The organism is Lentilactobacillus parabuchneri DSM 5707 = NBRC 107865 (genome assembly GCF_001435315.1).
Classification (GTDB): Bacteria; Bacillota; Bacilli; order Lactobacillales; family Lactobacillaceae; genus Lentilactobacillus; species Lentilactobacillus parabuchneri.
Window position 1 is genome coordinate 1 of record NZ_AZGK01000010.1, and the last position, 57,671, is coordinate 57,671.

The 57,671-nt window shown below is 44.6% G+C and carries 48 protein-coding genes and 2 pseudogenes (1 of these 50 running past the window's edge); 15 read left to right on the plus strand and 35 right to left on the minus strand.

Features of this window, described 5'->3' with window-relative positions; all coding sequences use genetic code 11:
* Nucleotides 1-118: 118 nt before the first annotated feature.
* The 3 genes from gdhA to FC51_RS12650 form a co-directional block, all read right to left on the minus strand.
* Nucleotides 119-1,465 (minus strand): NADP-specific glutamate dehydrogenase, encoded by a 1,347-nt coding sequence (gene gdhA / locus FC51_RS08920; protein ID WP_057909584.1) that lies wholly within the window; start codon nucleotides 1,463-1,465, stop codon nucleotides 119-121.
* 432 nt (nucleotides 1,466-1,897) lie between these two features.
* The gene (locus FC51_RS08925; protein ID WP_057909585.1) at nucleotides 1,898-3,592 is read right to left on the minus strand and encodes an oleate hydratase; all 1,695 of its coding nucleotides are present in this window, start codon (nucleotides 3,590-3,592) and stop codon (nucleotides 1,898-1,900) included.
* Nucleotides 3,593-3,617: 25 nt separating this feature from the next.
* Nucleotides 3,618-3,740, minus strand: coding sequence for a hypothetical protein (locus FC51_RS12650; protein ID WP_257786596.1), 123 nt, complete (start codon nucleotides 3,738-3,740; stop codon nucleotides 3,618-3,620).
* 273 nt (nucleotides 3,741-4,013) lie between these two features.
* Between FC51_RS12650 and FC51_RS08930 the strand changes: the two genes are divergently transcribed.
* Nucleotides 4,014-5,453, plus strand: a complete 1,440-nt coding sequence (locus FC51_RS08930; protein ID WP_057909586.1) for a DHA2 family efflux MFS transporter permease subunit — start codon at nucleotides 4,014-4,016, stop codon at nucleotides 5,451-5,453.
* Nucleotides 5,454-5,517: 64 nt separating this feature from the next.
* Here the strand turns inward: FC51_RS08930 and FC51_RS08935 are convergent, their stop codons facing one another.
* The 9 genes and pseudogenes from FC51_RS08935 to FC51_RS08975 all read right to left on the minus strand — a co-directional run bounded on the left by FC51_RS08935 (nucleotide 5,518) and on the right by FC51_RS08975 (nucleotide 13,592).
* A complete protein-coding gene (locus FC51_RS08935; protein ID WP_057909587.1) occupies nucleotides 5,518-6,693 on the minus strand; it encodes an aminotransferase class I/II-fold pyridoxal phosphate-dependent enzyme in 1,176 nt (391 codons plus the stop codon).
* A 207-nt stretch (nucleotides 6,694-6,900) separates the two neighbouring features.
* Nucleotides 6,901-7,538, minus strand: a pseudogene (locus tag FC51_RS08940) (DUF421 domain-containing protein).
* Between the two features lies 1 nt (nucleotide 7,539).
* Nucleotides 7,540-7,992 (minus strand): DUF3290 domain-containing protein, encoded by a 453-nt coding sequence (locus FC51_RS08945; protein WP_057909588.1) that lies wholly within the window; start codon nucleotides 7,990-7,992, stop codon nucleotides 7,540-7,542.
* 69 nt (nucleotides 7,993-8,061) lie between these two features.
* Nucleotides 8,062-8,952, minus strand: a complete 891-nt coding sequence (locus tag FC51_RS08950; RefSeq protein WP_057909589.1) for a polysaccharide deacetylase family protein — start codon at nucleotides 8,950-8,952, stop codon at nucleotides 8,062-8,064.
* Nucleotides 8,933-9,250, minus strand: a complete 318-nt coding sequence (locus FC51_RS08955; protein ID WP_057909590.1) for a hypothetical protein — start codon at nucleotides 9,248-9,250, stop codon at nucleotides 8,933-8,935. The genes FC51_RS08950 and FC51_RS08955 overlap by 20 nt, the downstream gene beginning before the upstream one ends.
* A 2-nt stretch (nucleotides 9,251-9,252) precedes the next feature.
* Nucleotides 9,253-10,467, minus strand: coding sequence for a glycosyltransferase family 2 protein (locus FC51_RS08960; RefSeq protein ID WP_057909591.1), 1,215 nt, complete (start codon nucleotides 10,465-10,467; stop codon nucleotides 9,253-9,255).
* A 24-nt stretch (nucleotides 10,468-10,491) separates the two neighbouring features.
* The gene (locus FC51_RS08965) at nucleotides 10,492-11,631 is read right to left on the minus strand and encodes a family 20 glycosylhydrolase (protein WP_225355049.1); all 1,140 of its coding nucleotides are present in this window, start codon (nucleotides 11,629-11,631) and stop codon (nucleotides 10,492-10,494) included.
* A gap of 271 nt (nucleotides 11,632-11,902) precedes the next feature.
* Complete coding sequence (locus tag FC51_RS08970; RefSeq protein ID WP_057909592.1) at nucleotides 11,903-12,679, minus strand: ABC transporter permease; 777 nt, start codon at nucleotides 12,677-12,679, stop codon at nucleotides 11,903-11,905.
* 1 nt (nucleotide 12,680) lies between these two features.
* Entirely contained in the window at nucleotides 12,681-13,592 is a 912-nt protein-coding gene (locus tag FC51_RS08975; protein ID WP_057909593.1) for an ABC transporter ATP-binding protein, read from the minus strand.
* A 206-nt stretch (nucleotides 13,593-13,798) separates the two neighbouring features.
* Between FC51_RS08975 and FC51_RS08980 the strand changes: the two genes are divergently transcribed.
* Nucleotides 13,799-14,485: a type 1 glutamine amidotransferase domain-containing protein gene (locus tag FC51_RS08980; RefSeq protein WP_057909594.1), complete on the plus strand. Its 687-nt coding sequence runs from the start codon at nucleotides 13,799-13,801 to the stop codon at nucleotides 14,483-14,485.
* Nucleotides 14,486-14,608: 123 nt separating this feature from the next.
* Here the strand turns inward: FC51_RS08980 and FC51_RS08985 are convergent, their stop codons facing one another.
* Entirely contained in the window at nucleotides 14,609-15,994 is a 1,386-nt protein-coding gene (locus FC51_RS08985) for a sugar porter family MFS transporter (RefSeq protein ID WP_057909595.1), read from the minus strand.
* A 408-nt stretch (nucleotides 15,995-16,402) separates the two neighbouring features.
* A complete protein-coding gene (budA, locus tag FC51_RS08990; RefSeq protein WP_057909596.1) occupies nucleotides 16,403-17,113 on the minus strand; it encodes an acetolactate decarboxylase in 711 nt (236 codons plus the stop codon).
* A 160-nt stretch (nucleotides 17,114-17,273) separates the two neighbouring features.
* Here budA and FC51_RS08995 point away from each other — a divergent pair, with 160 nt between their 5' ends.
* The 4 genes from FC51_RS08995 (at nucleotide 17,274) to FC51_RS09010 (ending at nucleotide 21,034) form a co-directional block, all read left to right on the plus strand.
* Complete coding sequence (locus FC51_RS08995) at nucleotides 17,274-17,954, plus strand: YjjG family noncanonical pyrimidine nucleotidase (protein WP_057909597.1); 681 nt, start codon at nucleotides 17,274-17,276, stop codon at nucleotides 17,952-17,954.
* A 174-nt stretch (nucleotides 17,955-18,128) separates the two neighbouring features.
* The gene (locus tag FC51_RS09000) at nucleotides 18,129-19,466 is read left to right on the plus strand and encodes an MFS transporter (RefSeq protein ID WP_057909598.1); all 1,338 of its coding nucleotides are present in this window, start codon (nucleotides 18,129-18,131) and stop codon (nucleotides 19,464-19,466) included.
* Nucleotides 19,467-19,557: 91 nt separating this feature from the next.
* Nucleotides 19,558-20,037, plus strand: coding sequence for a Dps family protein (locus FC51_RS09005; protein ID WP_057909599.1), 480 nt, complete (start codon nucleotides 19,558-19,560; stop codon nucleotides 20,035-20,037).
* A gap of 88 nt (nucleotides 20,038-20,125) precedes the next feature.
* Nucleotides 20,126-21,034, plus strand: a complete 909-nt coding sequence (locus FC51_RS09010; RefSeq protein ID WP_057909600.1) for an aldo/keto reductase — start codon at nucleotides 20,126-20,128, stop codon at nucleotides 21,032-21,034.
* Between the two features lie 143 nt (nucleotides 21,035-21,177).
* Here FC51_RS09010 and FC51_RS09015 read toward each other — a convergent pair.
* Both FC51_RS09015 and FC51_RS09020 read right to left on the minus strand, forming a co-directional pair.
* Nucleotides 21,178-22,559, minus strand: a pseudogene (locus FC51_RS09015) (flavocytochrome c).
* Nucleotides 22,560-22,582: 23 nt separating this feature from the next.
* Nucleotides 22,583-23,776 carry an NADH:flavin oxidoreductase/NADH oxidase family protein gene (locus tag FC51_RS09020; protein ID WP_057909601.1) on the minus strand — a complete coding sequence of 398 codons (1,194 nt, stop codon included), beginning with the start codon at nucleotides 23,774-23,776 and terminating at the stop codon, nucleotides 22,583-22,585.
* A 141-nt stretch (nucleotides 23,777-23,917) separates the two neighbouring features.
* On the opposite strand from FC51_RS09020, the gene FC51_RS09025 reads away from it, so the two are divergent.
* Nucleotides 23,918-24,775 carry a fructosamine kinase family protein gene (locus FC51_RS09025; protein WP_057909602.1) on the plus strand — a complete coding sequence of 286 codons (858 nt, stop codon included), beginning with the start codon at nucleotides 23,918-23,920 and terminating at the stop codon, nucleotides 24,773-24,775.
* Nucleotides 24,776-24,862: 87 nt separating this feature from the next.
* Here FC51_RS09025 and FC51_RS09030 read toward each other — a convergent pair whose 3' ends face one another.
* Genes FC51_RS09030 through sufC form a run of 7 tightly spaced genes read right to left on the minus strand, consistent with a single transcriptional unit; the run spans nucleotide 24,863 to nucleotide 31,645 of the window.
* Nucleotides 24,863-26,134 carry an NRAMP family divalent metal transporter gene (locus tag FC51_RS09030; protein WP_057909603.1) on the minus strand — a complete coding sequence of 424 codons (1,272 nt, stop codon included), beginning with the start codon at nucleotides 26,132-26,134 and terminating at the stop codon, nucleotides 24,863-24,865.
* Nucleotides 26,135-26,149: 15 nt separating this feature from the next.
* Nucleotides 26,150-26,464: a metal-sulfur cluster assembly factor gene (locus tag FC51_RS09035; RefSeq protein ID WP_057909604.1), complete on the minus strand. Its 315-nt coding sequence runs from the start codon at nucleotides 26,462-26,464 to the stop codon at nucleotides 26,150-26,152.
* Between the two features lie 11 nt (nucleotides 26,465-26,475).
* On the minus strand, nucleotides 26,476-27,879 hold the full coding sequence (gene sufB / locus FC51_RS09040) for a Fe-S cluster assembly protein SufB (RefSeq protein ID WP_057909605.1): 1,404 nt from the start codon (nucleotides 27,877-27,879) through the stop codon (nucleotides 26,476-26,478).
* Entirely contained in the window at nucleotides 27,872-28,327 is a 456-nt protein-coding gene (gene sufU / locus FC51_RS09045) for a Fe-S cluster assembly sulfur transfer protein SufU (protein ID WP_057909606.1), read from the minus strand. The genes sufB and sufU overlap by 8 nt, the downstream gene beginning before the upstream one ends.
* A complete protein-coding gene (locus FC51_RS09050) occupies nucleotides 28,314-29,552 on the minus strand; it encodes a cysteine desulfurase (RefSeq protein WP_057909607.1) in 1,239 nt (412 codons plus the stop codon). The genes sufU and FC51_RS09050 overlap by 14 nt, the downstream gene beginning before the upstream one ends.
* A complete protein-coding gene (gene sufD / locus FC51_RS09055; RefSeq protein WP_057909608.1) occupies nucleotides 29,533-30,825 on the minus strand; it encodes a Fe-S cluster assembly protein SufD in 1,293 nt (430 codons plus the stop codon). Before sufD ends, FC51_RS09050 begins: the two co-directional genes overlap by 20 nt.
* 1 nt (nucleotide 30,826) lies before the next feature.
* Entirely contained in the window at nucleotides 30,827-31,645 is an 819-nt protein-coding gene (gene sufC / locus FC51_RS09060) for a Fe-S cluster assembly ATPase SufC (RefSeq protein WP_057909665.1), read from the minus strand.
* 283 nt (nucleotides 31,646-31,928) lie between these two features.
* Here sufC and gltB point away from each other — a divergent pair, with 283 nt between their 5' ends.
* Together gltB and FC51_RS09070 are read left to right on the plus strand one after the other, a co-directional pair.
* Nucleotides 31,929-36,392 (plus strand): glutamate synthase large subunit, encoded by a 4,464-nt coding sequence (gene gltB / locus FC51_RS09065; protein ID WP_057909609.1) that lies wholly within the window; start codon nucleotides 31,929-31,931, stop codon nucleotides 36,390-36,392.
* Between the two features lie 11 nt (nucleotides 36,393-36,403).
* On the plus strand, nucleotides 36,404-37,819 hold the full coding sequence (locus FC51_RS09070; protein ID WP_057909610.1) for a glutamate synthase subunit beta: 1,416 nt from the start codon (nucleotides 36,404-36,406) through the stop codon (nucleotides 37,817-37,819).
* Nucleotides 37,820-37,900: 81 nt separating this feature from the next.
* Here FC51_RS09070 and FC51_RS09075 read toward each other — a convergent pair whose 3' ends face one another.
* From FC51_RS09075 to FC51_RS09085, 3 genes are all read right to left on the minus strand, one after another.
* Entirely contained in the window at nucleotides 37,901-38,638 is a 738-nt protein-coding gene (locus FC51_RS09075) for a MerR family transcriptional regulator (RefSeq protein ID WP_057909611.1), read from the minus strand.
* Between the two features lie 211 nt (nucleotides 38,639-38,849).
* Nucleotides 38,850-39,608: an NADP-dependent (R)-specific alcohol dehydrogenase gene (locus FC51_RS09080; RefSeq protein WP_057909612.1), complete on the minus strand. Its 759-nt coding sequence runs from the start codon at nucleotides 39,606-39,608 to the stop codon at nucleotides 38,850-38,852.
* 167 nt (nucleotides 39,609-39,775) lie between these two features.
* Entirely contained in the window at nucleotides 39,776-40,510 is a 735-nt protein-coding gene (locus tag FC51_RS09085; RefSeq protein WP_057909613.1) for a sulfite exporter TauE/SafE family protein, read from the minus strand.
* A 172-nt stretch (nucleotides 40,511-40,682) separates the two neighbouring features.
* Between FC51_RS09085 and FC51_RS09090 the strand changes: the two genes are divergently transcribed.
* Complete coding sequence (locus tag FC51_RS09090; protein ID WP_057909614.1) at nucleotides 40,683-41,066, plus strand: hypothetical protein; 384 nt, start codon at nucleotides 40,683-40,685, stop codon at nucleotides 41,064-41,066.
* A gap of 74 nt (nucleotides 41,067-41,140) precedes the next feature.
* On the opposite strand, the gene FC51_RS09095 is transcribed toward FC51_RS09090, so the two are convergent.
* Nucleotides 41,141-42,145, minus strand: a complete 1,005-nt coding sequence (locus FC51_RS09095; RefSeq protein ID WP_057909615.1) for an aldo/keto reductase — start codon at nucleotides 42,143-42,145, stop codon at nucleotides 41,141-41,143.
* Nucleotides 42,146-42,231: 86 nt separating this feature from the next.
* On the opposite strand from FC51_RS09095, the gene FC51_RS09100 reads away from it, so the two are divergent.
* Complete coding sequence (locus FC51_RS09100; RefSeq protein ID WP_057909616.1) at nucleotides 42,232-42,657, plus strand: MerR family transcriptional regulator; 426 nt, start codon at nucleotides 42,232-42,234, stop codon at nucleotides 42,655-42,657.
* Nucleotides 42,658-42,715: 58 nt separating this feature from the next.
* Here the strand turns inward: FC51_RS09100 and FC51_RS09105 are convergent, their stop codons facing one another.
* On the minus strand, nucleotides 42,716-44,512 hold the full coding sequence (locus tag FC51_RS09105) for an ABC transporter substrate-binding protein (RefSeq protein WP_057909617.1): 1,797 nt from the start codon (nucleotides 44,510-44,512) through the stop codon (nucleotides 42,716-42,718).
* 477 nt (nucleotides 44,513-44,989) lie between these two features.
* Here FC51_RS09105 and FC51_RS09110 point away from each other — a divergent pair, with 477 nt between their 5' ends.
* On the plus strand, nucleotides 44,990-46,387 hold the full coding sequence (locus FC51_RS09110; protein ID WP_057909618.1) for a tetratricopeptide repeat protein: 1,398 nt from the start codon (nucleotides 44,990-44,992) through the stop codon (nucleotides 46,385-46,387).
* Here the strand turns inward: FC51_RS09110 and FC51_RS09115 are convergent.
* From FC51_RS09115 to hemH, 3 genes are read right to left on the minus strand one after another with little or no spacing between them, the layout of a single operon-like run.
* The gene (locus FC51_RS09115; protein WP_057909619.1) at nucleotides 46,384-47,145 is read right to left on the minus strand and encodes a flavodoxin family protein; all 762 of its coding nucleotides are present in this window, start codon (nucleotides 47,143-47,145) and stop codon (nucleotides 46,384-46,386) included. The genes FC51_RS09110 and FC51_RS09115 overlap by 4 nt on opposite strands.
* 34 nt (nucleotides 47,146-47,179) lie before the next feature.
* Nucleotides 47,180-48,508, minus strand: coding sequence for an Nramp family divalent metal transporter (locus tag FC51_RS09120; protein ID WP_057909620.1), 1,329 nt, complete (start codon nucleotides 48,506-48,508; stop codon nucleotides 47,180-47,182).
* Nucleotides 48,508-49,461, minus strand: coding sequence for a ferrochelatase (gene hemH / locus FC51_RS09125; protein ID WP_057909621.1), 954 nt, complete (start codon nucleotides 49,459-49,461; stop codon nucleotides 48,508-48,510). The genes FC51_RS09120 and hemH overlap by 1 nt, the downstream gene beginning before the upstream one ends.
* A gap of 179 nt (nucleotides 49,462-49,640) precedes the next feature.
* Between hemH and FC51_RS09130 the strand changes: the two genes are divergently transcribed.
* From FC51_RS09130 to FC51_RS09140, 3 genes are all read left to right on the plus strand, one after another.
* The gene (locus tag FC51_RS09130) at nucleotides 49,641-49,937 is read left to right on the plus strand and encodes a hypothetical protein (RefSeq protein ID WP_057909622.1); all 297 of its coding nucleotides are present in this window, start codon (nucleotides 49,641-49,643) and stop codon (nucleotides 49,935-49,937) included.
* Nucleotides 49,938-49,994: 57 nt separating this feature from the next.
* Nucleotides 49,995-50,843: an aldo/keto reductase gene (locus FC51_RS09135; protein WP_057909623.1), complete on the plus strand. Its 849-nt coding sequence runs from the start codon at nucleotides 49,995-49,997 to the stop codon at nucleotides 50,841-50,843.
* A gap of 275 nt (nucleotides 50,844-51,118) precedes the next feature.
* On the plus strand, nucleotides 51,119-52,768 hold the full coding sequence (locus tag FC51_RS09140; protein ID WP_057909624.1) for a peptide ABC transporter substrate-binding protein: 1,650 nt from the start codon (nucleotides 51,119-51,121) through the stop codon (nucleotides 52,766-52,768).
* Between the two features lie 414 nt (nucleotides 52,769-53,182).
* Here FC51_RS09140 and FC51_RS09145 read toward each other — a convergent pair whose 3' ends face one another.
* From FC51_RS09145 to FC51_RS09160, 4 genes are all read right to left on the minus strand, one after another.
* Nucleotides 53,183-53,632, minus strand: coding sequence for a MarR family winged helix-turn-helix transcriptional regulator (locus FC51_RS09145; protein WP_057909625.1), 450 nt, complete (start codon nucleotides 53,630-53,632; stop codon nucleotides 53,183-53,185).
* Nucleotides 53,633-53,645: 13 nt separating this feature from the next.
* The gene (locus FC51_RS09150; protein ID WP_057909626.1) at nucleotides 53,646-55,397 is read right to left on the minus strand and encodes an ABC transporter ATP-binding protein; all 1,752 of its coding nucleotides are present in this window, start codon (nucleotides 55,395-55,397) and stop codon (nucleotides 53,646-53,648) included.
* On the minus strand, nucleotides 55,397-57,160 hold the full coding sequence (locus tag FC51_RS09155; protein ID WP_057909627.1) for an ABC transporter ATP-binding protein: 1,764 nt from the start codon (nucleotides 57,158-57,160) through the stop codon (nucleotides 55,397-55,399). The genes FC51_RS09150 and FC51_RS09155 overlap by 1 nt, the downstream gene beginning before the upstream one ends.
* Before the next feature lie 200 nt (nucleotides 57,161-57,360).
* Nucleotides 57,361-57,671 carry the final stretch of a glycerophosphodiester phosphodiesterase family protein gene (locus FC51_RS09160; protein WP_057909628.1) on the minus strand. It continues 385 nt past the right edge of the window, so the window shows 311 of its 696 coding nt (coding positions 386-696); its start codon lies off the right edge, out of view — the gene reads right to left on this strand; its stop codon occupies nucleotides 57,361-57,363.

The window sequence follows — 57,671 nt, forward strand, 5'->3', positions numbered from 1 at the left end:
CGTGAGCTGAGACTTTTGTCCCAGCCTCTCGTTTTCCTGTGAGTGGATATCATCTAATCAAAATCCGCGACAATCCGCTGATCCAAAAAGACATTTTATTCCACCACACTCATCCAAATTAAACCAGTCCCTGGGCCATCATTGCTTCTGCAACCTTTTCAAACCCGGCAATATTTGCGCCAGCCTGATAGTCCTTGTCCAACTTATATTTCTTATCGGCAGCCTCTGACTTGGCGAAAATATCTTCCATGATATCCTGCAGGCGATTATCCACCGTTTCAAAGCTCCAAGCCAGCCGCTCACTATTTTGACTCATTTCAAGCGCTGACACAGCCACGCCACCGGCATTGGCAGCTTTTCCAGGGCCGTACAGCAAGCCGCCATCCCGATAAATCGCAATTGCGTCTGGGTAGCTTGGCATATTGGCCCCTTCACACACGCATTTGGCACCATCTTTAACGATCAACTTGGCTTGATCCTTGTTGATCTCATTTTGAGTTGCGCAGGGCAAAGCCACGTCATAGTCAACGTCAAAGTCCCAGACAGATCCGCCATGGTATTCAGCTGAAGCGACCCGATCCGCGTACTCACGAATACGGCCACGTTCAACTTCCTTGATTTGTTTGACAACTTGATAGTCAATTCCCTTGGGATCATAGATATAGCCGTTGGAATCGGAAACCGTGATGACAGTTGCTCCCAACTCGGTTGCCTTTTGAATCGCATAGGTGGCCACATTTCCGGAACCGGAAATCTTGATTTTCTTTCCAGTCAGCGTATCTCCTTGAGCTTTCAGCATCGCGTTCGTGTAGTAAAGCAGACCGAACCCAGTGGCCTCAGTTCTGGCAAGACTACCGCCAAAGGTGAGCCCTTTTCCAGTCAGAACGCCATTTTTAAATCCGTTCAGTCGTTTATAAGCTCCAAACAAGTAGCCGATTTCCCGTCCACCAACCCCAATATCGCCGGCAGGAACATCCAAATCCGGACCAATATGACGTTGTAGTTCGGTCATAAAGCTTTGACAAAAGCGCATGATTTCGGAATCGGATTTGCCCTTTGGATCGAAGTCACAACCACCCTTAGCGCCACCGATTGGCAATCCGGTCAAACTATTTTTGAGAATTTGTTCAAAGCCCAGGAATTTGACCACGCTCAAGTTAACGCTGGGATGTAACCTCAGTCCACCCTTATATGGCCCGATTGCGGAATTAAACTGAACCCGAAATCCACGGTTGACGTTAAATTGACCGTCATCAGACTGCCAAGGAACCCTGAATTGAATGACCCGTTCCGGCTCCACCAATTGTGCTAAAAGGTTTGCTTTAACATATTCAGGATGGGCCTCCAAAGTGGGTGCCAAGCTATCCAAAACGGTAAATACCGCCTCTTGAAACTCCTTTTGGTCAGGGTCACGATGGTCAATTTGATCTTTAATCGATTCAATATATGTCTTTACGTTGGTCAAGGTTATTCCTACTTTCTGTTTTGGCTTTGGGAACAAATAACGGCTCTAAATAATCATTCACTTCTGAAGAACTAATTTATATTGTTATGTCATATATTAGCAGATTTTCGATGATATTTCTTCACATTATATGAATAGTTATTTAAAGGATCACAGATTCTAAGATTGAGGGAATTGGAAAACGGTTGCTAGGACTGGTTTTTCCTTCAGCCTATTGCATTTCTATTTTGTCATCAACAGTTATTGATTTGTGAAATGGCATTAATAATTATTCGTGTTCGACAGGTATATTTTCACTTCTATCTAGCCGAAATGAGCTCCACAAACCAGGATAGGCCAAATAAAGACACAATCCCAGCCATGCGAATAATCGCATAACTGGGATTGTGTCTTTATTTGGCCTATCCTAAACGGTTTGTTGCGCTCTCTGTTTTATTCAAACATCTTCTTCGTCGCCTTGGCTAACGTCTTTATATCCTTATCATAACGCGGATTTTTGACCAACTTGGCCATTGGGACCCCCGCAAAGTGGTACGCTGCGATTTCACCCGAGCGGACCGCACTTTGTTCCGTAAAGACCATTTGGTATGGCTGCTCTACGAATTCGCCCGTAAATGCCAAATTAGTTGAGTGTTCCGGAATAACCTTTGGCCGATCCGTCTTGGCCCGGTTATTGAATAGCGCGGACGCATACGGCATATATGCTGGAATGCAGTTGATGACGCTGTCCATAATTTCTTGCTTCTTATCCATGATGTTACCCGGACCTGGGTCAACCTTTGAGAGCTGTCCGAGCAATTCCTCAAGCATTTCCTTACCCGTCATCTTGATGTACTGCTTATCAACGAACTCACCCTTTCGACGTGGATACAAGAAGTAACCCCAGATAACCGCCTCGTTTGCCTTTTGGGTCGTGAAATGAGGCTGGTGGTGGACCACAATCGACATGTTAACGTCTTTATTGCCCATTGGTGTAATCGGTGTCGTCGAGATAAATGAGTTCAAAGCATTCCCAGGAACTTGAGTCGTAATCCTGGTAATTTCATTGAGTAAAATATGATCCTTGGTCGTCAGCGTGAAACTAATCCACTCACTGGCATTCCGGTCGTTGAAGAACTTATCCGGATTACCCAAGTTGTAAAAGCGGTTGGTTGCTTTCTTCCACAAGCTGGCAGCAGCGCCGTAGTCCATGTTTTCGGCAGCTGGCGTATTGAAATCGCCAAGTGTTGCCGAGTCGGTGATTGAACCGTTGGTGAAAATAACCGCCGTATCATCGTCAACCGCAACGTCTTCTTCCTCGCCGGTTTCGGTATTGGTCATGCGCAAAGCAGTCACAGTAATTTCATCCTGCATCGGTGTGTCCTTGAATTCAAAGTTCGTCACCCGTTGATTGAGAACAATCTTGACGCCCTGCTCCTTCAAATAATTAATCAGCGGCAACATGATACTTTCGTATTGATTGTATCGGGTCCGGTTAACGCCGACCAAGTGCTCAATCTGTGTAAACTCATAAATCATTTGGTGCATGTAACGGCGCAGTTCTTGCGCTGAACTCTGGGTTCTAAACGCAAAGGTTGTCTCCCACATGTACCAGAAGTTGGTGGTAAACATGTGAGGATCATCCTTAAAGTAGTCAGCAATCGTCACATTATCAAGCTTTTCTTCCTTAGAATCCGGCATCAACAAAAGTTCAGTCAACTTCATTCTGTCCTTATTATTAAAACCAAGCTTACCGCCATTAATAATTCCCTTGCCGCCTTCCATTAAACGGGCTTTATCAAAGGTCCGGTGGTTGGCATCAAATTCACGGGTATCCTCTGCGGCAGTCATCCCCGGTTCAGTTGCCGATGGGACACGACTGAGCAGATCCATTAAATCCACGTAGGTTCGGTAGTTGAGCATCCGACCGCCACGAGCAACGAAGCCTTTCGTATTTTCAAGGGGGTGAACCTTGTTCCAATACTCCCCTGCAGCCTCGTTGGCGGGTGAGCCATCATTCGAACCGTGATCATCAATTGAATAAAAGGTGATTTGGTCACCCTGCCAGTGGCCTTCTTGAATTAAATAAACAGCCGCAGCCATATTGGCCAAACCGGCACCAATTAGAATTGCTTTATTTTTTGTCATTAAAAATTCCTCCAAACAAACTCAATTATTTTGCCTCGTACTCATCATACAGGTGTGAATCGTCTTCAAACCAGCCGATTGATTTCAAGAAGCAGGCACCGGCAACAATGACACCCACCCCAGTTAAAATTAATACTGTGTGTTTCATATCCAATCGCTCCCCGTTTCAAATTTCAGCGAAAATGACGTTGTTCTTTGTATCTGCCTCTATTGTAGTAGAAATTCGGCATAAGTGTATGGACAATGTCTACATAACTGTCCATATTTTGGGAAACGTTCTCACAAATCCCCACGGTGCTTGTTTTCAGAAATTTATGAAAGTAATTGAAAATAAAACTTACGAGATATCTTTTTTTATGGTAGTGTAATCAATTGTCGTGAATAATTATTTTTTAGAATTTAGAATTAGGAGAAACATTTTATGGAAAAATCGTTAACCGCAGATCAAACAATTGCACAACCAAAACAAAAGCAGGCTGCTAAGCCCGTTGACCGACCATTTCTTGCCATGCTGGGAATGCTCATCGGCGGCTTCGTCGGAATGTTGAGTGAAACATCACTGAATATCGCCCTGCCAAGCTTAATTACCGAGCTTCACACCAGCATTGGTACCATGCAATGGTTAGTGACCGGCTACATGCTGGTCATCGGAATTGTCCTGCCAATGTCATCACTACTACAAAGAATTTTTACCACCCGTTCACTGGTCTTATTCGCCCTGTGTGACTTTATCGTCGGCGCCGTCATCTCCGCGTTGGCACCAAACTTTGCTATTTTATTAGTCGGTCGAATGATTCAGGGAATTGCGACCGGATTGATTTTACCACTGATGTTTACCGTGGCCACTTTAATCTTTCCACCCTATAAGTTAGGGTCCGCGATGGGGATGATTGGTTTGGTCATCATGTTTGCGCCAGCTGTTGGCCCAACACTTGCCGGAATGATCTTGGGAATTCTTTCATGGCACTGGATTTTCTGGTTATTCGTCCCATTCTTGTTAATCGCGTTCGTTTTAGCTGTTAAATTTTTGCCAAACGTCGGCGACATCACCAAGCCCAAAATCGACTGGTTATCACTGATCCTTTCAACAATTGGTTTTGGTGGTTTAGTGACCGGTGTCAGCTTGGCCAGTGATTCTGGTTGGACCTCACCTGAGGTATTGGGTACTCTGATCGTTTCATTACTGGTTCTTGCATGGTACATCCGACGTCAATTAGTTTCTGAAACGCCCATCTTAAACTTCAGAGTTTTCAAGAAGAGCCAGTTTACAGTTGGCTCCGTTCTGGTAATGCTCGACTTTGCGATCATCCTTTCATCCATGTACCTCTTGCCAATGTTCTGGCAAAATGGGTTGGCAATTCCAGTTGCTTTAACCGGAGTTGTGATGCTGCCCGGTGGACTGGTTAACGCCATTGTATCCGCAGTTGCCGGCCGATTCTCAGACACTGTCAGCACCAAGTTATTAACGACCTTAGGCTTTGGTATCACCATTATCGGAATTGTGATGTTGCTGCTTGCCAGTTCAACGTCACCAATGTGGTATGTCATCTTAGCTCATATTGTCATCATGATGGGTGTGCCAATGGCAATGTCTCCTGCCCAAACATTTGGATTGGGTGCCTTGGATGAACAGACTTCTGGCGACGGAAGTACCATCATGAACACCTTCCAACAAATTGTCGGCGCCATTGCCACGGCGATTGCAACCAGCCTCTTGGCATTCGGCCAAAACGCCGCTGGCCAAGTCAGTCATCAAATCGCATTTACCAATGGTGTTCACGTTGGTTTATGGTTTACATTGATTGTCGCTGCCGTTGCCTTCCTGCTTTCATTTACCATTAAGGATCGCAAGCGGGCTTAACAAAATAGTTCCAATCAAAAAGTCGCCGGACAAAATCCAGCGACTTTTTCATACATAGTATTAATTATTCAGTCGTCTTCTCAGAATGTTCCGCCACCAACTGCTTGACCGCCTTCATTGCAGCTGCCAATGCTTCATCGCTGGCTGCGTAGCTAACTCGGACGTAGCCATTATCACCAAATGGATCTCCTGGCATCAAACCAATGTGATAATCCTTTGCCAAAACGTTAACGAAATCCCAGCTGTTCATATGCAGATTTTCAGGGATTTTCGCAAAGACGTAGAAGGCCCCACCAGGGTGAACAACGTCAAAGCCGGCTTCCGCCATCTCTTTGGCGACAAAATCACGCCGCTTCTCATATTCCACCAACATTGGTTTGGAGTCATCTTGGCCATGAGTTAACGCCTCGATTGCGGCAAACTGCACGATTGAGGCTGCAGCAGTGACCGTGTATTGGTGAACTTTAGCGATTTCATCAATAAATCCGCTGGGACCAAAGACCAATCCCAATCGATATCCAGTCATGGCATGTGACTTGGAAAGGCCATTTACCACCACGGTTTGATCAGGAAGGACATTTGAGATCGAGTAATGTTTCTGCCCGTATGTCAGTTCGCCATAAATTTCATCGCTAATGACCCAAATGCCATTGTCCTTCAAAACCGTCGCAAGTGCAGCGATTTGTTCTTCCGTATAAGCCACACCGGTTGGGTTGTTTGGATCTGTCAGAATCAGGCCTTTGACATCCCAATCAGGATGGTCGTTAATTGCTTGTTGGACTTTTTCTGGAGTTAAGATAAAGCCATCATCACTGGTATCAATTAAAATCGTATTCAGCTCGTTTAAGGTCGTCAACGCATTATACAGCGGATAAGCCGGCGTTGGGATAATCACGGCGTCACCGGGCTTAAACAGGGCCTTAATGGACGATGCAACAGCTTCAGTTGCACCGACGGTTACCAAAATTTGGTCAGCGGTGTAATGATAACCAAATTTTTCCTGATAATACGTGGAAGCTGCCTCTCTCAGCGGCTGATAGCCCCAATAGTATGGATAATGAGATTCGTTATTGTTAATCGCGTCAATTGCTGCTTGCTTAATGTGTTCAGGAACATTGAAGTTGGGCTCTCCCAAAGTCAACTTAATAATCTTTGGGTCGGCGCTGATGTCATGATCGAATTTCCGCATTGCGGAAGGCATGACTTTTAACACATAAGGATTAATCTTATCTAATTCCATGATGGTAGCCTCCAGAAAAATCTATATTTTACAAATCTGTCATCAAACGGCAAAAGTTATTGTTAATAATATAACAATTTCATGAGAAGTCAATGCTAATCCGCAGAATTGTATAATTATTCTTTAATCTATCGAACCATGAGTATTGCTCAAGCAGCATTTAAATATTTTGGGTATTCTTTCATTGGGATGTCAGGTAAGAAAGGCTTATTTTTCCGGGAAGGGCTCTACTTGCAACACATTTTCACGATACGTTGCCCAGTAAACATCCCGGATATTATCGATTCCCTGCTTGGAAAGCTCAGCGTCCAGCCACTCCTGGTCTTTTCCCATCACATCCAAAACATCGGGATCAATTTGGCCATCGACAATCACAGGATAGCGAATGCTGCCTTCTCCCCGATTCAAAACAGTTAGTTGGCCGTTTTGCTCCAAAATAGCCCGCTTAACATCTCTAATATCGTAAACTCCGGCTGTTCTAAGCTTGAAGTCCACGTCTTTGGCGGATAAGTTGGCGCGAATACAATTTTCGACCAGCATCTCACCGTTTCGAACCAGCGTGATCGGTTCGCCTTCAATAAACTTGCCAAACCAATGAATGTGGGTCTTGAGATAACGGGTCACCAGAATTAACAGCGCCCATAACAGAAGAATCACCAAGAATTGAGCCATTGTAATCGCCGGATTATAAATCACCCCACCGATAATGCCACCAAGGACATAGTTTTGTAGTTGATCCATCGCCGATGTGGGTGCTAAATTTCCTTTACCGGTTAGATTGATAAGACCGTAATAAATAAGAAACCAACGATTAGTTTTAATGCAACATCTGAATATGTAAACATGTTAGCGTGCCTCCTCAACTTTAATGCGACTGGATGAATCCAGCTCAACTTTTTCCAACACAAAGGCCGTTCCATCAGCATTGTAATCCACTCGATAGAAGCCATTCGGTGCCTTGACCATCAAATTTGCATTTTGGGTGGTCGAGTTAACGCTGACCTTTTCGGGTGGCAGTTCAAGCCGCTTGGCAACCTGCCTGACGGTTTGGGTAATCTGCCCGGTTTGTTTGGATGAAGATTGAATGGCACTAAAATCGTTATATTGAACTGCCAGCACTAACAGAAGCAGTGTCGCGACAATGATGCTTAAATCCTTGTATTTAATGTCCAACCGGTTGCGCAAATAGTGAATCAAAAACAAGATGAAAATAACTGCCAGCACGCTTAAAGCGATCACTCGCGCGTACTGCCAGTTACTTTGGGAACTTTTGAGATAGTCATACGTATAAAAAGTCATTGCGTTTCCCCCGCTTTATTTAAAGTCTTCTTAATTCTATCTCAAAGTTCATTTTTGGTAAAATGATTGCTAGTTGTTAATCCATTTCTTAATACTATTCCAACTGTAGTTATTGACAATAATCCGTGGCGTCTGCTTGAGATTACTGTGATTGGTCACAATGCCGTCATTCAACGTCAAAATCACCTTTAAGCCGGGTTGGTTGGAAAGAAACTTCTGGATCTGGGAATCACCACTTCCGTATGGATAGGTAAAAATCGGCGACCGGTAGCCCACTTTTTCCTTCAAAACTCTTTGGCTGGTCGCATAATCACGTGTAAACCTCGTGTAGTTGGACGGAATATTAAAAACTGGCGTCCCGTGATCGACCATGTAGTGCATATTGTTGGTGTGGACCCCAAAGGTCACCAGACCGTGAGCACGTTTTTGAAGCCGTTGAATCGCCGGCCAAGTTGCCAGTTTAGTCCCCTGCTTGTACCAGCCAGTATTGCCGGTAATAATCGATTGGGTAAATGGATAATGTAACTTTTGGAGAACCGGGAAGGCATTTTCAATCGATGTCCGGTCGATATCATCAAACGTAATGACGACATACTTGCCATGAATGGGACGCTTGCTGTGGGCCATGGCCATCATTTGCTTAATTGAAATCACCTTGACGTGATGTGAGCGCAAATAATACATCTGCTTTTTAAATGACGGCAGGTTGACGTTAAAATCATGGAACTGGGTGTTAGGCGACACCGCCTCGTCAAATTTGACAAGCCCGGTTGGATTGAGAATGCGATGGTACGAAAAGACCATAATGCCATTTTTGACTCGTTGGTCCCGCTTCGAAATCGCAAAATCCGGCCGGTTTCCCAATTGATACTCAATATTGTGTCGAACGCTCACAGCCAGCAGTGCTAGAAAAATCACAATAAATCCGCTTAAAATCCACTTACGACTTGTCCTGCTCATGGCGTTTTGCCTCCCGTTCCAATTTTTTAATCCGCAGCCAGCCAAAGACTGTCATGAAACCAACCATTACCAACACCAGCATCGCAAATCTTGCGTAGGCATAATACGACAGGTTCAAGAATAAATAGTCCGACACTAACGTATCCGAATAGGCATTGAGTAAAAAACAAATGTTGACGTAGATAATGTAAATTGTCATCGCCCACAACATCACTAAGAAGATGAACCGTTCCAACCGTTTAAAAATCGAAGACCGTTTTCGAATAATCAGATTCGTTTCCTGTTTGTCTTTTTTCATCGTCAAAGCCCCCGATCCGGACTGCTCCAGCTGCCGGAACGCTCAGGGTCAAGAAAGAATGATCCAAGGGCAGTCAAACAGCTGACCAGATTGATAAACCAGTAGAAAACAACGTATAACGGCAGCAGTGACAAGTCCTGCCATTTGATGAAATCAGATTCCTTGGAATCGGCATAGCCAATCCAAAACTGCACCAGACTAATCAGCAACAGCAAGAATAAAATCACGCCATCCATAATGATGTCACCAGTAAATAAAATGGTGATCAGATAAAAAAGCGTTACGAACGAACAACTAATCGCCCACAAATCACTGATAATCATATCAAGTAGCAGCCATTGTTCACTCAAATGGCCGGTAATAAACATTCCCCGGTTGCGGAACAAGACTTCAAAGCCACCCCGAGCCCAACGTCTTCTTTGGTGAATCAGGTCCATAATCTTTTCAGGAACCAGGATCCAGGCCACGGATTGCGGACAGTAACGGACTTGCCAACCGTGTTGGTATAATCGCCAGGTGATGTCAATGTCTTCCGTGATTGCGTCAACGTTCCACCAACCGGCGTCGATGATCGCTGCTCTGCGATAGGCAACCACCACACCTGAAACCGTGGTGATATGGCCGATGACAAACGCCTGACCACGTTTGATGATGTCAATCACGCCCACGTATTCCAATAGCTGAAGTCGGCCCAAAATACTCGTCCGATTTCGAACAATTGGCTTACCGGCAACTGCACCTACTTTAGGATTGTCGTAAAAGCGTGCTAACATCGGCTCTAAGACATTTTTGTCAACGTAGCAGTCGGCATCCAGGCAAAGTAGGAATTCACCAGAAGCGACCTTCGTACCCTCGTTTAACGCGTTGGCTTTTCCCTTGTTGATCCTAATATCGACAATTTTAATTGGAAATTGCTCGTGATACCTTTTTTTAAGCGAATCCATGACCGCCAGCGTATTATCGTGACTGCCGTCATTAATCAAAACCAACTCGATCTTTTGATACGTAATCTTGGCGATCGACTCCACCACTTGCCCAAGCGTTTCTTCTTCATTGTGGGCTGGAACCAAAATCGAAACCAACTCGTCAGGCTGTCCTGCATGAGTATTTCGAAGTGGAATCCGTCGTTCTTGAATCGAAAAAAAGATGGATCCGGTAATCCAAACGGTCGATACAATAACCGGATATAAAATCACAAAGTAACTGATTGTGTTCATAAGTAATCCCCCCAAACAAATATGTTACCGATCCTCTGCTAGCTTTAAGAACGTTTTAATGAACTTATTGCTTGCCTGGTATACCTGCTGGTCCGTAATCGATCCAGCGGCGTCTGCCCAAAGTGAAACACTGCTGCCAACAATTCCCCGTTTCGACTTCAATGTTGTGTCATTATCGTTGTGCCAAAGTGTCGGTTTCCAATACTGCTTCATGTCACTAATCATGTAGTTCACGTTTTTCTTGGAAATATTTGCCTTCGAAAGGTTGAAATACAGGTAATAATCGTTATAGTTCAGCACCTTAAACCCGTGTTTGATCAGCTTCGGCATTGAGGCCCAGTACTTTTGTCGTTGTTTCCCGAGACTTCCGTGTTGATCGGCCGTCCAACTCCAGTAGGTCACTTGAATGTCTTTATTGAGCTTGCTTAAGCTGCTGTTCAAGAAGCCATCGTTCCATGCTTCAGGAATAAAGCCCATTTTCTCCACGTTTTGACTCGTTGCGTTCAAGTATTTAACGTAGGGCGCATTACTTTTCACCTTGTCTGTAAATTCATCCCCGCCTAAATGAAATCGGGCATTACTCTGATTGGCAAAGTCTTCTCCGACTTCATCATTGAGCTTGTTAACAAACTGAATGCCAGCCTGATTAAGATGAATTTCATCACGATAACTCTTGGAATACCAGCTGACCTGCTTAGCCAACTTGGCCTTGCCGTTTGCTTTCATGGTTTCAACCAAGGCCGTGACGTGGGCCGGTGTATCAATTTCTGGAATCAACGTAATCCCCTGCCGCTTAGCGTCTTTAACCAGGCTTTTGATCTCTGCTTGGCTATAGAAAAACTGATTGGTTTTCTTGTTATGCCAAACGCCGTTAATTTTCCTGGCGTTTTTGATCGATTGGCCAACGTAGTTATTTTCAATCGCAAAGTCCTTGTCATCGCTAAAATGAAGCTGGATAAAGCTGCCGTGGTTATCGGCAACCAAGTGAATATACCTTCTCAACGTTGATACCCGGTAGTGTCTCCGCGACACATCCAGCGTCACACCGTTGAATTTCCCGTATTCCGTATTTGAACTTGAATGGGTTGTTGCGGCTTTATGAGCTGTGCATCCCATCAATAAGACCATTAAAGGCATTAATACCAGCCAACTCTTATGTACCATGTAAGGTTCCCCCGATAATTCAAATTTTGAAACATATTTGTAACATTTAATCAGGGTCCATATTAACAAACTTCAAAAAAAATTCTATCAACAAGTCCATTTTCCAACGAAACGTTAGACTCTCTTAACAATTAATAAGATTATTATTAGAATGACTTGTTATTGTGAACAAATTGGGAATAGGGCAATTAAAAGAGGGCCACATCAGCTTTCTCGGCTAATGCGGCCCTCTCATCAAAAGGTCATATTATTATATTTTAATCACTTCGACTTAAACACTTCGACGCTTGAAGATAACGTAGCTGATCGCCATAAAGATCGCGGTGTACACTAAACTTCCAGCGATCATTTCAGGTGTTGAAAGCAGCGTCATTTTATGAAACGAGCTTGAGACCAGTTGATTTGATAGATTCATCATGTTCAGCGGGTTCCACTTGAGCCATTCCCACTTTTGCATCAATACGAACATGATGCTGGAAACGATGTTAAGCGCAAAGTAGCCGATAATTCCAATTGAAATTGCGGCAGCTGTACTTTTGAAAATGTTGGCCAGTAATAAAACCAGACTCAGTACCAACCAAATGGTTAAAAAGGACCCAACAATTCCCAGCCATTGCGTTTCCATCACCGTATGACCACCTGAATATTTATCGGAAAGCTGAAATTTGTCGTTGAACAACACAACCTTCATAAGAAGTGACCAGACGAATGCGACAACGTAAAAATAAATTGAGTAAAGCAGCATGGTGATCCATTTACTGACAAGAATCTCACCACGGTAATACTTTCGATACAGTAGTTCTTTTATCGTGCCATACTGAAACTCCATGGCAATAATCGAACTGCAGGCTGCAATCATGAACAACACAATCCAGTTGATACCGGTGAACAGTTGGACAAACTGATCCTGCGGCTGACCCCAGTACTTCGGATGGCTACGACTCAACACCGCAAACAAAGTCATCAAAATCAAAAGCGTTGCCGAAACCGCATAGGTACTTTTCTTGTGGAGCAACTTAAAAGTTTCTTGTTTTACTAACGTTATCATTCTATGACTCCTTTACTTTGTCGTTTTTAAGCAGGTTCAAAAGGGATGTTTCCAAATCACTGTGGACATGTTGAACGTCTTCAATATCAACGCCATTATCAGACAATAATTTGATCACATCGGCCATCTTGGTCTGCTCAGTTTCGATGATGCTCAGCTTATCGCCGTCATCAAGCTGATAGCCATTTTGGCTCAACACGTCCTTGGCTTTGGCATCGTCAGAAGTCTTCAAAACAAGTAACTTCTTGCTACCACTTTCAAGCTCGGCCATGCTTTGGGTGTATACGATCTGCCCCTTGTCAATGACAACCAGATCATCAACCAACTTTTCCAATTCACTTAGGATATGACTGGAAATTAAGAAAGTTGTGCCTTGCTTAGCCAAGTCCAAGATAATTTTCCGCAAATCCTTGTTAGCTTGTGGATCAAGCCCATTCATCGGTTCGTCCAGGATGACAAACTTAGGCCGATCAACCAGAGCCAATGCGATCCCAAGCTTTTGTTTCATACCTAAAGAGTAGGTCTTGGCCTTGCGGTTTATGTATGAATCCATCTTCATCTTATCGACAATATCCATAATTTGGTCTTTGGAAGTCGATTCCTTTGAAAATAGCTGCAAGTGTTGGTAACCGGTCAAAAATGGGTAAATGCCCGGATACTCAATCAAGGCGCCCACCTTGTCCATTGCTTTATGGCTGGTTGGTGAAACTAATTCGCCGTCAATTGTAATTTTTCCGCTCGAGTAGTTAAATAGTCCTAGTACGGCTTTCATGATTGTTGATTTACCAGCACCGTTTGGGCCAACTAAACCAACAATGTGACCAGTCTGAACTGAAAATGAAACATCTTTAAGAACCTGTTTACGACCAAAGTTCTTGTTAAGGTGTTCCACGTTTAATATTGCGTCTGTCATGTGTTCCTCCTAAATAATGTGTGTGAGCACGGTTCTACAAGTAAAATCCCATTCAATTTTAGCGAATGGTTGGTCCTAAGGATAACATATGTGTTAAAACTTATACAACACCCCACTTCTCATCATTTCGGCAAAATATCTGCTATGATGGGGTTGGGAATGAACGAAATGTATATCAGAATTAAGAAATCGAGGTAATTCTGCTTATGACAAAAGCTTTAATGGTGGTCACAAATAACCCGAAGTTCAAGAAAATTCAGCGGGCAACCGGCATCTGGTTAAAAGAAGCCACCCATTTCAACAAAGTGATGGTGGATAATGGCATTGACGTTGACTATGTCAGTCCGCAGGGTGGCTACGTCCCAATTGACCCACTGAGTATGGGAACTGACGATATGGATATGATTGATTGGGAATACTACTCGGATGATGTTTTTAGAAATCAACACCTGGCAGCCTCCAAAAAGCCAAGCGATATTAATCCAAACGACTATGACGTCATTTATTTTGTGGGTGGTCACGGCACCATGGGCGACTTTCCAGATAACAAGGACCTGGCTCAACTCGCCGAAACGATTTATCAAAACGGCGGCATTGTGTCAGCGAATTGTGTTGGTGTTTGCGGTTTGCTGGCGATGCGCTCAGAAGATGGCCAGCGTTTTATCCACGGACGCAAGCTGACCGGCTTTACAAACGATGAGGAAGCACTCAATGGCCTCACCAACGATGTTGATTTTCTGCTTGAGGATGAGCTGGCAAAAGCCGGGGCTGCCTTTTCAAAAGGAACGCCATTTGAATCGCACGTTGTCGTCGACGATCGACTGATCACCGGGCAAAATCCCAATTCAGCCGCAGGGGTTGGCGAAGCAGTGATTAAAGAATTATTGCAATAAATTAAGCTGTGTGAAGGATAATCCATTAAGGATGATCTCAGAACACAGCTTATTTTTTATAAAAAAGATCCGCCATCAACGGCGGATCTTTGAAGATTAATTCATGTTTAGTAACTGATACTTCTACTGATTAATATTTTCTTCTTCGATATCTTCCAAACTACGGCCCTTGGTTTCTGGAACACATGAGTGAATGAACCAAACACCCAATAGACAGATGACACCAAAAATTGCGAATACGGCGTCTTGTGGCATGCTGGCAGTCATAATAGGGAAAAGAAGTCCAACTGCGAAGGAACCAACCCAGTTAGCCGATGAAGCGGCTCCTGAAGCCCGACCACGAATGGCCAACGGGAAGACTTCACCAATCAAAACCCAAGTTAATGGTGCCCATGTAAATGAGTAAGCCGCAACATAAATACTCAAGAATGCCACAATTAATAACGGGCTTGAGTTCGGCAGCAACATTTTAATCACTGTTGGCAGCAGGAATGATAATCCCATCACTGTCCCGCCAAGAATCAGCAGCGTTCGTCGCTTAAATTTATCGGCAATTACAAGGAACACTAACGAGCCAATCACTAAGATAATGCCTTGAATAATTGGCCACATCAAAGCTGAATTTGCGGCCGTGCCTGTTGCTTTTTCAACAATCAACGGAATGTAGTAGAAAATCGCATTGGCTCCTTGGAATTGTTGGAAGGCCGCAACTCCAATTCCGGCAATTGCCAGATAACGATACTTGGAACTGAAAACCGTTCCCCAAGTCGTTGCTTTTGAAATTTTCTTCTCTTGTGAGGCAGTGTCTTGAATCTGTTCAAGCTCATCGTCAATTTCCTGATCATTTTCGCGAATGTAACTTAAAACGCGTCGGGCATCATCTGAACGACCATTTTTTACTAAAAATCGTGGTGATTCAGGGAGCTTCAAAACGCCAAAGAACAAAATCAGAGCTGGCAATGCCGCTAAGCCCAGCATTGAGCGCCAAGCCATATTTTCTGGAAGATCTTTTAATACGAAATCCATGATATAAGATAGCAGCATCCCTGAAACAATCATCGTTTGGTTAACACCGGTCAATCGGCCACGCATCTTAGCAGGCGCCATTTCTGACATGTATGCTGGAACCAGCGCTGATGAAGCCCCAACTGCCAGTCCCAGGAATACACGAACGGCAATTAAATAAAATTGGCCATCATGTGGCGAAACAGCTGACAGAAGAGAGCCCAGCATAAATACCAGTGCGGAAAGCAAAATCATCTTACGGCGGCCCAATTTGTCAGAAAGCTGTCCGGCAATTGCACCCCCGAATATTGCGCCCAACATAACGGCAGACGTTATCCAGCCGACAATTCCAGCATTGTTCTGCAGACCCCAATCAGTTTGCAAAAATGGCAGTGCGCCAGTCATAACACCAATATCATATCCAAATAGAATCCCACCAAATGAACCAAAGAAATAAATAAATCCACTTGAGATTTTCTTTTCAGTTACTGCAGCTTTTTCCATCATCATTCTCCTTTAGTCGTCTAACTAACATTTTGACTTAATCCCAGACACCAAATTGAAAGGGGTTACAATACAAATCAGATGAATTCCATTTGCTTTATATTAAACTAAGCTCTCTCTAATCCTAGTAATCATAACGCTTACATTCGTCTGAACAACGTTTGTCTGGTCATCATTCATCAATATCCTATTTCTATAATTGGTTATGATACCGGATTCATCCGTACAAATCAAGTAGTAAAACCAGTTATCGTACAAATAACCAGATTACGCTACAAAAAATGCCCTCACCACAGTATTTGTGGCGGGGACACATTTTTTACTAATATCAGTATTACGTTTACTAAAAGGTTATAACCCAGTCAATTTATAATTACTATAGATGATATAGATAGTATCAGAGGTGTTTCATTCTGACTTCTGAATGCTTCCCTGAATGTCGTCATTGGAAAAGTCATGTTGCATATAATCCTTATCGCTGACCGGAAGATGCTGTTCAAACGTATCAAACAATTGATAACTGACATCGCCCTTTACGAGGTGGAAGCCCAAAACATGTCCACCAAATTGATGATCGTCTGAAATGAAGTGGTGATGAAAACCACCAACGGCCGCCCCATTGAACACTTGTGGCGAATAATAGCCAAGTAGCGTCCCAGTTATTTGGTCCCGTGTGAAGACACTCTGATTTTCAGCAGTCTCCGTCAGCGTTTTATATGGCGGTGTCGATTTAGCAGCTGCGCGGGTCTGAATATTAGAGAAAGTCCCCTTAACTTCAATCGAGAAAAACGTATTAGAGGCCCGGCTTAAAGAAACGATTTGTCGGTTCAGCTCTTCTTCATCAACATTTTCAAGTTCTGCCAGCGGAGCATATCTGGCAAAGTGGGCATTGGCAAACGGCATCGTCAATGAATCCGAAGCGAGTGTGATGTCTCCAGTCGCATGGACATGATATGGTTTGCCAGCTAAGATAATCAGCTCACCATCCAAGCCTTCGCCAGTGCCGATTCCAGTATCGCCGTGTTTTAAAAGCTCACCCATACTGATGGTGCCCTTTAACAATCCCGGAACTAATAACGCTAAAGTACCGTGCTGATACAACGTAATGTGATTTGGCATGTCAAGACTCCCTATCATTTCAAAATAAAAGATCGATCAATTTTATGTTAGCACTTCCGCATTATGATATGACAGTATTTGTGAAAAGTTTGTGAATTGTCCCCGACTTACGAGAGATTTGTGATAAAATTTAGCCAAAATGAGGATGAGGTATCGCTTAATGAAATATTCCACTTTACTATTTGACGTTGATGATACGCTGCTGAACTTTCAGGCCGCTGAACACGCCGCAATGAAAAAACTGTTTGAAAGTATCGGGCAACCACTGACCCCTGCTGTCTACCAGGATTACCATCAGCTAAACGAAAGCTTGTGGCAACGATATGAGCTTGGTGAAATTAGCCGCCAAGAACTGTTGGACACACGCTTTACCCTGTTTTTCAGTAAATACGGGCAAGCAGTCGATGGGCAAGCTTACGAGAAACGATATCGTGACTACTTGGCAGAAGGACACAGTCCAATGCCCCAGGCAAAACAATTATTGGCAGACCTTAATGCCAACCATGACATCTTTGTGGTGACAAACGGCATCGCCAAAACTCAGCATCGCCGCTTAAATGAATCCGGATTGGCACCATATTTCACCAACGTTTTTGCCTCGGAGACCGTTGGGGTTCAAAAACCGGATCCAAAGTTTTTCGACTATGTCGCCCAACGGATTAACGGTTTTTCAAAACCCAAGTCGCTGGTTATCGGTGATTCGCTGACTTCAGACATTAAGGGTGCGACCGCTTATGGTTTGGATTCCGTTTGGTTCAATCCGACTCACAAAATTAACAAAACGCCTGCCAAACCGACCTATGAAATTGACCAATTATTACGCTTAGAAGCAATTGTTTAGGTGAACGCTTACAAACCAGCCATGAATAACATTGGCTGGTTTTTTGTTAGCTTCTCATGTCAGATAACATCACAATTGTTCTTGCATCCCCTTAATCATTAACATATACTAAGTAGTTAATTAGAATATATCTAATTATATGTTAATCTTATTCAGAATTAAGGAGGTTCAAACATGCAAGTATTCAGCCAAAAACGGATTACCAGCAACATTATCAAAGGTTCTTTAGGGAATATGATTGAATGGTTCGACTGGTATATTTATGCATCATTTGCAATTTATTTTGCGGGCTCATTTTTCCCCGACGGGAGTCAAACCGTCGAACTTTTGAGTGCTGCTGCTATTTTCGCGGTTGGCTTCCTGATGCGACCATTCGGAAGCTTTATTATGGGTAAATACGCTGATCGAAAAGGCCGGCGAGCTGCGCTGACTCTCTCCGTCAGCATCATGGCCACCGGGTCACTTTTAATCGCGGTTATTCCAACCTACAGTTCTATCGGAATCTTTGCGCCTTTGCTGCTGGTATGTATCCGACTTGTTCAAGGACTCTCCTTGGGTGGCGAATACGGAATTTCTGCCACCTATCTTTCTGAAATGGCTACTCCTGGACGCCGAGGTTATTACGCATCGTTTCAATACGTGACCCTCATCAGCGGCCAACTCATTGCGCTGACCGTTCAAATTATCCTTCAGGCGATCTTATCCGATGCACAGCTGCGGGCATTTGGCTGGCGAATTCCATTTGTCATCGGGGCGATCGGGGCAGTTGTCGTCTTATACCTGCGACTGTCGATGGACGAAACGAACCAATTTAAAAATACTGAGAAAACACAACCGGTCAGAGGGACGTTGCACGAATTAGCCAAGTATCCCAACCAAGTCTTAACGGTTGTTGGCCTCACGTTCGGCGGCACGATCGCCTTTTATACGTATACGACCTATATGCAAAAATATATGATTAATTCACTTGGCTTGCCTCCAAAACTCGTAACCATGATTAACTTTGTGGCCTTATTGATCTTCATGGCCCTTCAACCAGTATTTGGGCATCTCTCAGACAAAATTGGTCGCAAGCCGCTTCTATATTGGTTTGGCATTGGCGGCACATTGCTGACGGTTCCCATCTTTTTGTGTCTCAAAGCATTTGATACGCCAGTGGCCTCATTTTTCCTGATGCTTTCCGGCCTGCTGATTGTCAGTGGTTATACCTCAATTAATGCGATTGTTAAAGCAGAACTGTTTCCAACCGAAATCCGGGCACTGGGTGTTGGTTTCCCGTACGGGCTGACTGTTGCGATCTTTGGTGGGAGTGTCGAGTATATCGCCCTTTGGCTCAAGAATATCGGCCACGAAGATTGGTTCTTCTACTATGTTTCAGCAGCGGCGTTTGTCAGCTTCCTCGTCTACGTTCGCATGTTGGAAACATCCAAGAATTCCAAGCTCGAAGAAGACGTTGTTTCTGTGCCTGATGAACCACAAAAGCCAACGGTCGCCGGCCCACGGGATCATTAAGATTCTCAACCGTCAACTTCCTTGAAACTCTGTCACCCAGCCGGTACACTATGGTTGTATCTGACATCATCGTTATTGGGGAGGCAAAAAAATGGCAGAGAATTACGATTTTCCGAAAACACGTGAACAGTTAAACCAATTGGTCGCTGATCTCAGTCAGCTGCAAACCAACATCCAACAGACACATTGGTACATGCGTGGCGAGAACTTCTTTCGTCTTCATCCATTAATGGACGACTACAACGACGAGCTGGCGGACCAATTGGATAACGTTGCTGAACGATTGATTGCGATCAACGGTTCACCGTTTGCAACCACGCATGAATTCATCGAGAACACTGGCTTACCTGACGAAAAGGTTACCTGGGATCAATTGACCATGCGTGATTTCATTCAACGACTGGTTGATCAATTCAAGTACTTGCGCGATCAATATCAAAAGGGAATCGAAATCACTGACGAGGAAAAAGACTTTCCAACTCAAGATATGTTAAACGGCTTTAAGGAAGCGATCGATAAGAACATTTGGATGCTCAACGCTTACCTTGGCAAGGGTCCATACGACGAATAAGGTCTAATAGGTAAATACGAAAATGGGTTGAAATCAATTTGTTTCAGCCCTATTTTTATTGAAAATAGGTTTTAAGGAGGAATTCATTTTGGTTAACTCAGTAAAAATTGGTAAAAGCGATGTCCTCAGCGGTCCACTTGGACTTGGGACAAACAAGGTCGGTGGCCACAACCTGTTTGATGGCTTGAAAGATGAAGATGGCGCTGAAGTTGTGAAAACCGCCCTCAACGATGGCATCAGCTTGCTTGATACGGCATTTATGTATGGACTAGGCAAATCCGAAGAAATTATTGGAGATGTCACTCAGAATTTTGATCGTTCCAAATTCGTTATTGCCTCTAAGGCTGCCCAGGATCCAAATAACGACTTAAAGCCCAACAACGATCCCAAGTTCCTCACCAAATCAATTGATGAGGCGTTGGAACGCTTAAAAACCGATTATATCGATATCTTCTATATTCACTTTCCAGATGATCACACACCAAAGGCCGAAGCAGTTGATGCACTGGCCCAAGCAAAGAAAGCCGGAAAAATTCGAGCAATCGGAATTTCTAACTTTACGCTCGACCAAATTAAAGAAGCTAATGCGGACGACCAGGTTGATGTTGTCGAAAATCACTATAGTCTATTACACCGGGATGCCGAAAAAGAAGTTTTCCCTTACCTTAAGGCCAATCATATTTCGTTTGTTCCTTATTTTCCACTGGCCTCGGGTTTACTGACTGGTAAGTATCACCAAAACGATGCCGGTAAATTCAGCCAGTTCTCTACAGATGAATTTAGCAACATCATCGCCAGTTTGGCGAGAGTCAAAGCAATTGCCGACAAACATCAAGCGACAATCGCCCAGACCATTTTAGCCTGGTATATTGCTAACCCTAACATTGCTGTGGTAATTCCTGGCGCCAGACTTCCCGAACAGGTTGACAGCAACGCCAAAGCGCTGGACGTCCAGTTGAGCCAGGCAGAATTCAATGAAATTGATCAGTTGTTTTAGTGGATTCAAATAATCGATTACAAATTAATAGTTGAAATAAGGCCGAGTCGGAAGCGAACACTTTTGACTCGGCCTTATTTGTCTGGTAATTCCATATTATCTAATTGAACGCGCTCCAACCTGGCTGATGCTAACAAACGGCATCACATCTCAAAAATATAATCACGTACCTGCTGGGCGGCTCGCAAACCAAAGACAACAGTTTCCGATAGCGAGTTTCCACCGATGCGATTACCCCCATGAAGCCCGCCAACCACTTCGCCGACCGCATATAGACCGGGAATTGGCTGACCATCGTCTCTTAATACTTCGGCCTGATCGTTGGTTTTAACGCCACCCATTGTGTAATGAATCGCAGGAGCAACGTGAATTGCGGCGTATGGTGGCGTTTCAAGCAAGTAACGCCCTGTCTTGCGACCAAATGCAATATCCAGTCGATTAGAAACCGACTCATTCCACTTGTCAACAGTTCGAGAAAGGGTTTCACCATCCACGCCAAGCTCTTGAGCAAGACTGGTTAGATTATCAGCGGACTTAACTAAGCCCACATGATCATAAAAGTCAATGGCTTTGGCACGGCTTCGAACAGCCGCATCAAAAATTAGATATGCACCGGTACCGCCTAATTTTTCGATCGCAGCTGTGACCTTGTCGCGGGTTTCCAGTTCATTCACAAACCGGTTACCGTTTTGATCAACCAGGATTGCACCCTCGCCGCGGACGGTTTCGCCGATCAGATAAACATGATCGGTATCTTGCTGGACGGTTGGGTGAACTTGAATTCGATCCATATCAACCAACCTTGCGCCAATGTCTTTAGCAAGTAAAATGCCGTCCCCGGTGTTGCCCGGTTGATTAGTCGTCTGATACTTGTTTAAATCAGGTCGGTACTCGCTAATCAATTTCTTGCTTGCCCCAAAACCACCCGTAGCGATGATAACGGCCCTCGATTGGATTATTTGTTGACCCACCTCGGTTTGAATTTGAACGCCCGTCACTTTGACTTCGGTCAAAATGCGAGTCACTTTAACATTGCAGAACAAGGGAATTTGCCTAGCCTGGACCTGCTTTAATAAGCCATTGACCAGGTAGGCGCCAATCGCTTCTTTTGAACGTGGCCGATGTGTCCGCGGAACGCTCATCCCGCCACTAATCGTTAGGTCGTCAAGTTGGACCCCTTCTTTGTAGAGCCACTCGCGGCGCGCGCACCATGTTCGGTAAAGTACTTAAGTAAGTCCGGGTCATTTTGCCCATGACCGCCACGCAGGGTTTCATAGTAGAATTGACCAACGCTGTCTTGAATCCCCTGTTCGGTCTGGACAAATGTTTCAGCCGCGTTCATCCCGGAAGACGCCCGCTTGGTATCCCCTCCAACAGTAAGCATTTTTTCCAAAATGACCGGATGAAGCCCCAATTCTGCCGCTTTAATGGCGGTGGTCAATCCGGCGCTTCCTGATCCAATCACGACGAGATCATATTGCTTTTCTAATTTATCTAAAGAAGTCGGTTCAAATCTTTCTGACATGGGTTTCTTCCAATCTTTCAAATTTATTGTGCCCGTCTTGGCGCGAGTCCATTCGGGCCGTGCATTTTAACGCTTGCGGCAAGTGCCCGCCAGGCGCTGGTATAAAGTTGTGGCCGCTGACCGTTCCCAAGTCTTCTGGCTTGTTGTTCACAATACGCAGTCACAAATGTTGGCGAATACTTATCATCCAATCGTTGCCCACCTAAGGTTAACGGCAGCTTGATTGGTTTGTAGTTTCCACTTAAGATTGCGTTTGGCAAATCGGGTTGAAGAACCATTGGTGTGCAAATCCCGATCATATCAGCATCGTGTTTGCCTAATGCTTCTTCCATGGTCGAGATGTTTCGAAAACCACCACTTAGGACAATCGGGACGTTTACAAGTTGATGCATCATATGTGCATATCCGGAAAAGCCCACCGCCGAATTCTCGTAGTCATCACCAGAAATTTCAATCAGATCAATTCCCAGCGCTGCCATTTTTTGAATCACAGCGATCGAATCGTGTTCGGTAAACCCGTCCACGTTAAGGTCCAATGCGCTCATCTTGAGACTAATCGAAAACTGCGCACCACAAGATTCGCGAATCCCTTCATAAATATCAACCAAAAAGCGCATCCGGTTTTCCAGTGAGCCGCCAAACTCGTCGTTTCTGTGATTATCAGTTCGCGATAGAAACTGATTGACCAGGTAGCCGTAAGCTCCGTGAATTTGAACTCCCGTAAAGCCGGCGTTTTGGGCAATTTCAGCCGTTCGCACGTACTTGGCAATTATCTCATGGACTTCGGCGTTTGTGAGCTCACGTGGTGGATTAAAGGCTTTGGCATTCGGCCCATAAATTGGAATCGCGCTTGGTGCCACCGGTTGTGACGACAAATATTTTGGCGACTGTTTTCCTGGATGATTAAGTTGCATCCACAATTGAGTATGGTTTGCGGTACCTGCCTCAGCCCACTGTTTTAAAATTGGTAAGCTTTGTTCATCTTCGACAACCACATTGCCGGGTTCTGCGATAGCGCGATGGTCAACCATGACATTTCCGGTCACCACAATTCCAGCTCCGCCAGCCGCCCAGGTTTGGTAGAGCTTTGCATAGGCTTCAGTCGGTTGATGGGCATCAGTTGCCATCGTCTCACTCATTGCGGATTTAAAAAAGCGATTTTTAATCCGTTGTCCGTTCGGCAACGTCAGCGGTTTGGCAATTTGTAAATAGTTCATTTCAATCGCTCCTTTCAGTCAATCTCTTTTAATTTCGGTTGAGTTTGTTTTAATGGTAACCCGAAACTTTTTCAAGGGCAATTATCATTACCAACATTAAATCAAATTTTCAGTTACAATAAACCTAGAGGTGATTATTCAATGGATGATCAATGGCTATCTCAACTGCCAATCAAGGGGATTACCAAAGCAATCCCGGTTGGCGGCGGTGATGTAAATCAAGCATTTCGCTTAGAAACTAAAGATGACACCTATTTCCTGTTGGTTCAGCCCAATACCAAAGCCGATTTTTATGCCGGTGAAATCGCTGGACTCAAAGCATTCGAAAAAGCCGATGTCTTGGCACCCAGAGTCCTTGGAAACGGCCAAATTAACGGCAACGCTTATTTGGTGCTTAATTACTTGGAACCTGGTTCTGGCGACCAAAGCGACCTTGGCGAACTGGTTGCGAAGCTGCACCAGCATTACAGTCCTAATGGGCAATTTGGCTTTGACCTGCCCTATGTTAGCAACGATGAGAGCTTCGACAACAGTTGGACAGATTCATGGAGCGAGTTATTCGTCGACCACCGTTTGGACCGACTCCGGGACGCATTGATGAAGAAGCACTTGTGGAATGATCGTGATGCCGAAAAATACCAACAGGCGCGAGAAGTGATTTTAGATAAGTTGTCAAAACACGAAAGTGAGCCTTCATTACTTCACGGTGATTTATGGGGCGGAAATTACATGTTCCTGACGGACGGCCGACCGGCGCTTATTGATCCAGCGTCGTTTTACGGTGACCGGGAATTTGACCTGGGGATCACCACTGTGTTTGGCGGCTTTGATGCTGACTTTTATGCCGCTTATAACGCTGTTTATCCACTGGATCCGGGCGCAAACGAACGGCTCAACTTTTACCGTCTGTACTACCTGATGGTCCACACCAACAAATTTGGTACCATGTACAAGAGCAGCGCGGATAGTGCAATGACCCAGATTTTGGAACATAAATAAGATGAATAATTCAACATGCAAAAAACGCTTTGAATCCTGCAAACAGGGTCCAAAGCGTTTTTTACGTCCAAGCTAACTGACGTTACTTTACCACCAGCCAACTATCGGTCCCACCATGTACAAACCAAATGCCATCACAGTCAGGCATAGAGTCGTCACAAGGTATCGGTACCACCCGTGCATCCGGTATTTTGCGGGAAGGGCTTTGGCTTCCAACATCAGCAACAGCCCCAACACAATCGGCAGCATGAGCGCATTAAGGACTTCAACGCCAACCGCCATATCAACGAGTTGAACATTCGCCAATACCAATACGGCACCAATAACGTGTGCCAGGGTATAAATCACATAAAAGCCCATATTTTTCTTATTAAACGGTTCGTTTAAACTGTGTTTCCAGTTAAGAACCTCGGTGACGCCCCACGTCCCGGCCAAGGCGACCACCAATGCGGCAACCAGGGAGCCGCCAAGCAAGCTGACGCCGATCAATAGTTTGGCTGTCTGGCCGCCAATATAAGGGCCGAGGGCAGCAGCCAGATCACCCACGGACCCAAGCGGTTGGTTATGCCCATTTTTGCCAACCGTTGCTGCAAAGACAACCACGAACAGAATCATGATCCCCTGGGTTAAAAACGTCCCAACCAAAGTATCATGCTTGGCCTTTTTAATTGATGACGGTTGAAGCTGCTTATCAACGACGGCGCTTTGCTGGTAAAAAATCATCCAGGGCATAATGACCGCGCCGACGTTGGCTGCAACTAAGTATATGTATGAACGATGTTTCCAAGGAATGGTTGTGAGACCGTTTAAAATGTCTCCGGGTTGCGGCTTGACGAGAAATATCGCCCCAATAAATGCCAGTTCCGCCAAGCCAATGATGACGCCGATTTTTTCGGTCCTCCGATAACTTCCTGTAAATGCCACTGCAATCAATCCCACCGTGGCAATGGGAATCGTGATCCATTTTGAAACACCAAACAGTTCGCCGACGCCGGCGACTCCCACAAATTCTGTCAACAACGCACCAATTGAAGAAATGGCCAGGGTGGCCGCTGACACCCAGGCCCATCCCTTACCGAAATTCTCCCTGATCAATTCGCCGTGGCCCTTTCCAGTGACAATCCCCAACCTGACGGTCATTTCCTGAGCCATATACAAAATCGGAATGAGCAACAATTGGGGAAGAACCATCGCGTAGCCCCATTGAGCACCAGACTGGGCCGCGGTGATGAGACACCCCGCATCCGTGTCGGCAAGCATCACAATGAGTCCGGGTCCAAAGACCTTCAGCCAATGACCCACTCCTTCTCGCTGGCCCAATTCATTAATCGGGCCGGAAATATCAACAACTTCTTTCATAAGCATTTCTCCTTTTTAGTGAATGCCCAGTTCAAGTTTGGCCTCACGTGACATTTTATCAATCGACCACGCCGGTTCCCAAACCAGGTTGATTTTGACCTGCTTGACCTGTTCCAAGGCCATTAACTCCTCTTCGATTGCAGCATTCAGGTATTCGGTTAACGGACACCCCGCAATCGTTAAGGTCATCGTCACGGTACAGAGACCCTGCTCATCTAATTCAACGTTATAAATCAGGCCGAGATTCACGATATCAATGGCAAGTTCTGGATCAACCACGTCTTCGAGAACCGCCATTGCCTGATCTTTAAATGACCGCTCAGTGTTCATAAGCTCATCTCCTATCCAATCGATCCTTCCATTTCAAAGCTGATGAGTCGATTAAGCTCGACAGCATACTCCATCGGCAACTCTTTGGTGAATGGCTCCACGAAGCTCATAATAATCATTTCAGTTGCTTTGGCCTCTGGGATGCCCCGGCTCATCAAATAATACAATTGTTCCTCAGAAATTTTCGAAACTTTTGTCTCATGTTCCATCGATACGTTATTGTTCAAAATTTCGTTATAGGGGATCGTATCACTGGATGATTGGTCATCCATAATAATCGTGTCGCACTCCACGTGGGCAAACGAGCCATCTGAATGACGGCCAAACTTAATTTTGCCACGATAATCAACCGCACCGCCGTCTTTGGCAATTGATTTGGAAACAACCGATGACGAGGTGTTTGGCGCATTATGAATCATCTGAGCACCGGTATCAGAGTCAATGTTTCGACCGGCAACCGCAATTGACAGCATCGTCCCCCGTGCCCCCTCACCGTTTAAATAAACGGAGGGATACTTCATCGTTACCTTTGAGCCCAGGTTGCCATCCACCCACTCCATAATTGCGCCTTCCAGTGCTTGGGCCCGTTTGGTTTCCAAGCTGTAGACGTTGTTGGACCAATTCTGAATGGTCGTGTATCGGCAGTAGGCGTGCGGCAAGACGTTGACTTCAACAACCGCTGCGTGCAGGCTGTCGCTCTTGTATGTCGGTGCCGTACAGCCTTCAACGTATTCGACGTGGGCCCCTTCGTCAACAATAATCAAAGTGCGTTCAAACTGCCCGGATTTTTCGGCGTTAATTCGAAAATACGATTGAATCGGAGTCGTCAACGAAACCCCCTTAGGAACATAGATAAACGTTCCGCCAGACCAGACAGCCGAGTTTAGCGCCGCATACTTATTGTTTGTCGGTTTAACTAGTTTGCCGAACCACTTTTTAAACAACTCCGGATACTTTTGTAGCGCCGTATCGGTATCGGTAAAAATAATCCCCAGCTTTTCAAACTGTTCTTGCATATTGTGATAAACCACTTCCGACTCGTACTGGGCAGATGAACCCGCCAAATACTTTCGCTCGGCTTGAGGAACCCCCAACCGGTCAAAAGTCGTTTTAATTTTGTCTGGAACGTCATCCCAGTCCCGGTACTGCTTATCCGTTGCTTTTTGATAAAACGTCATATTCTCTAAATCAAGTTTGGTCAAGTCCGGCCCGAAATCAGGTTCCGGCATTTTGAGATAAGCTTGATACGCTGCCAGCCGATAATCAAGCATCCATTTGGGTTCATGCTTTTCAGCGGAAATCTCTCTCACAATGGCTTCCGTTAATCCCTTACCCGTTGAATAAACGGGCGTGACATTATCGTGAAATCCGTATTCATAGTCCTTGTCTTTAATAATCTCAGAAACATCAGTCATTGAAATCAGCTCCTTTTTGTCCCAGTATCTCATCGACTGCGTGCCAAGCTAAGGCCGCACACTTAATTCTTGCGGGAAATTCCGCCACCGACCCGACTAACGCCGCATCCCCCAGTGCATCTTCATCCGTCGACGTAATGGACTCGCCAGTAATTAAATGAGAAAACGCCATCACCAACTCACGGGCTCTTGATACCGGCTGGTGAAGCAACGCCATTGTCATCAGACTGGCTGATGCCTGCGAAATCGTGCAACCAGACCCCGAAAATGACAAGTCTTCAATTTGGTCATGGTCAATCAAAACTGAGACGTTGATCACGTCACCGCACGTCGGATTGCGTAACTGCAGCTTCCCAGTTGCTTGCGGTAAGTCACCGTAATGCTTCGGGTGCTGGGCATTTTCCAAAATAACTTCTTTATACAATTCGTTTAATTTAGCTAATCCCATCGGCAAAAAACTCCTTTACTGCGGTGATTGCGTGAATGAAACGGTCGGCATCCTGTTGTGTGTTATAAAAATAAAAGCTGGCTCGAGCAGTTGCCTCAACGTTCAAATATTCCATGAGTGGCTGAGCGCAGTGGTGCCCCGCACGAACCGCGATTCCCTCCATATCAAGACCGGTCGCAAGGTCGTGGGGATGAAGCCCCCAAACATTAAATGAGAGCACCCCCGTGTGTTTATCGGGATCGGGTGGCCCATACACCCGGACGCCGTCGATTGCCAACAGACGAGGCAACGTATACTTCACCAAGTCTTTTTCGTAAGCCAATACATTGTCCATTCCCAACTCATTTAAATAGTCAATTGCCCTGCCCAACGCAATTGCGCCGCTAATGTTGGGTGTTCCTGCTTCAAATTTCCAAGGCAACTCTTTAAACGAAGCATCCTGGTGGTGGACAAAATCGATCATCTCACCGCCAAACTGGGCTGGCGGCATCATATTTAGTAAAGCTTCTTTACCGTATAATACGCCGATACCGGTCGGCGCCAACATTTTATGTCCTGAAAGTGCGTAAAAATCAACATCCAGGTCCGAAACGTCAATCGGCATGTGCGGTGCAGCCTGAGCCCCGTCAGCAATTATGTATGCACCGTGCTGATGGGCCAGCTTGGCGAGTTCTTTAATTGGATTAACAACACCCATCACATTTGACGCGTGGGCAATTGCCACAATTTTTGTCCGGTCAGTAATTAGCTCACGAGCGCTTTGTATGTCCAATTCTCCGTCAGCGGTTAAACCAATGTATTTTAAAGTTGCATGCTGTTTTTGGGCAACTTGTTGCCAAGGAACGATATTGCTGTGATGTTCCAATTCAGAAATCACAATTTCATCGCCCTCGGAAACGACCAGGTTACCAAAGCTGGCCGCAATCCAATTAAGGCTTTCGGTTGTGGAGCGGGTAAAAATGATCGACCGCCTGGATGGCGCATTGATGAATTCGGCAACCTTATCTCGGGAAGCTTCGTAGCTTTCGGTCGCCCGCTCAGCTAATGTATGGACCCCACGGTGGACGTTTGCGTTGTCGTGTTGGTAATAGTCCATAATGGCGTTTAAAACCGCCAGCGGCTTTTGTGTGGTGGCCGCATTGTCCAGATAGACTAATGGTTCACCATTAACTTGTTGGTTAAGTATCGGAAAATCTTGTCTGGAATTATTCAGTCCCTTGTCCATTTGTCAGCTTCCTCTCGATTAGTGCGATCATTTGCTGGCGAACCTCGGCAACTGGAATGTCTGACAGAACGACACCCAGAAAGCCACGAGCAACCAGCCTTTGTGCGACATCTTTTGTCAGTCCTCTGCTCATCAAATAATAAAGTTGATCCTGGTTAATCCGGCCAACGCTGGCTGCGTGACCGGCGATGACATCATTTTCATCAATTAACAAAATCGGATTGGCATCCCCACGTGCCTTTGGTGACAGCATCAAAACCCTGTTTTCCTGTTGGGCCTTTGCGCCGTGAGCGCCTTTGATAATCTTGCCGATCCCATTGAAGACCAAAGCTGAACGCCCCAATAAAATCCCACGCTGCAAAATATTTCCTTCGGAGTGGCGACCGTAGTTGGTCACTTGGGTATCAATCCCTTGGGTTTGACGATCGGTCGAAATCGCCACCGTCTGCATCTCGGTATGCGAGCCACTACCCACTAGATCAGAGTCAAAGTCGGCGATCGTATTCCCGTCATTTAAGATACCGACTGTCCAGTCGATCCTGGCATCCTGCGCCAAAAAGCCGCGACGGTTAATGTAAGAATGCGTCGTTTCTCCCAACGAATCCAGTGCAGAGAATCTAACGTAACTGCCCGCTTGTGCCACAATTTCTACCATGATATGGGCGGGGTTGGCCGTTTCTCCGAGTGTTTCCGAGCGTTGAAGCACTTGAAACCGACTATTTTCTCCGGCGACGATTAAGGTGTGGTTGACAAAGTTTTCGGCCTGACGGCTATCCTGAACTTGAAGGAGATTAATGGGGGCCTTGACCTCAACGTTGTCAGGAACGTATAGAAATGCCCCGCCATTTAGGAGGGCCGCGTTAACTGCCGTGAGCCGATTTTCATCAACATGAACGGCTTTTTGAAATAAAAATTTGCGAACCAGGTCACTGTGTTGATGAATCGCCGTGCCTATGTCACATAAAATAACGCCTTGAGCGGCTAATTCATCGGGCAACGCCGTTTTCACAACCAGTTGTCCAAGGCTGGCAAATTGGTAGCCAGTTGCGTCATTTTGGATACTTTCAGGAACGGTTACATTTAAGACCGGTTGGTTGGTGAACGCCAGCAGTGGCCAACTGTGGTAATTGATTTTAGCAAAGACCGGCATCGCCAACGTGGGAATTTGCTGCCAAGCTTGGTTTCTTAACGTTTGGAGCCACTCGGGTTCATTTGAAAATGCCGCGTTCTGTAACAAAACCGGGTTCATTTCCAACGTTGTGGTTTTCATCATGTTACTTACCCCCGTTTCCTGCCGGGACGTCTTCATCAACTAGATTAACTTCAAGCCCAAGTTCGTCTCTTAAGCCGGCGTAACCGGTTGATTCAAGCTCATTTGCAAGCGTTGCATCGCCAGTCTTAACAATTTTTCCGCCCATCATCACATGGACCTGATCGGGGTGAATGTAATTCAACAAGCGCTGATAATGGGTAATCATCAAAACGCCGAAGTCTGGACTGGCCATTTGATTTACCCCCTTAGCAACGACTTGAAGTGCGTCAATATCAAGTCCCGAATCAATTTCATCCAAGATAGCGAAGGTTGGCTTAATCGTCATTAATTGAAGAATTTCATTGCGCTTTTTTTCACCGCCTGAAAAGCCTTCATTCAAGTAGCGCTCCGTCATGTCGTCGGACATATTTAAAACTTCCAAATTCCGATCTAAATCTTTTAAGAATGTGCGAATTGGAATCGGATCCTCAGCAGGTCGGGTGGCATTCACAGCGGCTCTCATAAACTCGAGGTTCGTAATGCCCTTAATTTCAGCCGGGTACTGCATGGCTAAAAATAGTCCTGCTCTTGCCCGTTCGTCAACCGGCTTACCCAACAGGCTCACACCATCTAATGTAATGTCGCCCTGTGTCACAAGATACTTTGGATTTCCCATGATGGTCTCCGATAAAGTCGACTTACCGGTTCCGTTGGGGCCCATAATGGCATGGGTCTCCCCCGTGTTCATGGTGAGATTGACACCTTTTAGAATTTCCTTGGTTGCTTTTGTCTCTTCATCAGACACGCTGACGTGAAGATCAGTTACTTTCAAAGTTGGCATCAGGTAAGCCCCTTTCATCTATCAGCTTCATTATGAGATTATGGTTAAAATCAAATTAATTCAAATAATAAACGCGTCGGCGTCATAACGCAATAACTGATTTTTTCCTCACTCCCTTAGAGCGGAGCTGATTGCCTTTATATTGGGAATGAGCGTTGCAAGGTAAAGTTGAGAAAAAAATAAAACTGAACAATATTTCCAAAAAAAGATTGTTTTATCATCAGATTATCATATTATTAAAACATAACTGAAAAAATAACACATATCTTAAGTAGGTGACGAAATGAGTAAATTATCACGATCGCAGAAGTTAATGTATTCTCCTGAATTCGAACACGATGCTTGTGGAATGGGATTTATCACCCAAGTCGATGGCCATCCCAGTCATGAACTCGTTGAAAAAGCTTTGACGATGCTTCAGCGGATGAATCACCGTGGTGGAACAGGAGCCGAACCCGATACGGGTGATGGCGCCGGAATCTTAATGTCGATGCCGGATGCCTTTTTTCGGAGTCAAATGGCAGAACATGAACTGACGCTTCCACCGAAGGGCGACTATGCCGTTGCCCAACTATTTCTTCCTCACGATGAAGAAAAACGTGACGCAATGCTCTCTGCAGTCATTTCACGAATCAAAGACGCCGGTTTTCCAGTACTGTGGACCCGCTCCGTTCCCTTCGTTTACGAAAGCTGCGGTCCAGCAGCCCAACAATCGATGCCGGGGTTTGTCCAAGTGATTTTAAAACGGTCGGTTGATATGAAGGCCGGGCGGGATTTTGAAGACCGGTTGTACCGCCTAAGACGACAGTTGGAAAAAACGTTTGATCGCCAGTCAATGTATATTTGTTCATTATCCAGCCAAACGATTGTATATAAGGGCATGCTGCACGCCTACCAAGTCAGCCGCTTTTACTCTGACTTACACGACCCTGAGATGAAGAGCTGCATTTGTTTGATTCACTCCCGCTTCTCAACCAACACTTTTCCAAGCTGGGATCGGGCTCAGCCATTTCGTTTTCTGGCGCATAACGGTGAAATCAACACGTTAAAGGGTGCTGAAAACTGGATGACCAGCCATAACATTGAAATTTATGATGAAGATGATTCAGATTCAGCAAAGCTCGAAAACTGCATGGAACATTTGTACCGCCACGGTCGCTCAATTCCACAGTCGTTAATGATGATGATCCCGGAAGCTTGGGAAAAAGACGCCCAAATGTCGACGAGTCAACGAGCATTTGACGAATATAATGCGTCCTTTACAGCACCGTGGGATGGCCCGGCAGCGCTCTGCTTCACGGACGGCATTCAAGTTGGGGCCTTCCTGGATCGAAACGGCTTACGGCCATCGCGATTTACCCTGACCAAAGATAATCTGTTGGTGGTTGCCTCTGAGTCCGGTGTCGTCGATATCGCTCCTCAAGACATAGCCGATAAAGGGATTCTTTCACCTGCCCAAATGATTCTGGTCGATACACAAAAGGGCAAAATCTATAAGACCGATGATCTCAAACAGCAATATGCAAAGGCCCATCCTTACGCCCAGTGGTTAGCTGCCAATCGACTGACCTTAAACGATCTGCCGGAAGTTAAATCCGAACCAAAAGTTGCCGGCAGTCAGCTGCAAACCCTCTGGCGAAGAAACGGCTACACCCATGAAGTCATCGAAACGGCCTTAATCCCGATGGCCAAAAATGGTGGCGAGCCCGTTGTCGCAATGGGGTTTGACTCCCCTTTGGCTGTCTTGAGTCATAAATCAGAATCACTGTTTACCTACTTTAAACAGTCATTTGCGCAAGTCACGAATCCACCAATTGATCCCTTACGAGAAAAAGTTGTCATCAGTACCACCCTCTTCTTGGGCCGCGATGATGACATTACAAAAGATACCAGCGGAAACTGTCAAAAGCTCAAAATTGACAGCCCGATTTTGACTGACCAAGATTATGCAAAACTGATGGCGCTGGATCTTCCCGCTTTCAAGGTGACGAAGCTTTCACTGGCTTATGACCTAACAGCGACACCCAATCGATTGGCCCACGTCTTGGAACACCTTTTCAAGCAGGCTGAAAATGCGATTGATGCCGGATCCACCATTCTGATTTTATCCGACCGTCCAGTTGCCAAGGGACAGATGACAATCCCCGTATTGCTAGCAGTTGCCGGCTTAAACAATTACCTGGTCCGCCAGGGAAAAGGTACTGCGGCATCAATCGTCGTTGACACTGCCGAAGCATGTGAAATCCACCACTTTGCCTGTTTAATCGGCTATGGTGCCATGGCCATTCATCCCTACGGCGCATTTTCCACCCTTGCGCAACGTGGATACGCCCAACAAATTCCCAATTATGCCAAAGCAGCCACCAAAGGGGTTATCAAGATCATGAGTCGGATGGGTATCTCGACGGTTGCCGGATATAAGGGTGCTCAATTGTTCGAAGCAGTTGGCTTGGCGGACTCCGTCATTGACCAATACTTCACTGGCACCCCAAGCAGAATTGGCGGCATTGACCTCAACCAAATTGAGGCTGAATATCAACAACGCTATGATTTAGCCTTCAGCAGCCATTCGATCGATGATTTGCCTTCGGGCGGCAGTTTCCAATACAAAGCCGATGGTGAATATCATTTATATAATCCAAAATCAATTTATCAGTTTCAAAAGGCCGTTCGAACAGATGATTATCAAGAATATCAAAAATACGCGATCGAAATGAACCAAGACGCGTTGGATAACCCAACGACGTTAAGATCCATGTGGACCATTAAACAGGCCGGCAACACCCCGGTTCCGTTAAGTGAAGTTGAGCCGGTCAGTTCAATTGTCAAGCGTTTTAAAGCCGGTGCCATGAGTTTTGGGGCACTTTCACAAGAAGCTCACGAAACCATTGCAATTGCCATGAATCGTTTAGGTGCCCGCAGCAACACGGGTGAAGGCGGTGAGAACCGCAACCGATTCAAAGTGGGACCAGACGGCATTGACCGCAATAGCAAAATTAAGCAGGTATCCACTGCTCGTTTTGGCGTCAACACAGAATATCTGATGAGTGCCGACGAAATCCAAATCAAAATGGCACAAGGTGCAAAGCCGGGTGAAGGTGGCCAGTTACCCGCCGGAAAAGCTTATCCCTGGGTCGCCAACATCCGTGGGTCAATTGCCGGCGTTCAGCTGATTTCGCCGCCGCCCCACCATGATATTTATTCAATCGAAGACTTGGCCCAATTGATCTATGACTTAAAGCAGGTCAATCCATACGCCATTATCAACGTTAAATTGGTTTCCTCAACGGGCGTTGGAACGATTGCCGCCGGAGTGGTGAAGGCCGGCGCCAATACCGTTGTAATTTCCGGATACGACGGCGGTACCGGAGCAGCGCCCAGAAACTCCACAAGAGACTGTGGCCTGCCCTGGGAAATGGGCTTGGCGGACGCGCACCAAACGCTGGCCTTAAACCATCTGCGACAGCGAACCACACTGGAAGTTGACGGTAAATTACTCACCGGACGAGACATCGCGATTGCGATTATGCTGGGGGCAGAAGAATTTAGCTTTGCGACCCTGACAATGGTGGCAATTGGCTGTGTCATGATGCGCAAATGCAACTTAAATACGTGTCCCGTCGGCATTACCACTCAAAATCCGGATCTCAGAAAGCTGTATGCCGGAAAGCCGGAACACATTATCAGCATGATGCACTTTTTGGCACAGGATTTGCGGGAACAAATGGCCCAACTTGGGTATCGAACGGTTGATCAAATGGTTGGCCACGGAGAGCATTTGGCCCCACGTTATGTTCCTTCAGGAAAAGCAAAAACCCTTGATTATGACCGGATTTTAAACAAGACCATTCCAATTGAACGCAAAGTCAAAAATCCATTTAAGCCCAAATACGACTGGCCAGATCTTGATACATTTGCTAAAGCCAGCTTAAAAAACGGAACTTCAACCAGTGTTGACCTGCCAATTGATAACACGATGCGAGCCGTCGGAACAAGAATGGGCGGCTGGATCGCGGCGCACTTCGGCAACTACGGGTTGGCCCCCGGCGCAATGAAATTCAATTACGTTGGAATTGCCGGTCAAAGTTTTGGCGCCTTCATTACCCAGGGCATGGAAGTAAAATTAACTGGTGAAGCCAACGACTATGTTGGTAAAGGACTTTCGGGTGGCCGGTTGATTGTCGCCTCTCCAAAGCAGGCCCGTGCTATCTATGCCCATTCGCCAATCATCGGAAACGTCGCTTGCTTCGGCGCAACTGGTGGCGAAGCTTACTTTAACGGCCGGGCTGGTGAACGTTTCTGCGTCCGAAATTCCGGTGCAAAGGTTGTCGTTGAAGGAATCGGGAATAATGGCTGTGAATATATGACCGGCGGGGTGGCCGTTATTTTAGGCCGAACCGGTCGCAATTTCGCAGCTGGAATGTCTGGCGGGGTCGCCTATGTCTATGATTGGACACAGACCTTCGAACAAAACTGCAATCAAGAGCTGGTCGACCTGTACCACATTGGTGAAAATGGTGATGACCGCATCCTACTGGACTTGCTAAAAAAACACTACAAGTACACTGGTTCAGAAATAGCCAAACATATTATTGATAACTGGCAAACCGAAAAACAAACGTTTATCAAAGTCTATCCGCGTGATTATCACCGAATGAAAGACCTAATTAATCAATTTACCAAGCCCGGCATTTCTCAAGAACAAATCATTGAAAAGGCCTTTTACACGGCCACCGGTCAAGAATAGGGGGAAACAATATGGCAGATCCAAAAGGCTTTCTCAAATACGGCCGTAAAGACAATCCAATGCGTCCAATCATGCAGCGGATCAAAGATTTTGACGCAATGGAATTAGACTTGGATGATGGCGACCGAAGACAGCAGGCGGCACGGTGTATGAACTGTGGGATTCCTTTTTGTCACCACGGCGTTTTCTACGGTGGCGGCCGGGCAGTAGCCGGTTGTCCAAACGATAATCTAATCCCCGAGTGGAATGACTTGGTGTATCAAAGCCGCGATCAGCAAGCTTTCGAGCGATTAACCAAGACGAACTATCTACCGGACATGACCGGTAGAGTTTGTCCTGCGCCGTGTGAAGCGGCCTGTGTGCAAGCATTGAATGGCCCCGGCATTACCATTCGGAACAACGAGAAATTCATTATCGAACAGGGATTCAAATACGGCTGGGTGGTCGACTCCGGCAAACCACTGCATCGAACCGGCAAAAAGATCGCCGTTATCGGTAGCGGCCCTGCCGGGATTTCAGTTGCCTGGCGACTGAATCAACTTGGCCATTCTGTCACAATTTTTGAACGTGACGATCGTTTTGGCGGCCTCCTCATGTATGGGATTCCAAATATGAAGCTTCCAAAAAACATCGTTGAACGCCGGATTGAAACCCTACGTCAAGTTGGCATCGAGCTGGTCGCAAATACTGAAGTCGGCAAGGATATTTCCGCGGATGAATTGCGCAATCGGTTTGACCGAATTGTCATCTGCACCGGCGCACGTGAAGCCAGAAACCTTGATGTTGAAGGTCGTGACCTCAAAGGGATTTATCAAGCTGTTGATTACCTGCGCCTGTCGACTCAAGCCATCATGAATGATGGTGTCGCCGCAACCACCAGTCTAAAAGGAAAACACGTATTGGTTCTTGGTGGCGGCGATACGGGAAATGATTGTATCGGCACTGTCATTCGCCAGGGCTGCGCCGGAATTACCCAGTTGGAAATTAATCCGTCTCTTCCAAAGGAACGAACCGAAGCCAATCAGTGGCCAGAGTGGCCAATGGTTCAAAAAAATGGTTACGGCCAAAAAGAAGCCAGAGCGCTGTTTGGTGACATTACCAGTTACTCAAAAACAGCAACGGCCTTTTACGGCAAGAATGGCGTTGTCACCGAGGCACGAATTAGTCACGTCAAAAATCACCAACCGATTCCAGGTGATGAAACCACCGTCAAAGCCGACCTCGTCTTATTGGCCATGGGGTTCAAGGGTGCAGAACAGTGGTTATTTGATCAGTTCAATGTCACCAAGCGTAATAAGGATTATACGACCAATGACAGTCAGGTCTTTGTCGCAGGCGATTGCCGTCGCGGCCCCAGCTTAGTTATTTGGGGCATCCACGAAGGGCGAATGTGTGCGGAAAAAGTTGATGCCACGCTTAATGTGTAATGAATCGAACCAATTTTGATAGCAGGAGGGACTGAAAACCATCGAGTTTGTGGTTTTCAGTCCCTCTTTTATTGCAAGTGCTTATTTAATTCTGAGATCTTGGTCGACATCATAAACTTCGACGCAGTATCCACGATACCCGCAGTGTGGACAAGTTAATTTCCGTGTCTTTGGGGTATGTTTTGAAAACGCAAAATCCCGCCAACTCGGCTTAAAGTGCTGATGACAGTTTGGGCAGATGTAGGCGACTTTCTTGTAATAATCCCAGACAATCCAAATGGCCATGATGACCACAAGTGGGAAAATAATTGCAGCTGGAATCCAATTCCCCGACATGATCCAGACAATGACGGCAAAGATCTCCAACCCATCCATCATTAGCCCCCATGTGATCATCCACCAACGGAACCGCGTTAACTTTGGTTTGCTTTCCATAATATTTTCGATGCCGTCTAAATCAGTTTGAGAGATTAGCGAATAATCTGTTAGACTGTCTTGAACTTTGCGAATCATTTCCAATTGAGATCTCGTTGTTTTCATTTCGTGTTTGAGGTTTTTCTCCTGTTCTTGAAGCATCAGTGATAAGACCTGCGTCGAGTTGTCCTCTGATAGCAGGTCTTTAATTGTCGCCAATGACAACCCCATTGATTTAAGCAGGATAATCAGGCGCAAAGTTTTAAGCTCCCGGTCGGTATATAAGCGCCGGCCGCCTTCAGAAATCGTCGTTGGATTTAAAATGCCCTTTTGATCATAATATTGAATCGTTCGCACTGAGACGCCACCCAGTTTTGCAAATTCTCCTGTTGTATAAGTCGACATCGTTCTCACCTCCTGATTCTTTTATATCCTATGACGCCGCGTAATGAGCAAGAAAAAAACTAAAATGGTTAAATTAAGCGTCATCGCAAACCAATCACAAACCAGGTTATCGTTTTTGTTGCTTTTTTTTAAGCATACAGCAAAAGCGTCCCGTCAGCCACAGCCGATAGGACGCTTTAAGAGTTGTTAGAATTATTTGCGAAGTTAAAATTTATTGAGCAGTGTAACCACCATCAACAACGAATTCTGCTCCAGTTGCGAATTTGGCTTCATCTGATGCCAAGTAAACGCAGATCCAAGCAATATCGTTAGGCTCACCAATGTGGCCCATTGGGGTCTTTGTCCGTTGTGACATCATTTCTTCGGCACCTTCAAGATCATCAACCAGTGGTGTCTTGATGTAGCCTGGGTGAACCGTATTAACTCGGACGTCGTAGTCCTTTAAAGCACAGTCCAAAGCGGCTGATTTTGACATAATTCTAACCGCACCCTTTGAAGCATTGTAAGCACCCAAAGTTGGGTCGCCGACAAAGCCTTCAATAGAAGACATGTTGATGATTGAAGCGCCGAGGCCCTTGTTTTTCATCCGTTGGATACCCAAACGTGTTCCAAAGAAGACACCGTCTAAGTTGACAGAGAGTAGCTTACGCCATTCTTCAGTCGTTGTTTCCTCAACACTCTTGCTAACCGCAATTCCGGCATTGTTCACAACAGTGGTAACCGGTCCAAATGCGTTTTCGGTTGTATCAAATAACTCAGTCCAACCTGCTTCATCAGAAGCATCGTGTTGAACGAATCGAATAACGTCTGGTCCACCGATTGATTTTGCGGCTTTTTCACCGATATCAGCATGGCGGCCAGTAATCACAACTTTTGCGCCTTCTTCAACAAACTTGTCGGCAATTGCCAAGCCGATTCCAAGTGTTCCACCAGTTACAATAGCAACCTTGCCTTTTAAACGATCAGTCATTTGAGTTCCTCCATAAGGGTATTTTTATTTGTTAGTGATTTATTTCACTAGTTCAGAATACACTGTGTGCAATCGTTTGTAAACAATTTTTTTATTAAAAGCATCATATTGTGATTAATCAAATTAAAAAGAATCCCGAAAATGAGGATTCTCCTTTAACTAAATCGTTATTTTAAAGCCGTCATGATTCCCATCACAGTCAGCAAAACACCAACAACTGGTTTGACGTACTTGGTAAATTTTTGTGGATCCAACTTCCCCAATAACACCGGAGCCAAAAACGACCCGATGATGGCACCAAACATCAGACCAAGGCCAACCGACCAATCGACATTTCCGGCTGATAAATGAAATACGAGTCCGGTCGCTGTCATAACCACCAACACTAATGAAGAGGTTGCGGCCGCGGTGACCATATCGACTCCCATAACCAGTAAGCCGGCGACAACCGGGCCACCGCCACTTAATCCACCAATCCCAACCATCAACCCACTCAATATGCCATAAAATGGAACAAGCCACTTATTCGACTTTTTATGGTCATTCTGCTTGCTGAATAAGGTCTGAATACCCAAAATTGCAAGTACCGCCCCAATAATATAAGAATAGATTTTAACTGGAATATGTGGTGACAAAAGAGATCCCACAATTACTGCCGGAACAGCAAATATGATCATTTGCCAAGCCACCTCGACCTTAATTTTATGTTGACGAAAGTATGAGTACGAGCCAATCAACAATGACGGAAACGACGTCACCAGCGAAGTGGCAGCCGCACTTGCAGGACCCAGGCCAAAGACGGTCGTCAAAATCCCCAAATAAAATGCCGCACCGCCACCACCCAGGGTAATCACGATCGTTCCAATAATAAAGCCAACCACAATTAGCAACAAGATATTCATGATATTGATCCTTTCAAAAAAACATAATGGAATTATTGTACACCTTGATCAACATTGATTATCGCCACAATTTTGGCCGTTAATCTTTTTTCTCCAAAATAGTCAGAGATTGTGATACATTTAATGTGTATCCTATTTCCGAATTAAACGGATTTCTAACGGGGTGATATAAATGAACGAGAAAGAAAAAGCACAAAATGCGAAGCGGGCCAACATTATGTGGATCATGCTTTCGCTTATGGTGCTGGTGGTGCTTGCCGGAATTGTCGGCATTATCATGAAGAGCCATCAAACCAGCCAGTATAAAGATATGATTCGACAAAGTGTGGTTGCCTATAATAAAACAGATCCGGCAACCAAGCTGTCGCCAACCAGCAAAACAAAAGTGTATCGTGTTCGCAAATCGGGTGACGGGCAATTCTTTGTTCAGCTAAACGGAACCACGCCGAAGTTTGTGTATCAAAAAACAAAGGGGCAATGGACATCCGTTGGCACTCAGAAAAAAGTCAACATGGTTCTAAAATACCGTCCCGTCTACACTTCGACCCAACCTTAATTAACCAGATAATAAACAACAAATAAGAAGAAAGGCAGCCAGAAATCGGCTGCCTTTTAATCTCCATAAATCACTTATTGAACTGGGCTTTGAGCCGCCAAAATATCATCAATTCTCTGTAATTCTTCCCTTGAGAAGGACAAATTATCCAACGCTTTAACGTTATCCAGAAGTTGTTCGGGACGACTGGCACCAATCAAAACACTGGCAATTTCCGGTTCGCGCAAGTTCCAAGCCAGTGCCATTTCGGCAAGTGTCTGGCCACGGTCGGCTGCGACTTGGTTTAATTGTTTAACTGTCTTAATCGTTTCTTCAACCTGTTCTTCATGCAGGAAGGGACTCGTTGACTTGTGTGCCCGTGAATCAGCTGGAATGCCATTCAAATACTTATCAGTTAGCAATCCCTGCGCCAATGAGCTAAAGCTGACGGCAGCCTTATGTTCCTTCTTCAAAACCGGCAGGAGATCACTTTCAATATGACGGTCAAACATATTGTACCGAGGTTGGTGAATCACAAACGGGGTTTTTAAATCATTGAAAATTTTAGTGATTTCGGCTGTCTGTTGACCATTATAATTAGAAATTCCCACGTAAAGGGCCTTTCCTTCGTGAACCAATTCATCCAATGCCAAAGCCGTTTCTTCCAACGGTGTTTCCGGATCAAACCGGTGAGAATAAAAAATATCGACGTAATCAAGATCCATTCGTTTGAGGCTCTGATTGGCGCTGGCAATAATATTTTTGCGAGATCCCCATTCACCGTATGGGCCCGGCCACATGTAGTAACCGGCCTTGCTGGCAATAATCATTTCATCTCGATAGGCCTTCATGTCACCCGCCATAATCCGGCCAAAGTTTTCTTCGGCACTGCCCGGTTCTGGACCATAGTTGTTTGCCAAGTCAAAGTAAGTGATCCCCAAATCAAAAGCCTGGTGAATAATGGCTTTTTGATTTTCGAAGGAATCAACACTCCCAAAATTGTGCCAGAGACCAAGACTTAAAGCGGGTAATTTTAAGCCACTTTGGCCAACGCGTTTATAAACCATTTTATCGTAACGATCTTTGGATGCTGAGTACATTTTGCCATCTCCTAAATTGTTTAGCTAAAATATACCACTTCAAGTATACTTGAAGTAAAATCATTTCGACTTAGGGGGCAGCCAACTTGAAAACAATCGCTAAAACCTATTCAATCACTGAGGTTTCTAAAATGTACCACCTACCTACAACCACACTTCGCTATTATGAAGACTTGGGATTGCTCTATGATATTCCCCGAGTAAAGGGCCGCCGGGTATACACCCAAGAACACCTCAACCGTCTGGGGGCAATCTGCTGCTTCAAAGACACCGGAATGACGTTAAAGGAACTGCAGGAATTGTTCCAAGCACAGGCCGATGATTCCGGCTTGGACAAAACCTGTGAGATTCTTGACATCCACTACCAGCGGGTGTTGGACCAACTTACCCTTTTGAAGAAAAACGAACGTCATATCAAGCGTAAGGTTAGATTTTATCACGACATTAGAACTGCCAAGGAGAATCATTCGAAGATGCCGGATTGGAATGATTATCGAGATCGGGAATTTTAATTTGGAACGATCAAAAAAGAACTTTGAGAAAACGCAAACTCAAAGTTCTTTTTTAAACTCATTTCAGATCCCTAGAAGTTAATTCCAATTGATCCCAGAAAGTCGGGAACAGATAATTATTATAAGCAGCCTGCTTGAAGTTCTTCACCCGATGATTGACGGGTGTGAAGCTCAACAGCGTACTCTGTGGTGCATAAGCTGCTTCTTTATTCATATAAACCTGCCACTTCTTAAACTGCTTGATCCGATACTTTTGATTCCAAGCTTTATTGTTATTAAGACTATTGAGTAATTTGGTATTTTTCTTGGTGACAAAATGCCCCATGTTATAAGTAGCATCTTCGCCGTAGAACTGAGTTGGGGTTGGTTCGTAAGTCAATTGCCAGCCACCGACGAAAACGTCAATTTTATTTTGCTTCGGTTCACCCAGAATTGAGTAGAAACTATTAATTTCAAGTGGTCGGCCATTTGTCATTTGAACATTTAAACCCAATTTACGCCACTGCTGAACCTCGTAGCGAGAAATTTCGTTGCTGGCTGCAGATCCCTGCATGGCACCGAAGTGAATTGTCAACTTCTTGCCATTGGGTTGAACGTACCATTTTCCCTTCTTCTTGTACCCAGCCTCTTGAAGCAGCTTCTTGGCCTTGGCCATATCATACGGGAAGCCGGCTGCCTTTGAATCATGGTATTTTTTAAAAATCGGTGGAATTAGGGTATTGGGTCGCCATTGAACACCACTTAATAGCTTCTTATTGACCTTGTCCAAATCAACCGAGTACAGCATCGCTTTTCTCAGGTTCTTATTGCCCATCTTACTGTGTTTATCCATCACATTCTTGTTTTTCTTGGTATCAAAGTGACCGACATTAAACCCAAAATAGCCATAACTGAGTCCGGGGGCTCCGGCTAAGGTATAACCCTTGATGTCCTTAACTGATTTATATTGACTAGCGGGCAAACCGCCAAGCGCAAAATCATACTTTTTCGCTTTAAAGGCGGCAGCGGCGTTGCTTGAAGAAACGACTTGGATATTGATGTGTTTGATCTTTGGTTGCTGACCCCAATAATATTTATTGGGAACCCAAGCAGTTGATTCACCTTGAACCTGATTATGCAGCTTGTAAGGTCCGACAAAGATTGGGTGTTTTCGAACTGCTGGCGCTGACGAGAGTTTTGAAATTTTCACATTCTTTATGTGATTGTATGGAACCACCGTCCCCCATAAGAAAGAGTTTCCGGCGTACTGCATGGCTGGTGAAAGATGGGTGTAGGAAATCACGACCTGCTTACCATTTTGACCATGAGGATAGGTAATTCCGGAAATACTTTTGGCTTTTCCCTTGTGGTAAGCGGCCATTCCCTTAATCGTCGCCATGTCGGCCGAATACTGTTGGGCAGTCGTATTCTGATTGCCGATAATTTCATATGCATATTCAACGTCCTTGGCAATAACCGGGCTGCCATTCGACCAGCGGGCATTCTTTCGAATCGTAATGGTTGCCGTGTTGTTTTTTCGGTCTAACTTTAGATTGGCTAATCCACCCTTAACGATCTTGAAGTCTTTGTTGCTCTTAAAAAGCTGATCACCGCCACCCGGAGAATAAACATCAGAATCTTCGACATTATCCTGTAAAACTGCCAGCGTGATTCCTGTGAAGGGTGCATCAACGACCTCTGCAGCATTCAATGTGCTGTCATTCCCCGCCTTGGTCGCCTTTTCGGGAGCACTGTAGGTTGTCGGCATGGAAATTGGTTTGGATTGAGACTCAGAACTTTTATTCGAACAGGCCGCAACGGCCAGAGCTGAAAAGCTAACGGCTCCTAACACCAACCACTTCTTATTCATCTTCATAGCAATATCCCCTCGAAATATTATATTTAAATGAGAACCCTCTAATATTAATTTAATTATATATCCTCAGGGTTGGCTTATCAATACGGAAACCGCAAACCAAACAAAAAAGGTCGAAGATTTCTCCCCGGCCAGATCCTAGTGATTGCAAAATATTTCTTTTTAATTTGGGATTTAGCTCCCGTAACAATCATACCACATTCTGGTGCCTTTTAGACACCCAGTCAGGTAAGCATTCGCATATTCTCTGTTAAAAGGTAATTCGCAAACTCATCATGAGCCAGCCTCGCCTTGATTTGTGCCTCTTTCAAATCATAGGCATCCTGTTATGAATCATTGAAATCATTGAAGAAGACACCTCAGAAAAATTGTAATTTTTCCAGTTATTTCAAGCTCTGAAAGCGCTGGCAGACAACTTAAGAATATGATAATATCGACTTGACTATTCCGATAGTGTAAGAGGAGGGTGTACCTAAGATGAATTCAGAAGAAAAACAGTCACTTATCAAGTCTGTCAACGAAGCCTCACCAGATCGCCTACGTCAGTTTATCATTAACCAGGCACAATACGACCCCTCATTTTTCCAAGACGTTACCGCGCAATTTGGTGAGTTGGATACAGATGCTGAATTTGCTAAAACAAAAAAGCTCATCCAAAGTACGATTCGCCATAATAAGACCTACGGATTCATTGATTATCAGGGATGTATTGACGTCTGCAATACCCTGGATGACATTATTAACAAGTACATGCTTCGATTCCGTCAGGGACATTACCAACACGCGTTATCCGGATTATTACTGGTGGTTACCACATGTGGCCGGATGCTCTCAACGGCGGATAGTAGTTCCGGTGCCCTCACCGATACCTTTGACCGCGTCTTTTCCGCGATGAAAAATTTAAGCACCAACATTGCGCCAACCCTCTTGGACACTCAAAAAGATGCACTCGTCAAAGAAGCCATTCGCACATTCAAACGGAAACTATTTGCCGATTGGGCTGAGCAACGTTATAAGATTCTGTATAATGTGTTACCGCTCATCACCGAAAAATCCGCAAAATTAATACAAACTGCTTCCAAAAATGTTATCAAGTCAGTTGAAGCCGGCTATGACCAGGTCCAATCGCAAATTCAAGATAAAATCTTAAATGCCCGGATTTTAATTCAACTAGGCCAAACTGATGCGGCCTATGAATTTATGAACGAAAATAAAGATATTCCAGAAATCCGTGAAGTTGCCATTCAAAATGCAATTCAAAATAAGGATTATCCATTAGCCGAACGACTGTCCTTGCAGGCATCTGAAAAAGATCCGGGCTGGCGACGAATTTGGGAGCGGTATCTGATCAAGATTTATGACGCCACCGACCAACAGCAAAAGCAGCAGGAGGTTCTCGAAAAACGCTTATTCGCAAACTATCCGGATGCGTTTGAACCACTCAAAAAATTATTGAAGCAGACCGGCCAGTGGAACAATGAGCGCCCACGCATCATGCAACTGGCCGCCAAGCATCTGACACCCGAGAACAACGCCTATGTTTTAGACAAAGAGGGCCAATGGGACCAGTTGATCCAACTTGTGATGCAGAATCCTTCACTAACGGAAACCTACAGCGAACACCTTTACAACAGCTATCCCGATATGGTGAGTCGCATCTACTACCAAAACGTGATCTTAAATGACAAGAACCCCAGCAGACAAGCCTATCGTCGAATGGGTCGCAGAATTAAGAATTACGCGGAATTTGGAAATCCCAAGACCGCAATTAAGTGGATTGATGGCTTGATCGAAAAATACCCAACTCGTCCAGCAATGGCTGAAGAATTGGGTAAGGTAAAAGATAAACTGATTAAAAAGGGCGAGTTGCATTAACGACGACGATGTTTAACGACCGTGAAGAAATGAAGAATACATCCTAACAACACGTAGAAGATAACCACAAACGATGCGTAACGCCACCAAAAATCGGCAGTGGAAACCAACCGCAAACCAACTTGAATACCCATTGTTAACAGGGCCATTACAGCAACCATGAAGAACAATTCAATATATCGTTTCAATGTACTATCATCTCTCTTTTTGACTGAATTCAGGCGATGTCCCCATTTGAGGCAGGCCTGTTTTTTATTTTCCGGTAATTCTTTCATGCCCCAGGTGTTGGTCAAAACCAATTCATGGATTTTGATGACCCCGGCAGCTGACATCACCTTATCGATCGTTCGAAAACTTTGATCGGTCACACCGGTAACCCAGTTTTCGAATGCACCGGTATAACAATCCGTAATGCTTAAGTAGTGCTTATCTTTAAACCGATCCGGATGCGTGCCGCCATCATGATCAAAACGCACCAAGCGCTGGCGCATGCAGTCAAAGAAGTCCTTCATTTTTCCTGCTAATCCGCCCCAATAAGTTGGTGCTGCAATAATCCAAACGTCACTTTCCAGCATCTTTTGTTCAAGTTGATCCAATACCGGATCCTTTTGATCCCCCTGGTCCGGCTTAAATGGAAAGTCTTCCAGATAAACAGTTTCAGTGGTATTGGGTGCTTGGACCCCTGATAAGACCGTATCCATCATCATTTTCGTCACGCCGTCACTTCTATGTGACCCTAAAATACCAAGTATTTTCAAGATCAATCCCCCTTTAACATTTTTTGATCATAACCTAAAATGCTGCGAACACAAACTGAAGATTTAAGACTGTAATGATCGCCGTCAGTAGATAACCGATAATGGTGACGTATTTTTGATTGGTATGAACACCCATTAAATCCCGGTTGCTGGTCAATGCCACCATCGGAAATAAGGTAAATGGCAGTGCAATTGATAAGGCAATCTGGGCGTAAACAATAATTTGTTCAAAGTCATGATCGTTAAATCCAACCAAAAACCCAATTGCCAAAATCGGAATCAAAGTCACAAACCGGGTGAGCAATCGACGTTCCCAAAGCGGCAATCGAATATGGAGGTAACCCTCCATTACAATCTGCCCAGACAAGGTGCTGGTAATTGAGGATATCATCCCCGTAATCAGTAACGCGAACGCAAACAATGTACTCATCAACGGACTTGCCAAGCTGCCAACCACTGCCGAATTTTTCAATCCATTATAGACATCTTGAAATGCAGACAGCTGACCGCCAGTGTGAAAGAACAGCGTTCCACCCAATATCAGGAGTAAGGCGTTAATTAGGAACGCCGCCACCAAATGCACATTCGAATCCCATTTCGCAAACCGCAAAGCCTCTTTGACCTGCTTGGGATCGTGATAATCGTAACGGCGACTTTGCGCCAACGATGAATGCAAGTAAACGTTGTGCGGCATAATCGTTGCCCCAACAATCCCTAAACTCATAATCAGCATTTCATGATTGGTGAGAATTTTCGAAGTTGGCACCATACCGCTAATAATCTGCACCATATTCGGGTTGGATCGGCCAACTTCAATGCCAAAAATAATCCCAACCGTCAATATTGATGCCAAAACAATTAATTCAATTCTTCTAATTCCAAATCTTAAAAATAATAGCACTAACAAAACATCTAAAATCGTTAATAAAATACCGTACAACAGTGGCAGGCCAAATAAGAGTTTCAATGCAATCGCTGTTCCAACAACGCCTGTCATATCCGTCGCCATCATCGCTAATTCATTAATAATCCATAATGTATACCGGCCGGACTTGGGGACCTTCTGGGCAATCGCCTGGGCCAAATCCAAGCGTGCCACAACCCCCAATTTGATTGATAGCGTCTGCATAAACATTGCGACGAGAATGGACATCAGCAGAACCGATAATAATGAATATCGAAATTGACTACCACCCGACAAGGACGTGAGCCAGTTTCCGGGATCCATATAGCCAACGGCAACCAATGCGCCCGGTCCACTATAGGCTAAAAATTTTTGGACAAATGACGTTTCATAAACACTTGGAACCTCGACGCTTTGATTAATTTCGTCAAGGCTTCTATGCGTTTCATTTTGACTCATCAGTCAGCCCCCTCAGATAATTGTTTCACACTGAGATCGGCCAAGAACTGGCAAAAGTCATCACTTCCATTCATCGGCTTTACGGCATCAAAGGTATTGCCACCGCTAGCCTTGAAAGTTTGGTAATTTTGAACATTATTTTCTTCAAGTGTCTCCAGACAATCCTCAACAAAAGATGGTGTCACTAATAACACGCTTCGTTTGCCCATTGCCGCCAGTTCCATCAACGTATTCTTTAAATATGGCTTTAGCCATGGCATCGGTCCAAACTTTGACTGATAGACGGTCTGCACCTTTTCTGCAGGAACCTTGCGGAGATATTTCTGAACCCCTTGGGTGGTTGCCACACATTCCTGAGGATAGGGGTCACCCTTCTTAACCATCGACATCGGAATGCCGTGGTAACTGAAGATAACCGCATCATAATCCTTCTTCGCGTATGCATCATCGACTTGCCGAGCTAAAATTTGTCGATAGGTTGGCTGATCATCAAAATTTTTAACCAGGTGTGTTTTAACCCCGGACGCCTGGACCTTTTCGATAATCGTATCGTGCGTACTCTGGGTATAATTAGGAAACAATGGAATAACAACAATATCGCTATCCCCATTTTGATGCATTTGCCGCAACACGTCTACAATCCGTGGCTGCCCATAGTTCATCGCATACTGGACGTCCCAATCCGCCAAAATCTGTTGAACTTTTTGCTGCATGATCTCTGTGTAAGCTGTTAATGGCGATCCCGCCTTAGTCCACATATGCTGGTAAAAAGTCGCTGAGCGCCAAGTCCGCATGGGCAATACCATTCCACGCAAAATTGGCTGCCAAAACCATTTCGGCAGCGTCACAACATTTTGATCGCTTAAAAATTCTGTCAGATATGCTTTTACGTCGGTGTTGCTTGGTGAAACTGGTGACCCTAGATTCACCAGTAACAAGCCCTTTTTTCCCATGACGATCCCCTCCTCGCCGTATATCCTATATTTTAGAGGTTTCCTATGTGAAAAACAATTCAATACCTGTAAATAATTAAGGTAGGTACTGAAAAATTCTTTTTATCACTTAATTCTGCGTCAACCATGAAATTATGCGCCATGTTGGTTACAATGGAAAGTGGGAAGGACGTGATACCTTGAACGACTCCAAAGACTATCTGGATTTTTTTAACCAGACGTATAACGATCCCAGCAAGCATAGTGGGTACAGCACCAATAGTAATCTCCGGTTCGAAAGTCGAGCCGATGCCTTGGCGGTCAAAAATCTTTTGATCGAAAAAAGTCCAAGCGCAAAACAATATGAGTTTAGTGTTGAATATATTAACCCGAATAAATCGATGCAGGTCGGCTGGTACATCACCGTCAAAAAAATTGAGCAGGAGCCGGTCAAGGATCCCGCTTCTAAACCAATAAAAAATAAAAAGAATCCATAGCCTTTTAACGTAATTAATATATAGACGGCTATGAGTTAAGTGTGTGGAGGTAAAGCAATGGCAAATGATTCAATTCCAGAAATGACAATGAACGATGGCTACACCATCCCTGAAGTCCAGTTTGGCACCTACCAAATTCGCGGTGGCGCTGGACTTCAACAGGTCATGGAAGCTATCAAGCAAGGTTATCGAGGCCTTGATACGGCAACCAACTACGATAATGAGGGAATGGTTGGCGAAGCGATTCGTCGATCAGGCATGCCGCGGGCACATTTCTTTGTGACGTCTAAGTTACCAGGAAAGTATCATCAATACGATGAAGCTACAATGGCTATTCAAGAAACGCTGTATCGACTTGGTTTGGACTATTTGGATCTTTATCTCATCCACTGGCCGTTGCCAAAGCGCAATCACTACGTTGAGGCCTTTCAGGCAATGATTGATGCCCAGAAGCGCGGCTTAATTCGCTCAATTGGCGTTTCTAATTTTGAACCGGAACATCTGGACCGGCTCATTAATGAAACCGGCGTTACACCGGCCGTTAACCAAATTGAAGTTCATCCTTACTGGAATAACGAGCGCATGGTTAACGAAGACCAAAAGCGCGGAATTGTCACCGAAGCGTGGAGTCCGCTTGGTCGAGGAAGTGCCGCATTAAAGGAACCCGTGATCCAAGATTTGGCCAAAAAATATGACAAAAATGCTGCCCAAATCATTCTAAGGTGGCATTCTCAAAGAGGCGTTATTCCTGTTCCTCGTTCAAGTAATTTAGTTCACCAAAAATCAAATAAGGACATTTTTGACTTTAAGCTTACTGATCAAGAAATTCAGGCAATTAACCAATTATCAAAGCCTGATGGTCGAGTTGATGGCCAAGACCCTAATGAGTATGAAGAATTTGAATAAAATGGACCTTATTTTATGATTTAAAATGCAACTTTGACTTAGTCCCTTTGATCGGGCTTGGCCAAAGCTGTTTTAGTCACTGCTCTTAGCCGGTTCCCTGATTCCCACAACGCCAATCATGCTATTTAATGAACCATATTTGCCACGTGCGCCATTCCATGATAGGATAGTAGCCTTGGTACTAACAAATTCAAAGTAACTCAACAAATTAATAAAAAACTGACCAGCAGGTTTTTGATGCTGGCAGTTTTTATGTCGAAAAAGAGGTTTAAATCGTGAAATTCAATAAACACTTACTAATGATCACTGGCGTTCTCGCTGTTATGCTGGTACTTGCCGGCTGCGGTAACAACAGCTCTTCCACTAAATCCAGTAAACAGATGGCAAAGGACCAAACGATCAATCTCAGTACCAGTTCAGAGATTTCTACTTTGGACATCGCTAAAGCCTCTGATAGCGGCAGCTTGACGCCCCTCTACCAAATTAGTGAAGGAATTTATCGCTTGGGGCCAAAATCAAAAATTGAAAACGCCCTCGCTACCAGCACCAAAGTTTCCAACGATGGCTTAACTTATACGTTCAAATTGCGGACAAACGACAAATGGAATAACGGCCAACCTGTGACCGCCAAAGACTTTGTCTACGGCTGGCGGCGAGTTGTCAATCCAAAAACGGCTGCTGGGTATTCCTATTTATTTGAAGGTGTCAAGAACTACAGTGCCATCCAAAAGGGCCATCTGTCTGCCAATAAATTAGGTGTTTATGCGCCAAACAGCCACACATTGGTGGTCAAACTTAGCCACCCGGTTCCTTACTTCAAACTATTACTGGCATTTCCAACCTTTTTCCCACAACAGGAATCCGCAGTTAAGAAGTATGGCAGTCGATATGGAACCAGTAGTGCAACCACCGCGTACAATGGTCCGTTTGTCCTCTCCAAATGGAACGGGACCAGCGATACTTGGACTATGACAAAGAACCCCAATTATTGGGACAAGAAACACGTTAAGGCGCACCAACTCGACTTCCAAGTGATCAAAACACCAAGTACGGGATTGTCACTCTACCAACAAAATAAACTCGATGTGATTAGTCTATCGGGAGAAGAAGTCCCAACCTACAAGAATCGACCCGAGTTTAAAAAGTTTGTCGGCGGCTCGACCATGTACCTGGAGATGAACCAAAAACGGGTGAAGGCATTGAAGAATACCAAAGTTCGTCAAGCACTTTCTCGTATCATTAACAAACAAACTTTGGCCAGCCAAGTTCTTCGTGACGGCTCAACGGCACCCAAGGGATTTGTTTCAACCAACTTCTTCCGTAATCCAAAGACCGGTGCTGATTTTGCCAAGGATGCCTATGAAAAAGATGGGGTCGCCTATAATCAGTCCCAGGCGAAGAAACTTTGGCAGCAAGGCATGAAACAAGTTGGTCAAAAGAAGCTCCACTTATCGCTTCTAAGTGACGATACAGATCAGTCAAAAAAGACGACTCAATACCTGCAGAGTCAATTCAACAAGCTACCTGGATTGAGCATCACGATTCATAACGTACCCACCAAGAGCAAATTGTCCCGCTCAACCAGCGGTGATTTTGACTTAGTCGTTTCCTCGTGGGGCGCTGACTTCGCGGACCCAATCAATTTCTTGGACCTGCTGACAAAGAGCAATCCAACTAACAACGGTCATTGGGTGAACGCGACTTACGATAAGTATATTGAAGCATCTAAGACAACCGATGCCAACAATCCTGACAAGCGTTATGACGATTTGGTGAATGCTGAAAAAGTCCTAATGAAAGATCAAGGAATTGTCCCACTGTACCAGCCAGCAACGACGCAACTCTGGCGGACGAATATCCATGGATTTGTGTGGAATCCGGCCGGCATGAGCAACGGCTATAAAGGCTTGTACGTTACGAAATAATGAAGCAAAAATCTAGGATCAGATTCCGTCAAAGCCACTTTTCGGCTGCTGACGAAACCCGATCCTAGATTTTTTTGTTTTCTATCACAAATTCCCGTTATTCCTGTGGTATGAACCACGAGGACGTCCCAGGTTAAGCAACGAACCAATCTGCCCGTAGTCGAAACTTTGGCAACATCGATCGAAACAACTTGCTTGTCCGTGTAACTTTGAATGATTCTGTGTGGCTGAAAAGATTGGGTTTGCCAGCCTTGGTTGAATGATTAGTTTAAATACTAAAAGAAAAGATTGTGACAGAAGGCGCCATAACAAAAGTGATTCACCGAACAAACTAAGTTGTCGATGAATCACTTTTGTTACAGTCTAAATCTAGTTGCTTTTAGAGATTGGTGTCGCAAAACTGCCTTTTATTCGTTATTTTTGTAGATTTTTCAAGCAAATTCCAAGCAAGGTCCTGAACGTTTCAACATCATTTTCAGTCATCCCCTTGGTCATCTGACCTTCAATCCGAACAAATATATTTTCAAAATCCTTTTGGTGTGCCTCCATTTGTTCTCGTGTCGTTTTTGTTAACTGAACCTGTTTGAATCTTTTGTCTTCAGATGATGGAAAAACGGTGATAAAATTATTTTCCCTCAATCGTTTGACTAGTCCGTTAATAGTTGGCCGGCTTAAATGAAATATATTTTCCAGATCACGCTGATAAACAATCGTTTCGGCGTGGGTTAACAGGTATCCCAACAGTCTAGCTTGTGCTCCGGTCAAACTTGGAACATCGGTTCTTGCAGAAAGTTGGTTATCCAGTTCCCGTTCAAACAGCGTATTAACAGCTTTGATTAATGGCCCTAATTGAAAATTATTCATTTGTGCTCCTCTCTTATGCAGTTAGACTTTCAAATTGACTGTTGTACAGACTAGCATAGAAGCCATTTTCATTCATCAATTCTTGATGATTTCCTGTCTCTAAGATTTTACCATCTTTAAGCACAATAATTTTGTCGGCATTTTTGATTGTTGACAATCGATGGGCAATTACCAGCGATGTGCGTCCTTTGGTCAAAATGTCCATGGCTTTTTGAAGCTGTTCTTCAGTTCGAGTATCAACTGAACTAGTAGCTTCATCCAAAATCAACATTGGCCGATTTCGAACAAGCGCTCTTGCAATTGTCATTAACTGTTTTTGGCCAACAGATAGCGTTACTGAATCATTAAGAACGGTATCGTACCCTTTTGGCAACGTTCGGATAAAATGATCAATACCAACCGCTTTGGCCGCTTCAATTACTTGATCATCATCAATGTTTGGATCATTATATTTCAAATTGTTCATGATGGTATCTTCAAAGAGCCAAGCATCCTGGAGAACCATATCAAACTGATCACGGATGCTTTGCTTCGTGATGGTGTTAATGTTTTTATTATCAATCTTAATCGAGCCTTCGTCAATTTGATAAAAGCCCATTAATAAACTAATTAACGTCGTCTTTCCTGAACCTGTTGGGCCAACAATGGCTACTTTTTCGCCAGGTTCGATATGGGCATTAAAGTCCTTAATAATTGTTTCATTGTGATTATAACCAAAAGAAACGTGTTCGAAATCAATCCGGCCTTTGACATCCTTTAATTCAGTGTCTGCATCCTGGTCAGCTTGATCATCTGGTTCTTCGAGAAACTCAAAGACTCGGTGCAATGCAGCTTTAGCTGACTGGAGGCTGGAAAATGCTTGAGTGACTTGAGAAAGTGGTTGTGTGAAAATTCTAACATATACCATGAAGGCGACAACTACGCCGATTGAAATTGTATTGTTTAACACCAGCAAAGCGCCAATTACACTCACGGAAACGTAACTTAAGTTCCCGATAAATGTCATCAATGGCTGCATAATTCCGGAAATGAATTGAGATTTCCAAACACTGCTTGCCAATTTCTGGTTGCGGTCTGTAAATTCTTTCTTCGCATTTTTAGTGCCATTATAAGTTTTGACCACCTGATGGCCGGAATAAACTTCTTCAACATAGCCCGATACGTCAGCGAGATTGTTCTGTTGCTGGTTAAAATACTTTTGAGAGTGCTGAAGAAGAACAACGGTTAGAACAATTCCGATAAAGGCGGACACAATTGCCGTGAGACTCAGAATCCAGTTAGTGACCGTCATCATGAGAATGGTTCCAACAATCAACACAATAGATGATATGAGTGTTCCTAAGCTTTGGTTGAGGGCCTGACCAAAAGTATCCAAGTCATTGGTAACCCGACTTAAGGTGTCACCCTCATCGTGCTTGTCATAATAGGAAATCGGTAAACGATTAATCTTCTGACTAATCTTAGTTCTCAAATCTCGGGTAAAATTCTGCGAAACATTTGCCATCAAAAACCCTTGTCCGTAAGACATCAGTGCGCCGACGCCATAGATGATCCCTAAGATTACCACAATTCTCATAACCTGGCTGACATCAATGCTCCCCCGAAGCCCCTTGGAAATTAAGTTCGTAATTTTACTTAGTTGATTAGGACCCACAATTGTCGCAATATTGCCAAATGCCGCAAGGAAAACAGCAATAATTACTTGAGGAATATAAGGTCTACCATATTTTTTGATACCGGGAATTAAATTCGTTTGTTTTGTCATTACGCCAATTCCTCCTTTGACAGCTGTGAGTATGCGATTTCTTGATACACGTCATTATTTTTCAATAATTGTTGATGGGTTCCTTGACCCACAACTTTACCTTTATCTAGTACCACAATCTCATCTGCATCCATAATTGTACTAATCCGCTGTGCCACAATGAGTTTCGTTGTGCGACGGCGATTTTGTTTCAAGGCATCCCGAAGTCTCCGGTCAGTTGCATAATCCAAAGCCGAAAAGGAATCATCAAACATCAATACTTCAGGGTTTCGCGCAATTGCCCGTGCAATCGCCAATCGTTGTTTTTGGCCGCCAGAGAAGTTATCCCCGTGCTGCGCAACCGGTGCATCCAGCTTCTTTTCGTTCGAACTAACAAATTCCCATGCTTGAGCTGTCTTAAGAGCATCGATAATCTGTTGATCACTCATTGGACTTGTTTGATTGGTTTTACCAAAATTAATATTTGAACGAATCGTTCCACTAAATAGAACAGCTTTCTGTGGAATATAGCCTAAACGATTATTCAAATCCGATTCAGAGTAGTCACGAATGTCCACGCCATCGACTAATATTTGTCCGCTGGTAATGTCATATTGATGTGAAAGCAAGTTCAAAACGGTACTTTTCCCACTACCGGTCGATCCGATGAAAGCGACTGTTTGTCCTGGTTCAGCCTTGAATGACAAATGTGCAATGGCACTTGCTTCGGCATCCTTAAATTTAAAGGAAACATCCCTAAATTCAACTGTTCCCATGGATGTGGGCGTCTGCTGGGTTTTGTCCGGATAATTAATGTTTGGTTTAACACTCAAAACCTGATTGATTCGGCCAGCTGAAACTGTCACCCGGGGCAGAATGACAAAAATAATTGATAGCAGCAGGAACGCTAAAATAACCTGCATCGCATACGATGAGAAAACGATCATATTGCTAAACAGTGTTAGCCGTCCAGCACCCATTGCTGCATTTTCAATTAATACCGCACCAATTGCGTAGACTGCCAAGGTAAGACCATTAGAGATTAACGTCATTACTGGGTTCATCAAAGCGAGAACCCGGTTGGCAAATAAGTTAGCTCCGGTCAGTTCATGATTAGCTTTATCAAATTTTTGATTTTGGAATTGTTCAGCATTGAAAGCATGCACAACCCGCAGTCCACTTAAGTTTTCACGAGTTGTTTGATTTAATTTATCGGTTAACTTCTGAACCATCTTAAATTTTGGCTGTACCAAAGATAGGATAATCGTCAACGCAATTACTAAAAGTGCTACAGCGATTCCTGTGGCTAAAGTCCATTGCCATCCTTTATTTGCAATCTTCGTGATGGCCCATACTGCCGTGATAGGTGCTTTAATGATAACTTGCATCCCCATTGCAATGAATGTTTGAATCTGAGTAATATCATTTGTTGACCGGGTCAACAAGCTTGGAATTGAGAACTGATTAATATCTTCAGTTGAGTAATCCATCACTTGGTTAAAGACTTTGCCCCGAATTCTGGCACTAAATCCAGCAGCAACGTGTGCGGCAAAGTAACCGACAATAATTGCCGAACACATACTCAGAATAGAAAGAGCCAACATTTTTAATCCAGGATCCAAAATATCCGTTGTCGTACTTCCTGAAGTTCCCAAAGCAGTGGTAATTTGGGTCATATAATCAGGAATTTTCAATTCAAGCCATACTTGAATGGCGATGAATATCGTACTGATTGCGATCATGGCATATTCTCGCTTATTAAGTCGTTTTAGTAGTTTAAACATTTCTTCATCTCCATTAAGCTTTTATTAGCATGCTAACTATATGTGGAGTTTGTGCATGAAAAAGTCACATAGCACCCCAATTAATTAGCATGCTAACTATTATATCCGCTTAATTTTAATTGTCAACACTTTTAATACCAAATCCCAAACCAACAAAAAAAGGAACCAAAATACAGTTCCTTAATTTAAAACGTCCAAAGTTACATTGCAACTGGACGATTCTTCAACCGAATCGCCTGCTCAAAATTATCTGTGATAATCCCGGCAACGTGATCCGCCAGCAGCTTCTCTTGCGTCTTTGGATCATCCACCGTCCAAATTCGCTCATCAACGTTTGCTAACGGCTGATAGTGACTCAAGTGAAGTCCGGCGAGGTGCTCCTTGATGATCAGGGCTTTAGCATCCTTAATCACGTGATCAGACAACAGGCAATATTGTTGGCTTGGATCAATCTGGTAAGCCTTCTTTAATGAGTCCAGGTTAAACGAGGAGTAGATCACCGGATACGTCA

What these genes read in the sequence shown, in the direction of transcription:
- FC51_RS09145 (WP_057909625.1), bottom strand. Translation starts at nt 53,632, where the DNA reads ATGAATAATTTTCAATTAGGGCCATTAATCAAAGCTGTTAATACGCTG.
- FC51_RS09155 (WP_057909627.1), bottom strand. Translation starts at nt 57,160, where the DNA reads ATGTTTAAACTACTAAAACGACTTAATAAGCGAGAATATGCCATGATC.
- sufU (WP_057909606.1), bottom strand. Translation starts at nt 28,327, where the DNA reads ATGGGATTAGCTAAATTAAACGAATTGTATAAAGAAGTTATTTTGGAA.
- FC51_RS08980 (WP_057909594.1), top strand. Translation starts at nt 13,799, where the DNA reads ATGACAAAAGCTTTAATGGTGGTCACAAATAACCCGAAGTTCAAGAAA.
- FC51_RS08985 (WP_057909595.1), bottom strand. Translation starts at nt 15,994, where the DNA reads ATGGAAAAAGCTGCAGTAACTGAAAAGAAAATCTCAAGTGGATTTATT.
- FC51_RS08975 (WP_057909593.1), bottom strand. Translation starts at nt 13,592, where the DNA reads ATGACAGACGCAATATTAAACGTGGAACACCTTAACAAGAACTTTGGT.
- FC51_RS09090 (WP_057909614.1), top strand. Translation starts at nt 40,683, where the DNA reads ATGAACGAGAAAGAAAAAGCACAAAATGCGAAGCGGGCCAACATTATG.
- FC51_RS09150 (WP_057909626.1), bottom strand. Translation starts at nt 55,397, where the DNA reads ATGACAAAACAAACGAATTTAATTCCCGGTATCAAAAAATATGGTAGA.
- FC51_RS08925 (WP_057909585.1), bottom strand. Translation starts at nt 3,592, where the DNA reads ATGACAAAAAATAAAGCAATTCTAATTGGTGCCGGTTTGGCCAATATG.
- FC51_RS08935 (WP_057909587.1), bottom strand. Translation starts at nt 6,693, where the DNA reads ATGGAATTAGATAAGATTAATCCTTATGTGTTAAAAGTCATGCCTTCC.
- FC51_RS09005 (WP_057909599.1), top strand. Translation starts at nt 19,558, where the DNA reads ATGGCAGAGAATTACGATTTTCCGAAAACACGTGAACAGTTAAACCAA.
- FC51_RS09035 (WP_057909604.1), bottom strand. Translation starts at nt 26,464, where the DNA reads ATGAACACTGAGCGGTCATTTAAAGATCAGGCAATGGCGGTTCTCGAA.
- FC51_RS09120 (WP_057909620.1), bottom strand. Translation starts at nt 48,508, where the DNA reads ATGAGTCAAAATGAAACGCATAGAAGCCTTGACGAAATTAATCAAAGC.
- hemH (WP_057909621.1), bottom strand. Translation starts at nt 49,461, where the DNA reads ATGGGAAAAAAGGGCTTGTTACTGGTGAATCTAGGGTCACCAGTTTCA.
- FC51_RS08965 (WP_225355049.1), bottom strand. Translation starts at nt 11,631, where the DNA reads ATGGTACATAAGAGTTGGCTGGTATTAATGCCTTTAATGGTCTTATTG.
- sufB (WP_057909605.1), bottom strand. Translation starts at nt 27,879, where the DNA reads ATGACTGATGTTTCTGAGATTATTAAAGACAAGGACTATGAATACGGA.
- FC51_RS09110 (WP_057909618.1), top strand. Translation starts at nt 44,990, where the DNA reads ATGAATTCAGAAGAAAAACAGTCACTTATCAAGTCTGTCAACGAAGCC.
- FC51_RS08995 (WP_057909597.1), top strand. Translation starts at nt 17,274, where the DNA reads ATGAAATATTCCACTTTACTATTTGACGTTGATGATACGCTGCTGAAC.
- sufD (WP_057909608.1), bottom strand. Translation starts at nt 30,825, where the DNA reads ATGATGAAAACCACAACGTTGGAAATGAACCCGGTTTTGTTACAGAAC.
- FC51_RS09000 (WP_057909598.1), top strand. Translation starts at nt 18,129, where the DNA reads ATGCAAGTATTCAGCCAAAAACGGATTACCAGCAACATTATCAAAGGT.
- FC51_RS09105 (WP_057909617.1), bottom strand. Translation starts at nt 44,512, where the DNA reads ATGAAGATGAATAAGAAGTGGTTGGTGTTAGGAGCCGTTAGCTTTTCA.
- FC51_RS09070 (WP_057909610.1), top strand. Translation starts at nt 36,404, where the DNA reads ATGGCAGATCCAAAAGGCTTTCTCAAATACGGCCGTAAAGACAATCCA.
- FC51_RS08930 (WP_057909586.1), top strand. Translation starts at nt 4,014, where the DNA reads ATGGAAAAATCGTTAACCGCAGATCAAACAATTGCACAACCAAAACAA.
- FC51_RS09095 (WP_057909615.1), bottom strand. Translation starts at nt 42,145, where the DNA reads ATGTACTCAGCATCCAAAGATCGTTACGATAAAATGGTTTATAAACGC.
- FC51_RS09135 (WP_057909623.1), top strand. Translation starts at nt 49,995, where the DNA reads ATGGCAAATGATTCAATTCCAGAAATGACAATGAACGATGGCTACACC.
- FC51_RS09050 (WP_057909607.1), bottom strand. Translation starts at nt 29,552, where the DNA reads ATGGACAAGGGACTGAATAATTCCAGACAAGATTTTCCGATACTTAAC.
- FC51_RS09075 (WP_057909611.1), bottom strand. Translation starts at nt 38,638, where the DNA reads ATGTCGACTTATACAACAGGAGAATTTGCAAAACTGGGTGGCGTCTCA.
- FC51_RS09020 (WP_057909601.1), bottom strand. Translation starts at nt 23,776, where the DNA reads ATGAACTATTTACAAATTGCCAAACCGCTGACGTTGCCGAACGGACAA.
- FC51_RS08970 (WP_057909592.1), bottom strand. Translation starts at nt 12,679, where the DNA reads ATGATAACGTTAGTAAAACAAGAAACTTTTAAGTTGCTCCACAAGAAA.
- FC51_RS09085 (WP_057909613.1), bottom strand. Translation starts at nt 40,510, where the DNA reads ATGAATATCTTGTTGCTAATTGTGGTTGGCTTTATTATTGGAACGATC.
- FC51_RS09080 (WP_057909612.1), bottom strand. Translation starts at nt 39,608, where the DNA reads ATGACTGATCGTTTAAAAGGCAAGGTTGCTATTGTAACTGGTGGAACA.
- FC51_RS08960 (WP_057909591.1), bottom strand. Translation starts at nt 10,467, where the DNA reads ATGAACACAATCAGTTACTTTGTGATTTTATATCCGGTTATTGTATCG.
- FC51_RS12650 (WP_257786596.1), bottom strand. Translation starts at nt 3,740, where the DNA reads ATGAAACACACAGTATTAATTTTAACTGGGGTGGGTGTCATTGTTGCC.
- sufC (WP_057909665.1), bottom strand. Translation starts at nt 31,645, where the DNA reads ATGCCAACTTTGAAAGTAACTGATCTTCACGTCAGCGTGTCTGATGAA.
- FC51_RS08945 (WP_057909588.1), bottom strand. Translation starts at nt 7,992, where the DNA reads ATGACTTTTTATACGTATGACTATCTCAAAAGTTCCCAAAGTAACTGG.
- FC51_RS09025 (WP_057909602.1), top strand. Translation starts at nt 23,918, where the DNA reads ATGGATGATCAATGGCTATCTCAACTGCCAATCAAGGGGATTACCAAA.
- FC51_RS08955 (WP_057909590.1), bottom strand. Translation starts at nt 9,250, where the DNA reads ATGAAAAAAGACAAACAGGAAACGAATCTGATTATTCGAAAACGGTCT.
- gltB (WP_057909609.1), top strand. Translation starts at nt 31,929, where the DNA reads ATGAGTAAATTATCACGATCGCAGAAGTTAATGTATTCTCCTGAATTC.
- FC51_RS08950 (WP_057909589.1), bottom strand. Translation starts at nt 8,952, where the DNA reads ATGAGCAGGACAAGTCGTAAGTGGATTTTAAGCGGATTTATTGTGATT.
- FC51_RS09030 (WP_057909603.1), bottom strand. Translation starts at nt 26,134, where the DNA reads ATGAAAGAAGTTGTTGATATTTCCGGCCCGATTAATGAATTGGGCCAG.
- budA (WP_057909596.1), bottom strand. Translation starts at nt 17,113, where the DNA reads ATGCCAAATCACATTACGTTGTATCAGCACGGTACTTTAGCGTTATTA.